The organism is Streptomyces sp., from assembly GCF_035644915.1.
Taxonomy (GTDB): Bacteria; Actinomycetota; Actinomycetes; order Streptomycetales; family Streptomycetaceae; genus Streptomyces.
In genome coordinates this window covers 1-55,009 of sequence record NZ_DASQNP010000052.1, presented here as the reverse complement: position 1 = coordinate 55,009, position 55,009 = coordinate 1, and the positions used below count along the sequence as shown (strand labels likewise).

The 55,009-nt window shown below is 73.6% G+C and carries 53 protein-coding genes and 1 pseudogene; 19 read left to right on the top strand and 35 right to left on the bottom strand.

Features of this window, described 5'->3' with window-relative positions; translation table 11 throughout:
* Positions 1–232, bottom strand: a 232-nt coding sequence (locus VE546_RS05535; protein WP_324919138.1) for a hypothetical protein, incomplete at its 3' end; no start/stop codon positions are given.
* 152 nt (positions 233–384) lie between these two features.
* On the opposite strand from VE546_RS05535, the gene VE546_RS05530 reads away from it, so the two are divergent.
* The 6 genes from VE546_RS05530 (at position 385) to VE546_RS05505 (ending at position 6,344) form a co-directional block, all read left to right on the top strand.
* A complete protein-coding gene (locus VE546_RS05530) occupies positions 385–768 on the top strand; it encodes a DUF485 domain-containing protein (RefSeq protein ID WP_324919136.1) in 384 nt (127 codons plus the stop codon).
* Complete coding sequence (locus VE546_RS05525) at positions 765–2,462, top strand: cation acetate symporter (RefSeq protein ID WP_324919134.1); 1,698 nt, start codon at positions 765–767, stop codon at positions 2,460–2,462. The genes VE546_RS05530 and VE546_RS05525 overlap by 4 nt, the downstream gene beginning before the upstream one ends.
* 150 nt (positions 2,463–2,612) lie before the next feature.
* On the top strand, positions 2,613–3,716 hold the full coding sequence (locus VE546_RS05520; RefSeq protein WP_324919132.1) for a sensor histidine kinase: 1,104 nt from the start codon (positions 2,613–2,615) through the stop codon (positions 3,714–3,716).
* Positions 3,713–4,495: a LytTR family DNA-binding domain-containing protein gene (locus VE546_RS05515; RefSeq protein ID WP_324919130.1), complete on the top strand. Its 783-nt coding sequence runs from the start codon at positions 3,713–3,715 to the stop codon at positions 4,493–4,495. The genes VE546_RS05520 and VE546_RS05515 overlap by 4 nt, the downstream gene beginning before the upstream one ends.
* Positions 4,492–4,866 (top strand): hypothetical protein, encoded by a 375-nt coding sequence (locus VE546_RS05510; RefSeq protein WP_324919128.1) that lies wholly within the window; start codon positions 4,492–4,494, stop codon positions 4,864–4,866. Before VE546_RS05515 ends, VE546_RS05510 begins: the two co-directional genes overlap by 4 nt.
* A complete protein-coding gene (locus VE546_RS05505; RefSeq protein WP_324919126.1) occupies positions 4,863–6,344 on the top strand; it encodes a cation acetate symporter in 1,482 nt (493 codons plus the stop codon). The genes VE546_RS05510 and VE546_RS05505 overlap by 4 nt, the downstream gene beginning before the upstream one ends.
* A 104-nt stretch (positions 6,345–6,448) precedes the next feature.
* Here VE546_RS05505 and trpA read toward each other — a convergent pair whose 3' ends face one another.
* From trpA to hisI, 8 genes and pseudogenes are all read right to left on the bottom strand, one after another.
* Positions 6,449–7,270, bottom strand: coding sequence for a tryptophan synthase subunit alpha (gene trpA, locus VE546_RS05500; protein WP_324919124.1), 822 nt, complete (start codon positions 7,268–7,270; stop codon positions 6,449–6,451).
* Positions 7,267–8,529 (bottom strand): tryptophan synthase subunit beta, encoded by a 1,263-nt coding sequence (gene trpB, locus VE546_RS05495; protein ID WP_324919122.1) that lies wholly within the window; start codon positions 8,527–8,529, stop codon positions 7,267–7,269. The genes trpA and trpB overlap by 4 nt, the downstream gene beginning before the upstream one ends.
* 218 nt (positions 8,530–8,747) lie before the next feature.
* Positions 8,748–8,894 (bottom strand): annotated as a pseudogene (trpM, locus tag VE546_RS27945) (tryptophan biosynthesis modulator TrpM); the annotation flags it as partial.
* A 19-nt stretch (positions 8,895–8,913) separates the two neighbouring features.
* Positions 8,914–9,720: an indole-3-glycerol phosphate synthase TrpC gene (gene trpC, locus VE546_RS05485; RefSeq protein WP_324919120.1), complete on the bottom strand. Its 807-nt coding sequence runs from the start codon at positions 9,718–9,720 to the stop codon at positions 8,914–8,916.
* Between the two features lie 268 nt (positions 9,721–9,988).
* Positions 9,989–10,243, bottom strand: coding sequence for an HGxxPAAW family protein (locus VE546_RS05480; protein ID WP_324919118.1), 255 nt, complete (start codon positions 10,241–10,243; stop codon positions 9,989–9,991).
* A 58-nt stretch (positions 10,244–10,301) separates the two neighbouring features.
* Positions 10,302–10,973, bottom strand: a complete 672-nt coding sequence (locus VE546_RS05475; RefSeq protein WP_324919116.1) for a TIGR02234 family membrane protein — start codon at positions 10,971–10,973, stop codon at positions 10,302–10,304.
* The gene (locus tag VE546_RS05470; protein WP_324919114.1) at positions 10,970–12,505 is read right to left on the bottom strand and encodes an anthranilate synthase component I; all 1,536 of its coding nucleotides are present in this window, start codon (positions 12,503–12,505) and stop codon (positions 10,970–10,972) included. The genes VE546_RS05475 and VE546_RS05470 overlap by 4 nt, the downstream gene beginning before the upstream one ends.
* Positions 12,502–12,891 (bottom strand): phosphoribosyl-AMP cyclohydrolase, encoded by a 390-nt coding sequence (hisI, locus tag VE546_RS05465; RefSeq protein ID WP_324919112.1) that lies wholly within the window; start codon positions 12,889–12,891, stop codon positions 12,502–12,504. Before hisI ends, VE546_RS05470 begins: the two co-directional genes overlap by 4 nt.
* 160 nt (positions 12,892–13,051) lie before the next feature.
* Between hisI and VE546_RS05460 the strand changes: the two genes are divergently transcribed.
* Both VE546_RS05460 and VE546_RS05455 read left to right on the top strand, forming a co-directional pair.
* Entirely contained in the window at positions 13,052–13,939 is an 888-nt protein-coding gene (locus VE546_RS05460; protein WP_324919110.1) for a hypothetical protein, read from the top strand.
* A 48-nt stretch (positions 13,940–13,987) separates the two neighbouring features.
* A complete protein-coding gene (locus tag VE546_RS05455; protein ID WP_324919108.1) occupies positions 13,988–14,623 on the top strand; it encodes a TIGR03085 family metal-binding protein in 636 nt (211 codons plus the stop codon).
* A 91-nt stretch (positions 14,624–14,714) separates the two neighbouring features.
* Here the strand turns inward: VE546_RS05455 and VE546_RS05450 are convergent, their stop codons facing one another.
* Together VE546_RS05450 and VE546_RS05445 are read right to left on the bottom strand one after the other, a co-directional pair.
* The gene (locus VE546_RS05450) at positions 14,715–15,377 is read right to left on the bottom strand and encodes a response regulator transcription factor (RefSeq protein WP_324919106.1); all 663 of its coding nucleotides are present in this window, start codon (positions 15,375–15,377) and stop codon (positions 14,715–14,717) included.
* Positions 15,374–16,063, bottom strand: a complete 690-nt coding sequence (locus tag VE546_RS05445; protein WP_324919104.1) for a sensor histidine kinase — start codon at positions 16,061–16,063, stop codon at positions 15,374–15,376. Before VE546_RS05445 ends, VE546_RS05450 begins: the two co-directional genes overlap by 4 nt.
* A gap of 805 nt (positions 16,064–16,868) precedes the next feature.
* Here VE546_RS05445 and VE546_RS05440 point away from each other — a divergent pair.
* Positions 16,869–17,978 carry an inositol-3-phosphate synthase gene (locus VE546_RS05440; RefSeq protein ID WP_324919102.1) on the top strand — a complete coding sequence of 370 codons (1,110 nt, stop codon included), beginning with the start codon at positions 16,869–16,871 and terminating at the stop codon, positions 17,976–17,978.
* 79 nt (positions 17,979–18,057) lie between these two features.
* Here VE546_RS05440 and hisF read toward each other — a convergent pair whose 3' ends face one another.
* From hisF to hisD, 8 genes are read right to left on the bottom strand one after another with little or no spacing between them, the layout of a single operon-like run.
* A complete protein-coding gene (gene hisF / locus VE546_RS05435) occupies positions 18,058–18,828 on the bottom strand; it encodes an imidazole glycerol phosphate synthase subunit HisF (RefSeq protein WP_324919100.1) in 771 nt (256 codons plus the stop codon).
* Entirely contained in the window at positions 18,829–19,254 is a 426-nt protein-coding gene (locus VE546_RS05430) for a RidA family protein (RefSeq protein ID WP_324919098.1), read from the bottom strand.
* The gene (priA, locus tag VE546_RS05425) at positions 19,251–19,982 is read right to left on the bottom strand and encodes a bifunctional 1-(5-phosphoribosyl)-5-((5-phosphoribosylamino)methylideneamino)imidazole-4-carboxamide isomerase/phosphoribosylanthranilate isomerase PriA (RefSeq protein WP_324919097.1); all 732 of its coding nucleotides are present in this window, start codon (positions 19,980–19,982) and stop codon (positions 19,251–19,253) included. The genes VE546_RS05430 and priA overlap by 4 nt, the downstream gene beginning before the upstream one ends.
* 20 nt (positions 19,983–20,002) lie before the next feature.
* Entirely contained in the window at positions 20,003–20,647 is a 645-nt protein-coding gene (gene hisH / locus VE546_RS05420) for an imidazole glycerol phosphate synthase subunit HisH (RefSeq protein WP_324919095.1), read from the bottom strand.
* Complete coding sequence (locus VE546_RS05415) at positions 20,644–20,808, bottom strand: hypothetical protein (protein ID WP_324919093.1); 165 nt, start codon at positions 20,806–20,808, stop codon at positions 20,644–20,646. The genes hisH and VE546_RS05415 overlap by 4 nt, the downstream gene beginning before the upstream one ends.
* Complete coding sequence (hisB, locus tag VE546_RS05410; protein WP_324919091.1) at positions 20,805–21,395, bottom strand: imidazoleglycerol-phosphate dehydratase HisB; 591 nt, start codon at positions 21,393–21,395, stop codon at positions 20,805–20,807. The genes VE546_RS05415 and hisB overlap by 4 nt, the downstream gene beginning before the upstream one ends.
* Positions 21,392–22,507 carry a histidinol-phosphate transaminase gene (locus tag VE546_RS05405; protein ID WP_324919089.1) on the bottom strand — a complete coding sequence of 372 codons (1,116 nt, stop codon included), beginning with the start codon at positions 22,505–22,507 and terminating at the stop codon, positions 21,392–21,394. Before VE546_RS05405 ends, hisB begins: the two co-directional genes overlap by 4 nt.
* On the bottom strand, positions 22,504–23,823 hold the full coding sequence (hisD, locus tag VE546_RS05400; RefSeq protein WP_324919087.1) for a histidinol dehydrogenase: 1,320 nt from the start codon (positions 23,821–23,823) through the stop codon (positions 22,504–22,506). Before hisD ends, VE546_RS05405 begins: the two co-directional genes overlap by 4 nt.
* Before the next feature lie 166 nt (positions 23,824–23,989).
* Here hisD and VE546_RS05395 point away from each other — a divergent pair, with 166 nt between their 5' ends.
* From VE546_RS05395 to ybaK, 3 genes are read left to right on the top strand one after another with little or no spacing between them, the layout of a single operon-like run.
* Positions 23,990–25,609 carry an oxidoreductase gene (locus VE546_RS05395; protein ID WP_324919086.1) on the top strand — a complete coding sequence of 540 codons (1,620 nt, stop codon included), beginning with the start codon at positions 23,990–23,992 and terminating at the stop codon, positions 25,607–25,609.
* A 50-nt stretch (positions 25,610–25,659) separates the two neighbouring features.
* Positions 25,660–26,403, top strand: coding sequence for an LON peptidase substrate-binding domain-containing protein (locus VE546_RS05390; protein WP_324919084.1), 744 nt, complete (start codon positions 25,660–25,662; stop codon positions 26,401–26,403).
* 37 nt (positions 26,404–26,440) lie between these two features.
* Positions 26,441–26,950 (top strand): Cys-tRNA(Pro) deacylase, encoded by a 510-nt coding sequence (ybaK, locus tag VE546_RS05385; RefSeq protein WP_414720410.1) that lies wholly within the window; start codon positions 26,441–26,443, stop codon positions 26,948–26,950.
* Between the two features lie 24 nt (positions 26,951–26,974).
* On the opposite strand, the gene VE546_RS05380 is transcribed toward ybaK, so the two are convergent.
* The 4 genes from VE546_RS05380 to VE546_RS05365 form a co-directional block, all read right to left on the bottom strand.
* Entirely contained in the window at positions 26,975–27,715 is a 741-nt protein-coding gene (locus VE546_RS05380) for a DUF2567 domain-containing protein (protein WP_324919083.1), read from the bottom strand.
* A gap of 109 nt (positions 27,716–27,824) precedes the next feature.
* Positions 27,825–28,715, bottom strand: a complete 891-nt coding sequence (locus tag VE546_RS05375; RefSeq protein ID WP_324919081.1) for an ABC transporter permease — start codon at positions 28,713–28,715, stop codon at positions 27,825–27,827.
* Positions 28,712–29,734, bottom strand: coding sequence for an ABC transporter ATP-binding protein (locus tag VE546_RS05370; RefSeq protein WP_324919079.1), 1,023 nt, complete (start codon positions 29,732–29,734; stop codon positions 28,712–28,714). The genes VE546_RS05375 and VE546_RS05370 overlap by 4 nt, the downstream gene beginning before the upstream one ends.
* A gap of 33 nt (positions 29,735–29,767) precedes the next feature.
* Positions 29,768–31,027 carry an NYN domain-containing protein gene (locus VE546_RS05365; RefSeq protein WP_324919077.1) on the bottom strand — a complete coding sequence of 420 codons (1,260 nt, stop codon included), beginning with the start codon at positions 31,025–31,027 and terminating at the stop codon, positions 29,768–29,770.
* 313 nt (positions 31,028–31,340) lie between these two features.
* On the opposite strand from VE546_RS05365, the gene VE546_RS05360 reads away from it, so the two are divergent.
* Positions 31,341–31,505 carry a hypothetical protein gene (locus tag VE546_RS05360; RefSeq protein ID WP_324919075.1) on the top strand — a complete coding sequence of 55 codons (165 nt, stop codon included), beginning with the start codon at positions 31,341–31,343 and terminating at the stop codon, positions 31,503–31,505.
* 109 nt (positions 31,506–31,614) lie between these two features.
* On the opposite strand, the gene dnaE is transcribed toward VE546_RS05360, so the two are convergent.
* Positions 31,615–35,157 (bottom strand): DNA polymerase III subunit alpha, encoded by a 3,543-nt coding sequence (gene dnaE, locus VE546_RS05355; RefSeq protein WP_324919073.1) that lies wholly within the window; start codon positions 35,155–35,157, stop codon positions 31,615–31,617.
* 365 nt (positions 35,158–35,522) lie between these two features.
* On the opposite strand from dnaE, the gene VE546_RS05350 reads away from it, so the two are divergent.
* The 4 genes from VE546_RS05350 to VE546_RS05335 all read left to right on the top strand — a co-directional run bounded on the left by VE546_RS05350 (position 35,523) and on the right by VE546_RS05335 (position 40,593).
* Entirely contained in the window at positions 35,523–36,206 is a 684-nt protein-coding gene (locus tag VE546_RS05350; protein WP_324919071.1) for a hypothetical protein, read from the top strand.
* A 49-nt stretch (positions 36,207–36,255) separates the two neighbouring features.
* Positions 36,256–37,050: a thioredoxin domain-containing protein gene (locus tag VE546_RS05345; protein ID WP_324919069.1), complete on the top strand. Its 795-nt coding sequence runs from the start codon at positions 36,256–36,258 to the stop codon at positions 37,048–37,050.
* Positions 37,051–37,247: 197 nt separating this feature from the next.
* On the top strand, positions 37,248–38,909 hold the full coding sequence (locus tag VE546_RS05340) for an alkaline phosphatase D family protein (protein WP_324919067.1): 1,662 nt from the start codon (positions 37,248–37,250) through the stop codon (positions 38,907–38,909).
* 4 nt (positions 38,910–38,913) lie between these two features.
* Entirely contained in the window at positions 38,914–40,593 is a 1,680-nt protein-coding gene (locus VE546_RS05335; RefSeq protein WP_324919065.1) for a serine/threonine-protein kinase, read from the top strand.
* Here the strand turns inward: VE546_RS05335 and VE546_RS05330 are convergent.
* Complete coding sequence (locus VE546_RS05330) at positions 40,590–41,198, bottom strand: dienelactone hydrolase family protein (protein WP_324919063.1); 609 nt, start codon at positions 41,196–41,198, stop codon at positions 40,590–40,592. The genes VE546_RS05335 and VE546_RS05330 overlap by 4 nt on opposite strands.
* 138 nt (positions 41,199–41,336) lie before the next feature.
* Between VE546_RS05330 and VE546_RS05325 the strand changes: the two genes are divergently transcribed.
* Entirely contained in the window at positions 41,337–42,473 is a 1,137-nt protein-coding gene (locus VE546_RS05325) for a mechanosensitive ion channel family protein (protein WP_324919061.1), read from the top strand.
* Positions 42,474–42,508: 35 nt separating this feature from the next.
* On the opposite strand, the gene VE546_RS05320 is transcribed toward VE546_RS05325, so the two are convergent.
* The 3 genes from VE546_RS05320 to VE546_RS05310 all read right to left on the bottom strand — a co-directional run bounded on the left by VE546_RS05320 (position 42,509) and on the right by VE546_RS05310 (position 44,854).
* Positions 42,509–43,450: an RluA family pseudouridine synthase gene (locus tag VE546_RS05320; protein WP_324919059.1), complete on the bottom strand. Its 942-nt coding sequence runs from the start codon at positions 43,448–43,450 to the stop codon at positions 42,509–42,511.
* A 79-nt stretch (positions 43,451–43,529) separates the two neighbouring features.
* A complete protein-coding gene (gene lspA, locus VE546_RS05315) occupies positions 43,530–44,180 on the bottom strand; it encodes a signal peptidase II (protein WP_324919057.1) in 651 nt (216 codons plus the stop codon).
* Positions 44,181–44,215: 35 nt separating this feature from the next.
* Positions 44,216–44,854: a TraR/DksA family transcriptional regulator gene (locus VE546_RS05310; RefSeq protein WP_324919055.1), complete on the bottom strand. Its 639-nt coding sequence runs from the start codon at positions 44,852–44,854 to the stop codon at positions 44,216–44,218.
* Between the two features lie 650 nt (positions 44,855–45,504).
* Here VE546_RS05310 and ileS point away from each other — a divergent pair.
* Positions 45,505–48,672, top strand: coding sequence for an isoleucine--tRNA ligase (gene ileS, locus VE546_RS05305; RefSeq protein ID WP_324919053.1), 3,168 nt, complete (start codon positions 45,505–45,507; stop codon positions 48,670–48,672).
* 214 nt (positions 48,673–48,886) lie between these two features.
* Here ileS and VE546_RS05300 read toward each other — a convergent pair whose 3' ends face one another.
* The 7 genes from VE546_RS05300 to VE546_RS05270 all read right to left on the bottom strand — a co-directional run.
* Positions 48,887–49,978, bottom strand: coding sequence for a DivIVA domain-containing protein (locus tag VE546_RS05300; RefSeq protein WP_324919050.1), 1,092 nt, complete (start codon positions 49,976–49,978; stop codon positions 48,887–48,889).
* A gap of 48 nt (positions 49,979–50,026) precedes the next feature.
* Positions 50,027–50,311, bottom strand: coding sequence for a YggT family protein (locus VE546_RS05295; RefSeq protein ID WP_324919048.1), 285 nt, complete (start codon positions 50,309–50,311; stop codon positions 50,027–50,029).
* A 66-nt stretch (positions 50,312–50,377) separates the two neighbouring features.
* Positions 50,378–51,022 carry a cell division protein SepF gene (locus VE546_RS05290; RefSeq protein ID WP_324919046.1) on the bottom strand — a complete coding sequence of 215 codons (645 nt, stop codon included), beginning with the start codon at positions 51,020–51,022 and terminating at the stop codon, positions 50,378–50,380.
* A 147-nt stretch (positions 51,023–51,169) separates the two neighbouring features.
* A complete protein-coding gene (locus VE546_RS05285; protein ID WP_324919044.1) occupies positions 51,170–51,889 on the bottom strand; it encodes a YggS family pyridoxal phosphate-dependent enzyme in 720 nt (239 codons plus the stop codon).
* Positions 51,886–52,713 carry a peptidoglycan editing factor PgeF gene (gene pgeF, locus VE546_RS05280; protein ID WP_414720409.1) on the bottom strand — a complete coding sequence of 276 codons (828 nt, stop codon included), beginning with the start codon at positions 52,711–52,713 and terminating at the stop codon, positions 51,886–51,888. Before pgeF ends, VE546_RS05285 begins: the two co-directional genes overlap by 4 nt.
* Positions 52,714–52,724: 11 nt before the next feature.
* Positions 52,725–53,981 carry a cell division protein FtsZ gene (gene ftsZ, locus VE546_RS05275; protein ID WP_324919042.1) on the bottom strand — a complete coding sequence of 419 codons (1,257 nt, stop codon included), beginning with the start codon at positions 53,979–53,981 and terminating at the stop codon, positions 52,725–52,727.
* 276 nt (positions 53,982–54,257) lie between these two features.
* Positions 54,258–55,009: cell division protein FtsQ/DivIB (locus VE546_RS05270; RefSeq protein WP_324919040.1), on the bottom strand; the 752-nt coding region annotated here is incomplete at its 5' end.

Genomic DNA, 55,009 nt, shown 5'->3' with positions numbered 1-55,009 from the left:
GCGGCCGGGTCGCCGCGGAGGTCCCGCCGTCCGGCAGGACGGTCGGTGTGGAGGCGAAGCCGGGGGCGAGGAAGGCCCGGCCGGTCCGCTCCTCGTGCGCGTCCCCGCGCACGCAGCGGGCGCGGTCCGGGCCGCTCGGTCCCCCGGCCTGCTCCGCCGTCCCGCGCACCAGGGCCGCCGTTTCCCCCCGCAGGGATGACCGTTCGGCGCAGATGTCGACCGGTCGGCGCACGGCGGCCCACCGCTCGGCGCACGCATCCGGCGTTCGTCGCACGTCCCGGCCCGCGTCTTCACCCCGGGTGTGACGCACCTTACGTTCCCCGCATTCCTTTTCCGCTCCCGTACGTCGTGTCGCACCGCGTCGTGTCGATGAAGGAGGCGGCAGTGTCCGCAGACCGTCCACAACCAACCCTGGACCCCGCCGGGGACGCGGAGGACCGCATGGTCGCCATGCACAGCGATCCGCGCTTCCTGGATCTCAAGCGCAGGCTGACGAGCTTCGTCTTCCCGATGAGCCTCGCCTTCCTCGTCTGGTACCTGCTGTACGTGGTGATGTCGGTCTACGCCCGCGGGGTGATGTCCACGGTCCTGTTCGGTGACGTCAACGTGGCCCTGGTCTTCGGGGTGCTGCAGTTCGTCACCACCTTCGGCATCGCGATCCTGTACTCCCGTTACGCCGGCCGGAGGCTCGACCCGCTCGCCGACGACCTGCGGGCCGAGCTGACCCGCGCGGGCTCCCGCACCACCACGAGGGGAGGCCGGGCATGACCGGCGCGACCACCGACACGTTCCTCGCCGCGGAGGTCAGCTCCAGCAGCCGCATCATCACCATGCTGCTGTTCCTGGTGATGATCGCCGCGACGCTCGGCATCACCGTCTGGGCCAGCCGCCAGACCAAGACCGCGGCCGACTTCCACTCCGGCGGCCGGTCCTTCTCCGGCATCCAGAACGGCTTCGCCATCGGCGGCGACTACATGTCCGCCGCGTCGTTCCTGGGCATCGCGGGCATGATCGCGCTGTTCGGCTACGACGGGTTCCTGTACTCCATCGGCTTCCTGGTCGCCTGGCTGGTGGCGCTGCTGCTGGTGGCGGAACTGCTGCGCAACTCCGGCCGGTTCACCATGGCCGACGTGCTCTCCTACCGGATGCAGCAGCGCCCGGTGCGGACCGCGGCGGCCGTCTCCACCATCGTGGTGTCGGTCTTCTACCTGCTGGCCCAGATGGTCGGCGCCGGCGCCCTGATCGCGCTGCTGCTGGGCATCCAGCCGGGCGAGACGTTCCTGGGCATGGACGCCGACACCGCGAAGATCATGGGCATCGTCGTCGTCGGCGTCCTGATGACCGTGTACGTCAGCTTCGGCGGCATGAAGGGCACCACCTGGGTCCAGATCGTCAAGGCCGTCATGCTGATGGGCGGTGCCGCGCTGCTCACCGTCATGGTGCTGGCCGAGTACGGGTTCAGCTTCGGCGCGCTGATGTCGGACGCCTCCCAGGCCAGCGGCGCCGGCCAGGCGTTCCTGGAGCCCGGGCTGCGGTACGGCGTCGAGGTGCCCGGCGACGCCCTGCAGACGCTGTGGAACAAGCTCGACCTGATCAGCCTCGGCCTGGCGCTGGTGCTGGGCACCGCGGGCCTGCCGCACATCCTGATCCGCTTCTACACCGTCCCGGACTCCAAGGCCGCCCGCAAGTCCGTCAACTGGGGCATCGGCCTGATCGGCTCCTTCTACCTGCTGACCCTGGTCCTCGGCTTCGGCGCGGCGGCCCTGGTGGGCAAGGAGGCCATCACCGCCCAGGACGCGGCGGGCAACACCGCGGCGCCGCAGCTCGCCCAGGAGCTGGGCAACCGCTTCGGCGGGGACACCATGGGCGCCGTCCTGCTGGCGGTGATCGCCGCGGTGGCCTTCGCGACCATCCTCTCCACCGTCGCCGGCCTGACCATCGCCTCCTCCTCGTCCCTGGCGCACGACTTCTACAACAGCGTGCTGCGCAAGGGGAGGGCGCCGGAGCACGAGGAGATCAGGGTCGCCCGCTTCTCGGCCTTCGGCATCGGCGCCGTGGCGATCGTCCTGGCGATCTTCGCGCAGGGCCTGAACGTGGCCTTCCTGGTGGCCCTGGCGTTCGCCATCGCCGCCTCGGCCAACCTGCCGACCCTGCTGCTCAGCCTGTTCTGGAAGCGCTTCAACACCCAGGGCGCGGTCGCGGGCATCTACGGCGGCCTGATCAGCGCGGTCGGTCTGGTGATCTTCTCGCCGGTGTTCTCGGGGACCGAGAAGGCGCTCATCCCGGGCATCGACATCGCCTGGTTCCCGCTGTCGAACCCGGGCATCGTCTCCATCCCGCTCGGTCTGCTGTGCGCGGTCGTCGGCACCCTGATGTCGGGCGAGAACAACCCGCGGCGCTTCGCCGAGCTCCAGGTGCGGGCCCTGACCGGCGCCGGCGCGGAGGGCGCCGCACGGCACTGACCGCACGGCCGCACCGGACACCCGGTGGCGGGTTCTTCTCACCGGCGCGACCCCCCACGCCTGGCGCCGGACCCGTCACCGGGCCCCAGGGAGCCCCCCGGCACACGCCGGGGGGCTCCTCGCGGCCTTCCGGTGCGTTACGGTCACCCCGTGGCCAGGAGATCGTGGATCGGCACCCGGCGCGGCCGGGCGGGGCGCGGGGGTGCGGCCGGAACCGGGCTGCGCGCCACCGTGGGCGTCCTGCGCGAGGTGCGGCTGATCGGCGCCGACCTCCAGGGCGGGCTGCACGACGGCCGGGCCCTCGCGGCCGCCCGCCGCATCCGGCGGCTGCTGGGCGTCGACGCCGTCGTCCTCGCCGACCTCGACGGGCCCGTCGCCCGGCACGGCGCGCTGCCGGCGGACACCGACCTGGACGCGGTGCTGGCCCAGGTCTACGAACACGGCACCACCTTCCGCAAGCCCCCGCTGTGCGCCGCCCCGCTGCTGGTGGCGGACGAGCTGGCGGGCTGCCTGGTGGTCCGCGGGCCCGACGGCGCGGTGCCGGCCGAGCGCGAGCTGGCCGAGGTCGCCGAGCTGGTGTCGCAGGCCCTGGACCACACCGAGCTGCGCAACGCCCGCGCCCGGATCGCGGCGGCGGACCTGCGGACCCTGCGGGCCCAGATATCCCCGCACTTCGTGCACAACGCGCTGGCCGCCATCGCCGCGCACATCCGCACCGATCCCGGCCGCGCCCGCCAGTTGCTCACCGACTTCGCGGACTACCTGCGCTACAGCTTCTCCACGGCGGGCGACTACGTCACCGTCGCCGCGGAGCTCCAGGCCACCCAGACCTACCTGGAGCTCCAGCGGGCCCGGTTCGACGACCGGATGGAGATCACCGTCCGGATGGCCCCGGAGATTCTTCCCGTCGCCATCCCCTTCCTGGTCGTCCAGCCCATAGTGGAAAATGCCGTGCGGCACGGTCTGGAGAAGAAGGCCGGAACCGGACACATCAGCGTCTCGGGGTTCGGCGAGGGCCCCCTGTGCGTCATCGAGATCGAGGACGACGGGGTGGGCATGGAGCCGGAACTCGCCCGGGCGATCCTCGCCGGAGTCGGCCCGCCCGCCAAGGGCGTCGGTCTGGCCAACGTCGACCGGCGGCTGCGCACCGTGTACGGGCCGGAGTACGGGCTCGTCATCGAGACCGCCCCCGGCAACGGCACCAAGGTGACGATCCGGGTGCCGCGATTCATGCGAGGAGTGGTGACGGAATGAGCGGTTCACCGCGGGCCCTTCAGGTCCTCGTCGTGGAGGACGAGACGTCCACCCGCGAGGAACTCGCCGACCTCCTCACCGACCTCCCCGAGATCGGCGAGGTGTACGCGGCCGAGAGCGGCACCAGGGCCGTCCAGTTGCTGGGGGCGACCGCCTTCGACGCCGTCTTCCTGGACATCTCCATGCCCGGTCTGGACGGGATGGACGTGGCCCGGGTGATCAGCCAGCTCTCCGCGCCGCCCGCCATCGTCTTCGTCACCGCCTCGGAGTCCCACGCCATCGAGGCGTTCGGCATCGGCGCGGTGGACTACCTCCTCAAGCCCATCCGGCCCGAGCGGCTGGCCGAGTCGGTGTCCCGGGTGGGCGCCGCGCGCCGGGCCGGGACGGGCGGGGGCGCCGCGTCCGAGCCCCGCGACGAGCTGGCGGTCGTGCAGATCGACCACGGCCGCCGGACGGTGTTCGTGCGCCGCGACGACGTGCAGTTCGTGGAGGCGCACGGCGACTACATACGGCTGCACACCGCCCAGGGCACGCACCTCATCCGGCTGTCGCTGTCCTACCTGGAGGAGATCTGGGCCCCGGCGGGCTTCGTGCGGGTGCACCGCGGCTACCTGGTGGCCGTCGGCTGGGTCCACGACCTGCGGGTCACCGGCTCGTCCGGGCTGGTGGCGTGCACCCCGGCCGGTGACGTGCCGGTCAGCCGCCGCCACGCCCGGAGCCTGAAGGAGCAGTTGCTGGAGGCGGCCCGCAGGGGCCAGTTGGGCAGGGCGGCCAGATGAGCGGCGCGCGCCGGGTGAAGGTCACCAGCCCGCAGACCCGCATCGCCCTGGCCCGCGGCCACCGCCGCCATCCGCAACTGCTGCCGCTGCCCGCCCCGGCCGACGCCGAGGCCGCCCGCGCCGTCTTCGCCGCGCAGCGCCGGATCGCGCTGCGGACGGTGGCCCTGCTGGGAGCGGTGCTGTTCGGGGCCAGCGGGGCGATCGCGGCGCTGCCCGTGCTGGACCGGGTCTCCGTGGCGGGCGTGCCGCTGTCCTGGCTGGTGCTGGCCGTCGCCACCTATCCGGTGCTGCTGGTGCTCGCCCTGTGCCACGTGCGCCGCGCCGAGCGCGTGGAGGAGCGCGGCGGCGGCGCCGCGGGGGGCGGCCCGTGACCGCCACGGCCGCCCTGACGGCGATCGGCCTGGTGCTGGCCGCCAGCCTGGCCATCGGCCTCTACGGCGTCCACGCGGCCCGCACCAGCCCCGACTTCCTCGTCGCCTCCCGGCGCATCTCCCCCGGCTGGAACGCCATGGCGATCGCCGGGGAGTACGTCTCGGCCGCCTCGGTGCTCGGGCTGGCCGGGCTGATGCTCAAGGACGGCATCGGGGCGATGTGGTACGCGGTCGGCTTCACCGCCGGGTACGTCGCCGTGGTCGCGCTGGTGGCCGGGCCCATGCGGCGCTCGGGGGCGTTCACCGTGCCGGACTTCGCCGAGTACCGGCTGGGCTCGCCCGTGATCCGCAGGCTGTGCGGGCTGATCGTCCTGGTGATCATGTGGCTGTACCTGGTGCCGCAGTTCAAGGGCGCCGGGGTGGTCCTCCACCTGGTCAGCGGCACTCCGTACTGGGTGGGCGTGGTGCTGGCCGGGCTGGTGGTGAGCGCGTCCATCGCGGTGGGCGGCATGCGGTCGGCCACCTACGTCCAGGCGTTCCACTACCTGGTCAAGCTGGTCTTCATCTCCGTGCCGGCCGTCTACCTGGTGGTGCACGTCGGCGCGGGGACCCGGGACGAGGCGCTGCGCCCGGTCCGCGCCGGGGACCTGGCGGCCGGGGACTGGAGCCGTCCGCTGATCGACCTCCAGGGTGCCGGGCTGCCGCTGCTGTCCACCTGGTCGGTGCTGCTGGCGACCACGCTGGGCGCGATCGGACTGCCCCATGTGATCATGCGGTTCCACACCAGTCCCACGGCCCGGGCCGCCCGCCGGGTGGCCGTCATGGTGATCGGGCTGCTGGGCGTGTTCTACCTGTTCCCGGCGGTCTACGGGCTGCTGGGGCGGGTCCTCACCCCGCACCTGGTGCACAGCAACGCCACCGACACCGTCTCGGTCGTCCTGCCGGGGGCCGCCGTCCCCGGCACGCTGGGCAGCGTGCTGACGGCCCTGGTGGCCACCGGCGCCTTCGCCGCGTTCCTGTCCACCTCCTCGGGGCTGCTGCTGGCCCTGGCCGGCGGGCTCTCCCACGACCTGTTCGGCGGCGGGCTGTCCAAGCTGCGGCTGGCGGTGGCGGCGGGGGCGTTCGTGGCGGTGCTGCTGTCGCTGCCGGCCGCGCACCTGGACATCAGCGTCGTGGTCGGCTGGGCCTTCGCGGTGGCGGCCTCCACGTTCTGCCCGCTGCTGGTGCTCGGCATCTGGTGGACCCGGCTGACGGTGGCGGGCGCGGCCTGCGGGCTGGCCGTCGGCGTGGTCACGGCGACGGGGGCGGCGGTGCTGTCCGCCACCACCCGGCCGTCGTCCCCGTGGCTGACCGTGCTGCTCGCGCAGCCGGCCGCCTGGACCGTTCCGCTGGCCTTCCTCACCATGATCGTCGTCTCGCTGCGCGGCACCCCGGCCGACTGGTCGGAGCGGGCCGTGCTGCGGCTGCACGCGCCCTGAGGCGCGGGTCCGGAGTCGGGGCCGGGGCGTGCGGGCGCCTCCGGGTGGAGGGGACCGCACGCCCCGGGCGCGTTCCCGGCCGGCCGGCCGTCACCCGCCGGCGCTCACCGGCCGCGGCTCCGTACGCCCTCGGCCAGTTCGCCCGCGAGCGCCCGGACCGCCGCCAGGCCGCCCTCCAGGTCGCCGGAGTGGTCCAGCAGGCGCTTGACGAAGGCCGAGCCGACGATCACGCCGTCCGCGAAGGAGGCGACCTCGGCCGCCTGGTCGGCGTTCGAGACGCCGAGCCCCACGCACACCGGCAGGTCGGTCGTGGCGCGCGTGCGGCGCACCAGGTCCTCCGCCTGACGGCCCACCGACTCGCGGGTGCCGGTGACGCCCATCAGGGAGGCGGCGTAGACGAAGCCGCTGCCCGCCGCCGTGATCTTCGCCAGCCGCTCGTCGCGGCTGCTGGGGGCCACCACGAAGACGGTCGCCAGGCCGTGCTGCTCGGCCGCCTTGCGCCAGGCCTCGGACTCCTCCACCGGCAGGTCGGGCAGGATGCAGCCCGCGCCGCCCGCCTCGGCCAGTCCGGCGGCGAAGCGCTCGGGCCCGTAGCGGTCCACCGGGTTCCAGTAGGTCATGCACAGCACGGGCGCGCCCGTGGCGGCGTGCGTCTCGCGCACGGTCCGCAGCACGTCGGCGATCCGGACGCCGCCGCGCAGGGCGATGTCGTCGGCGGTCTGGATGACCGGCCCGTCCAGCACCGGGTCGCTGTGCGGCAGCCCCACCTCGACGATGTCGCAGCCGCCCTCCAGCAGGGCCGTGCAGGCGGCGATGGAGCCGTCCACGGTGGGGAACCCGGCGGGCAGGTAGCCCACCAGCGCGGCCCGCCCCTCGTCCTTGGCCTCCGCCAGGACGCGTTCCAGCAGTTCCAGCCGTCCCGTCATCGCCGGTCCCCCTTCGCGGCCTCGGTGCCGCCGGGGCCGTCGTACAGCCCGAAGTAGCGGGCGGCGGTGTCCATGTCCTTGTCGCCGCGTCCGGAGAGGTTCACCAGCAGCAGCGCGTCCGGCCCCAGCTCCCGGCCCAGCTCCAGGGCGCCGGCGAGGGCGTGCGCGCTCTCGATGGCCGGGATGATGCCCTCGGTCTCCGACAGCAGGCGCAGCGCCTGCATCGCCTCGTCGTCGGTCACCGGGCGGTACTCGCCGCGCCCGGTGTCCTTGAGGTAGGCGTGCTCGGGGCCGATGCCGGGGTAGTCCAGGCCGGCCGAGATCGAGTACGGCTCGGTGATCTGCCCCTCGTCGTCCTGGAGGACGTAGGAGCGCGAGCCGTGCAGGATGCCCGGCTCGCCGGCCGTCAGGGTGGCCGCGTGCTCGCCGGAGTCCACCCCGTGCCCGGCCGCCTCCAGGCCCACCAGGCGCACGGAGGTGTCGGGGATGAAGGCGTGGAACAGGCCGATGGCGTTGGAGCCGCCGCCGACGCAGGCCAGCACCGCGTCCGGCAGCCGTCCGGTGCGCTCCAGGACCTGCCGCCTGGCCTCGACGCCGATGACGCGGTGGAAGTCGCGCACCAGCGCCGGGAAGGGGTGGGGACCGGCGACCGTGCCGAACAGGTAGTGGGTGTGGTCGACGTTGGCGACCCAGTCGCGGAACGCCTCGTTGATGGCGTCCTTCAGCGTCCGGCTGCCGGAGGTGACGGGGACCACCTCGGCGCCCAGCATCCGCATCCGGGCGACGTTGAGGGCCTGGCGCTGGGTGTCGATCTCACCCATGTAGATGGTGCACTCCAGGCCGAACAGGGCGCAGGCGGTGGCCGTGGCGACGCCGTGCTGGCCGGCGCCGGTCTCGGCGATGACGCGGGTCTTGCCCATGCGCCGGGTGAGGAGCGCCTGCCCCAGCACGTTGTTGATCTTGTGGGAGCCGGTGTGGTTCAGGTCCTCCCGCTTGAGGAGGATCCGGGCGCCGCCCGCGTGCTCGGCGAAGCGGCGCACCTCGGTCAGCGGGCTGGGGCGGCCGGTGTAGTGGACGAGCAGGTCCTCCAGCTCGGCGGCGAAGGCGGGGTCGGCCTTCGCCTTCTCGTACTCGGCCGCCACCTCGTCCACGGCGGCCCTGAGCGCCTCGGGGATGAACTTGCCGCCGTACGCGCCGAAGTACCCCTCGGCGGTCGGCACCCGGCCCTCGGGGTCGGGAATGAAGAAGTCGGTCGACATCCGACGTGCTCCTTGTCGGGGCGCGGGCGCCCCAGAAGGTCGTGAGAAGGTCGTGGTCAGGAAGGGAACGGCAGGCCGCCCGGCTCCCCGGCCGGGTCCGGCGCGAGGGCGCGGGACGGTGCGGCGCGGTGGGGACGGGGACGGCACTCGGCGGCCGCGCGCCGGGGCCGGCGTGCCCCGTGCGGCGGTCGGACGCCGGCGGGGCCGCGGCCGTCGCGCGCGGCGGCGGCGCGCCATCGCTTCCCGTTGATCTGGCCCGGCTCGGAGCCGATGTGGTAGCGCACGCGCCGCCCCAGCACCCGGCGCGCGGGCGCGCGGCAGCCGCGCGGGCGGCAGCCGCGGGCGAGGCGTGCGCTGAGGGCCATCGCCGTCCTTCCCGCCCGCTCAGTTCCCGTGCCGCAGGGCGGGGTGGGCGCCGGCCGCGACCAGGTCGGCAACGGCGGCCTTCGGGTCCCTGCCGGTGACCAGCGACTCGCCGACGAGGACCGCGTCGGCGCCCTCGTTGGCGTACGCGATCAGGTCGTGCGGGCCGCGCACGCCCGACTCGGCGACCTTGACGATGCCCTCGGGGATCTCGGGGGCGACCCGCGCGAAGGTGCCGCGGTCCACCTCCAGCGTCCTGAGGTCGCGCGCGTTCACGCCGATGACCTTCGCCCCGGCGGCCACGGCCCGCTCGACCTCCTCCTCGTCGTGCACCTCCACCAGCGGGGTCAGTCCGATCGACTCGGCCCGCTCCACCAGCGACACCAGCGCCTCCTGGTCGAGGGCGGCGACGATCAGCAGGGCGAGGTCCGCCCCGTACGCCCGGGCCTCCCACAACTGGTAGGAGGTGACGATGAAGTCCTTGCGCAGGACGGGGATGTCCACCCGGCCGCGTACGGCCTCCAGGTCGGCCAGCGAGCCGCCGAACCGCCGCTGCTCGGTGAGCACCGAGATGACCGCCGCGCCGCCCGCCTCGTAGTCGGCGGCGAGTCCGGCCGGGTCCGCGATGGCGGCCAGCGCGCCCTTGGAGGGGCTGGACCGCTTGACCTCGCAGATCACCTTGACGCTGTCGCCCCTGAGGGCGGCCGCTCCGTCGCGCGCCTGCGGTGCCCTGGCCGCGCGCTCCTTGAGCTCGTCGAGGCTGACGCGCGCCTGCCGCTCGGCGAGGTCGGCGCGGACCCCGTCGATGATCTCGTCGAGCACACTCACGCGAGCGGCCCCCTTCCTGGCTGGCTCGGGTCCCTGCGCCGGGCGCGGGGCTGGTCTGGTCACGTCGTCACGCACTGCGATGGTATCGGGCCGCGGGCGCGGGACCCGCATCGGTCGGCCGCGGTCCCACATGGCGGGCACCGCGGCGCCGGCGGCACGGGAAAACACGGGAAAGCGCGAAAGAGCACGGAAAACACGGGGAAAAACGGAAAAGCGCGGTGCCGTACCTCGGCACCGCGCTGGAGGTGAGCCGCCCCGGGCGGCCGGGCTACGACCCCACCCGCTCCTTCGGCATCCGCTCCTTCGACTCGGTCAGCCGGCCCATCGACTCCTCCGGCTGCCCCAGGCCCATCGAGCGCATCACCAGTCCGGCGAGGGCGCCGAGGGCGATGATCCCCACTCCGGCCCAGAACCCGACCGGCTCGGCCATCACCGTGAAGGCCGAGGCGACGCAGAAGCCGATGAACGAGATGGTGACGCCGGTCCAGGCGGCAGGAGTGTGTCCGTGGTTGTTGCCCGCCATTGAGTTGCTCCTCGTAGGTCCGATCTGGGGTCGCTCACCGGCCATTGTGTCAGGTGGGTCAGGAGCGGTTTCCGCCGCTCCCGGCGGTGGGGTCCTCGCCCCTGTCCAGGGCCTTCCACAGGTCCTCGGGACGGTCCGCGCCGGGCGCCGGGCGGCGGGCGGCGCCCGGGCGGGAGCCGCCCGCGCGTTCGTGGCGGCCCGACATCGCGGGCCAGGAGCGCCCGTACCGCAGGGCCAGCAGCCCGGCGGCCAGCAGCAGGACGCCGCCGAGGGCGGCCACGTGGGGCCAGGCGCCGAAGGAGACGGCCTCGACCGTGCCCCGGGTCAGGCCGGTGGCCCCGGCCGCCTCGGCCTCCAGCGCGGCTCTGCCCTGCCCGCCCCGGGTGGCCGACAGCGCGGCGGCCGCGGTGCCCGCGCCGCACAGGACCAGGAGGGCGGCGACGAACGCCCGGCCGGCGCGGCGGACGGCGAAGACGGCGACCAGGGCGGCCAGTCCGACCAGGGCCAGGGCGCTGGGCAGGCCGGTCACCTCGCCGCCCGTGACCCGCACCGGCAGCTCGCCCTGCGGGAGGGCGGCGGTGCCCTCGCCCCAGACCCGTCCGGCCGCCACGAGGACCGCGGCGGCGCCGAGGGCCCCGGCGGCCAGCGCCGCGGCGAGCGCCCGGCGGGACGCGGCGGAGGACGGGGACGGCGGGGGCGTGGAGGGGGTCGCGGGGGGCGGGGAAGTCACCCTCCCACGCTACCGCCGAGCCGTCCGGCGGTGTGCACCGCCCTGAGCACCGCCGCCGCCTTGTTGCGGCACTCGGTGTCCTCCGCCGCCGGGTCGGAGTCGGCGACGACTCCGGCGCCCGCCTGGACGTGGGCCACCCCGTCGCGCAGCAGGGCGGTGCGGATGGCGATGGCGGTGTCGGCGTCGCCCGCGAAGTCGAGGTAGCCGACGCAGCCGCCGTACAGGCCGCGCCGGGTCGGCTCCAGCTCCTCGATGATCTGCATCGCGCGCGGCTTGGGGGCACCGGAGAGCGTGCCGGCCGGGAAGCAGGCGGTGAGCGCGTCGAAGGCGGTGCGGCCCGGTGCCAGCCGCCCGGTCACCGTGGAGACGATGTGCATGACGTGGCTGTAGCGCTCGATGGACATGAAGTCGACGACCTCGACGCTGCCGGGCTCGCAGACCCGGCCCAGGTCGTTGCGGCCCAGGTCGACCAGCATCAGGTGCTCGGCGCGCTCCTTGGGGTCGGCCAGCAGCTCCTCGGCGAGCGCGGCGTCCTCCTGGGGGGTCGCGCCGCGCGGGCGCGTGCCGGCGATGGGGTGCATCATGGCGCGCCCGTCCTCGACCTTGACCAGGGCCTCGGGGCTGGAGCCGACGACGTCGAAGCCGTCGAAGCGCAGCAGGTACATGTACGGGCTGGGGTTGGTGGCGCGCAGCACGCGGTAGACGTCGAGCGCGCTCGCCGGGCAGGGCGCCTCGAACCGCTGCGAGGGCACCACCTGGAACGCCTCGCCCGCGCGGATGCGTTCCTTGATGTCCTCCACGGCCTCCTGGTAGGCCCTCCCGCCCCAGCGCGCGGTGTGCTCGGGCAGTTCCGACGGCGGCAGCGGGGCGGCGCCGGCGGGCGCGGGGCGGGCGAGGTCGGCGGTCATGGCGTCCAGCCGCCGCACCGCGTCGGCGTACGCCTCGTCCACGCCGGTGTCGAGGTCGTTGTGGTTGATGGCGTTGGCGATCAGCAGCACGGTGCCGTCGCGGTGGTCGAGGACCGCCAGGTCGGAGGTGAGCATCATGGTCAGCTCGGGCAGCCGCAGGTCGTCGCGGGTGCTGTCGCCGATGCGCTCCAGGCGGCGCACGATGTCGTAGCCGAGGTAGCCGACCATGCCTCCGGTGAAGGGCGGCAGGTCGGCGTTGCGGTGCAGGTCGCGGGGGGTGTGCAGGACCTCGATGGTGGAGCGCAGCGCCGCCAGGGGGTCGCCGCCGGTGGGGACGCCGACCGGCGGGGTGCCCAGCCAGTGGGCCTCGCCGTCGCGGACGGTGAGCGTGGCGGAGGTGCGCACGCCCACGAAGGAGTAGCGCGACCAGGTGCGGCCGTTCTCGGCGGACTCCAGCAGGAAGGTGCCGGGGCGTTCGGCGGCGAGCTTGCGGTAGAGGGCGATGGGGGTGTCGCCGTCGGCGAGCAGGCGCCGGGTGACCGGGATGACCCGGCGGTCCTTGGCCAGCGTGCGGAAGGCGTCGAGATCCGGGGCGGCGCCGGGGACGGCGCCCGGGACGGTCATGCCGGCCGCCCCTGCGGGCCGTCCGGGCCGTCCGGCCCGCCCAGCGGCAGCTCGCCGGCGTCGAAGCAGGTCCGGTCGCCGGTGTGGCAGGCGGCGCCCACCTGGTCGACCTTGACCAGGACGGTGTCGCCGTCGCAGTCCAGGGCCACGGACTTCACGTACTGGACGTGCCCGGAGGTGTCGCCCTTGACCCAGTACTCGCCGCGGCTGCGGCTCCAGTACGTGCAGCGGCCGGTGGTGAGGGTACGGTGCAGTGCCTCGTCGTCCATCCAGCCGAGCATCAGCACCTCTCCGGTGTCGTACTGCTGGGCGATGGCGGGCACCAGGCCGTCGGGGCTGCGCTTGAGGCGGGCGGCCACGGCCGGGTCGAGTGGGGATCGGGGCATGGGGTCATTGTGCCGCCCGGGCGGCGCGCACCGCGACAGCCTCCGCCCGGCCCCCCGGCCGGGCCGGCGCGGTGGACACTCCCGCCGGTTGCCCGGCTGTGGCAGTGTTGTGACGCCCCCGGAACTCCGTGTGTCGGTGGGGTACGGCATTCTTTCGCCCATGAGTTTTCCACCGCCGCCCAACGGCGCGCACAACTCCGGCCCAGGCGGCGGTTTCGGTCCGCCCCAGGGCTTCGGTCCGCCCGAGCCGCCGGGTCCGCCCTCCGGCGGCTACGGCTACCCCGGGCCGTCCGACGGTTACGGCTATCCGGGCCAGCCCGGCGGCCCCGCCCAGCCCGGTGGCTACGGCCAGCCCGGCGGCTACGGCCCGGGCGGTCCCGGGGCGCCCGGCGGTCCCTACCCTCCCCCGCCGGGCGGAGGCGGCGGGGGCAACGGCGGGAAGGTCGCCGCGATCATCGTCGCCGCGGTGCTCGTGGCCGGTCTGATCGTCGGCGGCGTGCTCTTCGCCGCCGACGGGGACGACGGGGAGAAGGAGGACACGGCGAAGCCGGACAGCACGCCGAGTGCGACGGTCGAGGTCGAGGACCCCTCTCCGACGGCCTCCGACGAGCCGACGGACCTGCCGAGCTTCGACATACCCTCGCCGAGCTTCTCGCCGGAGGTGACGACGGCGCCCAGCGACCTCGTCCCGTACGTGGTGCTCGAGCCCGGCACCTGTTTCGACCACCCGTCGCTGAGCAGCGACGTCACGGAGGTCGAGAAGCGGTCCTGCAACGGGCCGCACAACGGCGAGGTGATCGCCAACGAGACGCTCACCGGCGACTTCGCCACCGAGTCGGAGCTGCAGCAGAAGGTGCTGTCGCTGTGCAAGGCGGACGCCGAGAAGCGGCTGAAGCGGATGCCGGCGGACGGCACGGTCTACTACTACTACGCGATCTACCCGGCGCTGTCGACGTACGAGATCCGCGGTGAGGACCAGATCTCCTGCTCGCTGACGCTCAGCAACCAGTTGGACGGCAAGAAGCTGACCGCGCCGCTGCCCGGCTGACCGGCGCGACCCGTGGCGTGGGTCGGCGGGCGGCCGTAGGCTGGCCGCATGTCGACCCACGCCCGGCGCGAACGCCTTCTGCTGGCCGATCTGCTGGAGAGTGCCGGTCCCGAGGCGCCCACCCTGTGCGAGGGGTGGCGGACCAGGGACCTGGCCGCCCACGTCGTGGTGCGCGAGCGCCGCGCGGACGCGGCCGGGGGCCTTCTGGTCAAGGCCCTCCAGCCCCGGCTGGCGCGCGTGCAGGCGGAGTTCGCGGCCCGGCCGTACGAGGAGCTGATCCAGCTCATCCGCACCGGGCCGCCGCGGCTGTCGCCCTTCACGCTCAAGCAGGTCGACGAGGCGGCCAACATCGTCGAGTTCTTCCTGCACGGCGAGGACGTCCGGCGCGCGCAGCCGGACTGGACGCCGCGCGAGATCGACCCGGTCTTCGCCGGCGCCCTGTGGCGGCAGTTGGAGCTCACCGCCGCCCGGCTCTACGGCCGCCGCTCGCCGGTCGGCATGGTGCTGCGCCGTTCCAACGGCCAGGTGGTGGTGGCCCGCCGGGGCACCCCGGTCGTCACCGTCACGGGCGAGCCCTCCGAGCTGCTGGTCTTCGTCTCCGGCCGGCAGGACGCGGCACGCGTGGAGGTGGAGGGCGACGAGGAGGCCGTCGCCCGGGCCCGCGGGGCGAAGCTCGGCATGTGACGCCGCCGCACCCCGCCGCCCCGGCTCCTCCACGCTCCTTCCGGCCCGTCGGCGCCCCGCTCCTCCCGGCCTCGTCGGCGCCCCGGCCCGGTCAGTCCCCCAGGCCCGCCTCGCGGGCCCGGGCGGCGGCGGCCATCCGGTCGGTCACCTGGAGCTTGGCGAAGATGTGGGAGACGTGGTTGCGGACGGTCTTGTCCGACAGCACCAGCTCCCGGGCGATCCGCCGGTTGCCGTAGCCGCGGGCGAGCAGGTCGAGGACCTGCCGCTCGCGGTTGGTGAGCTGGGGGAAGGCCGCCCGGGAGGGCGTGCCGTGGACCGCGGAGAAGTAGTCGCCCAGCCGGTCCGCGACGAACGGGCTGAACACCGCCCCGCCGTCGGCGACCGTGCGCACGGCCCGCAGCAGTTCCTCGCGGGGAGCCCCCTTGACGACGTAGCCGCGGGCCCCGGCGCGGAGCGCCGATATCACCGCGTCGTCCTCCTCCAGGCCCGACAGCATCAGCACCCGGGGGGCGGGGGCCCGGTCCGGCGGCGGGGCGGTGATCGCCCGGGTGACCTCGGTGCCCGAGCGGTCGGGCAGGCCCAGGTCCATCAGGACGACGTCGGCGGTCACCTCTCCCCCGCGCAGCATCCGGACGGCCTCCTCGCCGGTGGCCGCCTCGCCCACGACGTCCATGTCGGGCACGCTCTCGACGGTGTGGCGGGCGCCGGCCCGGAACATCGGGTGGTCGTCGACGAGGAAGACCCGGATCGTCACGGGCACCCCCACGGCAGCACGGCCCTGACGAGGGTGCCCCGCGGGCCGTCCGGGCGGGGCAGTACGGCGCAGTTGCCGCCCAGCTCCTCGGCGCGCAGGGTGATGGAGGCCAGCCCGGTGCCCCGCCGGCCGTGCCCGGCCGCGGCGGCGCCGATGCCGTCGTCCACGGTTTCCAGGACCAGCGCGCGGGCGCGACCGTCGGCGGCCAGCCGTACGGTCACGGTGGACGCCGAGGCGTGCCGCAGGGCGTTGGCCAGGCTCTCGGACGCGATCCGGTAGGCCGCCAGTTCCAGTGCGGGCGGCAGGGGCGGCAGCCGGTCCGGCACGTCCGCGGTGACGGTCACGGCCGCGCCGTCCAGCCGGGCCGCGAGGCGCCGCAGCGCCCCGGACAGGCCGGAGTCCGCGAAGTCCGGCGGCCGCAGGTCGCCGACGACGCAGCGGATCTGGTCGATGAGCCGGCCCGCCTCGTGCGCCGCCTCGGTCACCAGGCGGCGCGCCTCGGGCTCGTCGCCCAGGATCGCCCCGGCGGTCTCCAGCCGCAGCCGTATCCCGGCCAGGGTCGCGCCGAGCGTGTCGTGCAGATCGCGTCCCAGGCGGCGCCGCTCGTCTTCCCGGGCGGAAATCAGGCGTTCGCGCCACAGTTGCCCGGCGCCGTGGATTCCGGGTCTTCCCGGCCAGGGGTCCACTGCGTCATTGAGGGTCGGTGGCGGTGTCATCGTTTTTGTTTCAAACAATTCCGGTCCTCTGTCCGAGACCGACGACCCGTCCCCCGGCTTCCCTTCCCGGCACCCGAGCCGTCCGGCCCCACGACTCCCCGGTGTCGCCATGAAAAGTTCCCCCAATTCGTCTGAGTCTCGAACACTAATACAGTTCGGACACTTTCCGGAGGGGCGTATTCAGCCACCGGCCGACGCGGCTGACCAGGGAAATTCTCCAGGTGTCACACCGGGTTTCCGTACGACAGCGGGAGGTGACGGCCGTCCGCCGCCGCCGGGAAGTTGGCGCGAAACGATGGGTGCCCGCAAGGTTGGCACCCGGCGCCGGAGCCCCCTCCCCACCCCTCCGGACCGCGCGCACGGCCGTCCGTCCGGGACTCCATGGGACCGCACTCCCACGAAACCGGGACATCCGACCTCTTACGTTGAGGAGGTCCGGCCTGCCCGGAGGCCGGAGGACCGACGGATTCCGGAAACCCTCCGGAGAAGCCGTTCTCCGGCCCCTCTCCGCCCCGAAGGGAAATTCCATGGTGTGCTGTGCCAAACAGCGACAGATTTCACGAACACCCGCGGGAACCACGGGGTCACCGGTGACCGTCCCGACCGCCGCCGCCCTCGTCCGCCGTCCCGGAATGCCCGGTGGTCACGGCGCAGGCAGGCATCGGAAGGCGTTCGGCAATCCGTCCCGTCACGGGCGTCCGCACGGCGCCGCGGGCTTTGCCGCCCGTGGCAACCGCAACGCCGGCGGCTTCCGGACCTGCCGAGGGAACGCACGGTGACGGCGTGGCGGGCGTACGGCGGGCGGGGCGCCGTCGGCGTCTGGCTGGTGGGCGCGCGGGGCCCGGTGGCGACCACCGCCATCGCGGGCGCGGCGGCGCTGGGCGCGGGCCTGGTCCGGCCCACCGGGTGTGTCACCGCGCGGCGCGAGTTCGCCTCCCTGGACCTGCCCCGCTTCGACGACCTGGTCTTCGGCGGGCACGACGACACCGGGACCGGCCTCCTGGAGGGGGCGGAGCGGCTCGCCGAGGAGGGCGTGATGCCCCCGGGCCTGCCCCGTCTGGTGCGCGAGGGACTGCTCGCCGCCGAGAAGGAGATACGGCCCGGGGCGCCCGGGACCGGCGGCGCGCGGTGCCAGGAGGAGACGGTCCGGGCCCTGACCGAGGACCTGCTCTCGTTCCGGCGGCGGCACGGCCTGGCACGCGTCGTCGTGGTCGACCTCTCCTCCCCCGGCCCGGCCGTGCCGCGCCACCCGGCGCACGCCTCGCTGTCCGAACTGCGGCGGGCCCTGACGGCCGGGGAGGACGTCCTGCCGGCCGGCTCGCTGTACGCCTGCGCCGCGCTGCGGGCGGACTGCTCCTACGTCGGCTTCACCCCGTCGGCCGGTCTGCGGCTCCCGGCCCTGCGGGAGCTGGCCGCGGAACGGGGGCTGCCGTACGCCGGCGGCGCCGGGAGGACCGGCCAGGCCCTGCTGAGGTCGGTGCTGGAGCCGGTGTTCGGCCTGCGGGCGCTGACCGTGCGCTCCTGGTCCGCCTCCTGCCCGGCCGACGGTGAGAACGGAAACGAGGGCGAGAGCGAGAACGGAAGCGAGGACGGGAGCGGGCGCGAGGGCGGCGACCGGGTGACGTTCGAGGGCTTCCTGGGCGCCCAGGTGAGTCTGGAGTTCGCCTGGCGGAGCCGCGAACCCGTGCTGGCCGCTCCCCTGGTGCTCGACCTCGCCCGTCTCATGGCGCTGGCCGACCGGGCGGGCGTCCGGGGCCCGGTGCCGGAGCTGGCGTTCTTCTTCGAGGACCCGGTCCTGGACGGCCCCGCCGCGGACCGGCGCTCCCCGGGCGAGCAGTACGCGGCGCTGGTCGCCTGGGCGCACGGCCTGCGGGTGCCCGTGTGAGGCCGCCGCCGCGCCGCTCCGCGCGGGTACGCCGGCGGCTCCGGCCCGCGGGCGGCCCGCGGGCCGGAGCCGGTCCGCGTCAGCGCACCGGGTGGCCCGCCGCGCGCAGGGTCTCCTTGACCTGGCCGATGCGCAGGTCGCCGAAGTGGAAGACGCTCGCGGCGAGCACCGCGTCCGCGCCCGCCTCCACCGCCGGGGGGAAGTCGGCCGGCTTCCCCGCGCCGCCGGAGGCGATCACGGGGATGGTGACGTGCTTGCGGACGGCGCCGATCATGGCGAGGTCGTAGCCGTCCTTGGTGCCGTCGGCGTCCATGGAGTTGAGCAGGATCTCCCCGGCGCCCAGTTCGGCGGCCCGGTGCGCCCACTCCACCGCGTCGATGCCCGTCCCGCGCCGGCCGCCGTGGGTGGTGACCTCGAAGCCCGACGGCGTCACCGTGCCCTCCGGGCAGCGGCGGGCGTCCACCGACAGCACCAGCACCTGGCTGCCGAAGCGCTCGGCGATCTCCCGGATCAGCTCCGGGCGGGCGACGGCGGCGGTGTTGACGCCCACCTTGTCGGCGCCGGCGCGCAGCAGCTTGTCCACGTCCTCGGCGCTGCGCACGCCGCCGCCCACGGTCAGCGGGATGAAGACCTGCTCGGCGGTGCGGCGCACCACGTCGTAGGTGGTCTCACGGTCGCCGGAGGAGGCGGTGATGTCGAGGAAGGTCAGCTCGTCGGCGCCCTCCGCGTCGTACACCTTGGCCATCTCGACCGGATCGCCGGCGTCGCGCAGGTTCTGGAAGTTGACCCCCTTGACCACCCGGCCGCCGTCCACGTCCAGGCAGGGGATGACTCGTACGGCCAGGGACACTCAGGGACGCTCCTTCGTGGTGCGGAAGGCTTCGATCTCCACCTCGACCAGCACGCGCGAGTCGACGAAGCCGGAGACGATCACGAGCGTCGCGGCGGGGCGGACGGAGCCGAAGACCTCCCGGTGGGCGCGGCCCACGTCCTCCACGTCGCGCGCGTGGGTCACGTACATGCGGGTGCGGATGACGGACTCGGCGCCCAGGCCGAACCGCTCCAGCGCCGCCAGGGCATTGGCGAACGCCGTCCTGGCCTGGACGTACGGGTCGCCCTCGCCCTGCACCGCGCCGTCGACCAGGGGCATCGTGCCCGAGACGAGGACCCGGTCGCCGGCCGCGACGGCGCGTGCGAAACCGATGGTCTCCTCCCAGGGACTGTCGGACTGGACCCGCTCGACCGACGCCTGCCCCACCGCCGCGGACTCCGTCATCGGGACACGGCCTCCAGCGCCTCTTCCAGGGTGAACGCCTTGGCGTAGAGGGCCTTGCCCACGATGGCGCCCTCGACTCCCTGCGGCACCAGGGCGGCGATGGCCCTCAGGTCGTCGAGGGAGGAGACGCCGCCGGAGGCGACGACCGGGCGGTCGGTGGCGGCGCAGACGTTCTTCAGCAGCTCCAGGTTGGGGCCCTGGAGGGTGCCGTCCTTGGCGATGTCGGTGACGACGTAGCGGGCGCAGCCCTCGGAGTCCAGCCGCGCCAGCGTCTCGTAGAGGTCGCCGCCGTCGCGGGTCCAGCCGCGCCCGCGCAGGGTGGTGCCGCGGACGTCCAGGCCGACCGCGATGCGCTCGCCGTGCTCGGCGATCACCTTGGCGACCCACTCGGGGCTCTCCAGGGCGGCGGTGCCCAGGTTCACCCGCGTGCAGCCGGTGGCCAGGGCCGCGGCCAGCGACTCGTCGTCGCGGATGCCGCCGGAGAGCTCGACCTTCATGTCCACCGAGCGGACGACCTCGGCGATCTGCTCGCGGTTGCTGCCGGTGCCGAACGCCGCGTCGAGGTCCACCAGGTGCAGCCACTCGGCGCCCGCCCGCTGCCAGGTCAGGGCGGCCTCCATCGGATCCCCGTAGGAGGTCTCGGTGCCGGACTCGCCGTGGACGAGGCGGACCGCCTGTCCGTCACGGACGTCGACGGCGGGAAGGAGTACGAGACGGTGGGTGCTCATCAGGGGGCGGTCCTCGGGTGCTAGAGGGTGTCGATCCAGTTGGTCAGCAACTGCGCGCCGGCGTCGCCGGACTTCTCGGGGTGGAACTGGGTGGCCCACAGCGGGCCGTTCTCCACGGCGGCGACGAAGGGCTCGCCGTGGGTCGCCCAGGTCACCTTGGGGGCGGCCATGGCGGGGTTGGCGGTCTCCATCTCCCACGTGTGCACGGCGTAGGAGTGCACGAAGTAGAAGCGGGTGTCGGCGGGCAGGCCCGCGAACAGCGCGGAGTCCCCGGGCGCCTGGACGGTGTTCCAGCCCATGTGCGGCACGACGTCCGCCTTGAGCGGGCCGACCGTACCGGGCCACTCGTCCAGGCCCTCGGCCTCGACGCCGTGCTCGATGCCCCGGCTGAACAGGATCTGCATGCCCACGCAGATGCCCATCACCGGGCGCCCGCCGGCGAGCCTGCGGCCGATGATCCAGTCGCCGCGGGCCTGCCGCAGGCCGGTCATGCAGGCGGCGAAGGCGCCGACGCCGGGCACGAGCAGGCCGTCCGCGTTCATCGCCGCGTCGTAGTCGCGGGTGATCGTCACCTCCGCGCCGACCCGGGCCAGGGCGCGCTCGGCCGACCGCACGTTGCCGAAGCCGTAGTCGAAGACGACGACGCGCTTGTTCCTCTCCGTCATGACCACACCTCCAGGCGCAGGACTCCGGCGGTCAGGGACAGGGCCGCTCCGATGCCGAGCAGGGTGATCACGCCCCTGGGCATCTTCTGCTTCCAGAAGGAGATGGCACCGCCGAGCAGGAAGAGCCCCAGGAAGATCAGCAGGGTGGAGACGCCGTTCACAGCGCGCCCTTGGTCGAGGGGATGCCGCTCTGCCGCGGGTCGATCTCGCTCGCGTAGCGCAGGGCCCGGGCGAGCGCCTTGAACTGGCACTCCACGATGTGGTGCGCGTTGCGCCCGTAGGGGACGTGGACGTGCAGGGCGATCTGGGCCTGGGCGACGAACGACTCCAGGATGTGCCGGGTCATCGTGGTGTCGTAGGTGCCGATCATCGGCGCCATGTTCTCCGGCTCGGTGTGCACCAGGTACGGGCGCCCCGACAGGTCCACGGTCACCTGGGCGAGGGCCTCGTCCAGCGGCACCGAGGCGTTGGCGAAGCGGACGATGCCGCGCTTGTCGCCGAGCGCCTGCCGGAAGGCGGCGCCCAGGGCCAGCGCGCTGTCCTCGATGGTGTGGTGGCTGTCGATGTGGAGGTCGCCCTCGGTCTTGACCGTCAGGTCGAACAGACCGTGGCGGCCGAGCTGGTCGAGCATGTGGTCGTAGAAGCCGACCCCGGTCGACACGTCGACCTTCCCGGTGCCGTCGAGGTCGATCTCGACGAGGACGGACGTCTCCTTGGTGGTGCGCTCGACGCGGCCCACACGGCTCATCGGTTGTTCTCCTTCAGTACTGCGCGCATCGCGTCGAGGAACGCGTCGTTCTCGGCCGGGGTGCCCGCGGTGACCCGCAGCCGGCCCGGCACTCCGTTGTCCCGGACCAGGACGCCCCGCTCCAGCAGGGCCTGCCACACGGCGTGGGCGCCGCCGGGGCCGTCGAAGCGCCCGAACTGCACGAAGTTGGCGTCGGACTCGGTGACCTCGCAGCCCATGGCGCGCAACTCGGTCACCAGGCGGTCCCGTTCGGCCTTGAGCTGTTCGACATAACCGAGCAGGGTGTCGGTGTGTTCCAGCGCGGCGAGCGCGGTGGCCTGGGTGACGGCGGACAGGTGGTACGGCAGCCGCACCAACTGGACGGCGTCGACGACGGCGGGGTGGGCGGCGAGGTAGCCCAGCCGCAGCCCGGCGGCGCCGAACGCCTTGGACATGGTGCGCGAGACCACCAGGTTCGGCCGGCCGTCGATCAGCGGCAGCAGGGAGGGCCGGTGGCTGAACTCGCCGTACGCCTCGTCGACGATCACCAGCGAGGGCCGGGCCGCCTGCGCCGCCTCGTACAGGGCCAGCACGGTGTCGGCGTCGACGGCCGTGCCGGTGGGGTTGTTGGGCGAGCAGACGAAGACCACGTGCGGCCTGTGCTCGGCGATGGCCGCCCGCGCCGCCGCCACGTCGAGGCGGAAGTCCTCGTGGCGCGGCCCGGAGATCCAGCCGGTGCCGGTGCCGCGGGCGATCAGGGCGTGCATCGAGTACGAGGGCTCGAAGCCGATCGCGGTGCGGCCCGGTCCGCCGAACGCCTGGAGGAGCTGCTGGATGACCTCGTTGGAGCCGTTGGCGGCCCAGACGTTGGCGGGCCCGACCTCGTACCCGGTGGAGCGGGTCAGGTAGCGGGCCAGCTCCGTGCGCAGCTCGACCGCGTCGCGGTCGGGGTAGCGGTTCAGCTCGCGGGCGGCCTCGGTGACGCGCTCGGCGATGCGGGCCACCAGCGGCTCGGGCAGCGGGTAGGGGTTCTCGTTGGTGTTCAGGCGCACGGGGACGTCGAGCTGCGGCGCCCCGTAGGGGGACTTGCCGCGCAGCTCGTCCCGGATGGGCAGGTCGTCGATGCCGGTCACTTTCCCTGCGGCACCTTCCAGTCGAACCTCGCCTTGAGGGCCGCCCCGTGGGCGGGCAGGTCCTCGGCCTCCGCCAGGGTGACCACGTGGTGCGCCACGTCGGCCAGCGCGTCGCGGGTGTAGTCCACGACGTGGATGCCGCGCAGGAACGACTGCACGGACAGGCCGGAGGAGTGGCAGGCGCAGCCGCCGGTGGGCAGCACGTGGTTGGAGCCGGCGCAGTAGTCGCCGAGCGAGACCGGCGCCCAGGGGCCGACGAAGACCGCGCCGGCGTTGCGGACCCGGGCGGCGACCTCGGCCGCGTTCTCGGTCTGGATCTCCAGGTGCTCGGCGGCGTACGCGTCCACCACCGCCAGGCCCTGCTCCAGGTCGTCCACCAGGATGGTGCCGGACTGCCGGCCGGCCAGGGCCTCGGCGATGCGCTCGGCGTGCTTGGTGGAGGCCACCTGCGAGGTCAGCTCGGCGTCGACGGCGTCGGCCAGGGCCTCGGAGGGGGTGACCAGGACGGCGGCGGCCAGCGTGTCGTGCTCGGCCTGGCTGATCAGGTCGGCGGCGACGTGGCGGGGGTCGGCGGTGTCGTCGGCGAGGATGGCGATCTCGGTGGGGCCGGCCTCGGAGTCGATGCCGATGCGGCCCTTGAGCAGGCGCTTGGCGGCGGCGACCCAGATGTTGCCGGGGCCGGTGACCAACTGGACGGGGCGGCACTCCTCGGTGCCGTAGGCGAACATGGCGACGGCCTGGGCGCCGCCCGCGGCGTACACCTCCTCGACGCCGAGCAGGGCGCAGGCGGCCAGGATCGTGGGGTGCGGCAGCCCGCCGAACTCCTTCTGCGGCGGCGAGGCGACGGCCAGCGAGCCGACCTCCGCCTCCTGCGCGGGCACCACGTTCATCACGACCGACGAGGGGTAGACGGCCCGGCCGCCCGGCACGTACAGGCCCACGCGCTCGACCGGCACCCACCGCTCGGTGACGGTGCCGCCGGGGACGACGCGGACGGTGGAGTCGGTGCGCCGCTGGTCGCGGTGGACGATGCGGGCGCGGCGGATCGACTCCTCCAGCGCCGCCCGGACCGCCGGGTCGAGTTCCGCCAGGGCCTTCCCCAGGGCCTCGGCCGGGACCCGTACGCGCTCCAGCCGCACGCCGTCGAAGCGCTCGTTGTACTCGATCACCGCCGCCGTGCCGCGATGGTGCACGGCGTCGCAGATCGGCCGCACCTTCTCCAGGGCGGCCTCGACGTCGAGTTCGGCTCGGGGCAGCAGGTCCCGGTCGACCCCGTCCGCGGCGAGATCGCGTCCGCGCAGGTCGACTCGGGTCATGGATACGGATCGAAGCACGTCTCCCAGTGTCTCAGACGTGATCCGGTGCCCGGCGCTCCGTATCAGTGTGTGGTACGGAAGCGCCGGGAGAGGGCATCTTGTCAGTGCTGACCGATAGCGTCGGAACCATCACGCAGTGCCATCTGCGACTTGGGGGAAAACTGTTGTGAGCGAGCCTCTGGACACCGGGGACCCGCCCGCCGGGCTGCGGCTGACCACCGCGGAATGGGGCATGTGGCAGGCCTTCCGCAACGGCAGCGAGCACGATCTGCGCTCGGGCGAGCCGGAGCTGGACGACCCCAACGGCGACCACGAGTGGGGTCCGCAGCGGACGGTGCGGGCCCGGGTCGTGGCCCTGCTGCTGCTGCACGGACCGCCGCCGCTGCTCGGGCGTGTCGCCTCCCTGCAACTGACCGGCGCGTACATCACCGGGAAGCTGGATCTGTCGGGCGGGACGGTCGAGCCGTACTTCGAGTTCAAGCAGTGCCGTTTCGAGCAGGAGATCCTGCTGCACGAGTGCCGGCTGGTCACGGCCAGGATGGTGGACTGCCACATACCCCGGCTGGAGGCCGCCCGGATGAGCACCGAGGGCGATCTCCACCTGCCGCGCTGCACCATCCCCGAGGGCATCCGGCTCACCGACGCCACCATCGGCACGGACCTGCTGCTGAACGAGATGACGGTCGGCAGCGGGCACCGTGTGCGGTCGTTCTCCGCCGACGGTCTCCAGGTCGCGCAGGACCTCCAGGCCAGCCTGATGCTGGCGTCCGGCGAGGTGAGCCTGCGCGGCGCGGAGATAGGCGGCTCGCTGTTCATGTACGGCAGCGTCCTGCGCAACCGCAACGGGCAGTACGCGCTGTACGCCCCGCAGATGACGGTGGAGCACTTCGCGCACTTCGCCGCCTCCGGCCCGCGGGAGCTGCCGGTCGTCCACGGCGCCACCCCGCCGACCGGGACGTCCTGGCCGCCGCCCGACGAGCACAGCCACATGGTGCGGCGCGTCAAGCGCTTCGAGTGCACGGGCGGGATGAAGCTGGACGACGGACGGTTCGGGGACTCGCTGGTGCTGGACGAGGCCCGCTTCCTCCTGGAGCGCGACCAGGAGCTGTCGCTGCGCCGCATCCAGACCCCGGAGCTGTGCTTCACCCCCGAACGGCCCGAGAACGGCCGGGTGGTGCTCTCGGGGGCGACGGTGGACAACCTGGTGGACAGGGTGGAGAGCTGGCCGGTGGACGACGGGCTGTGGATGGCCGGGTTCACCTACCAGAACCTGATACCGCGCGGATCGTTCACCCTCGCCCAGCGGCTGCGGTGGCTGGAGACGGCGACGCCGGAGTACGCGCCGGAGCCGTACGAGCAACTGGCGGCGGTGATGCGCAACAGCGGGGAGGACGCGGACGCGCGCGCCGTGCTGCTGGCCAAGCAGCGCCGCCGCCGCGAGACGCTTCCGCTGGCGGCGAAGCTCTGGGGCTACCTGCAGGACTGGACGGTCGCCTACGGCTACCGGCCGGGGCAGGCCGCGCTGTGGATGGCGGTCATGTGGGTCTCGGGGACGCTGTACTTCGCCCGGCACCCGCCGGCCCCCCTCAAGCCCGGGGAGGCGCCCCACTGGAACGCCCCGCTGTACGTCCTGGACCTGCTGCTGCCGGTGATCGACCTCGGCCAGGCCGGCCACTGGAACCCGCGGGGGACCGTCCAGTGGGCGACCGCGGCGATGGTCCTCCTCGGCTGGGTGCTGGCCACCACGGTCGCCGCCGGGGCCACCCGGACGCTGAGGCGGCAGTGACGGGCCGGGAGGGGAGGGGCGCGCCGCCGGGAAGGCTTTAGGCTGCCGCTGTGACCACCACCCGACTGCCGCTCTTCCCCCTCAACACCGTGCTGTTCCCTGGGCTGGTGCTGCCGCTGAACGTCTTCGAGCAGCGCTACCGCGCGCTGATGCGCGACCTGCTGGCCATCCCGGAGGACGCGCCGCGCCGTTTCGGGGTGGTCGCCATCCGGGACGGCCGCGAGGTGGCGCCCACCGCGGTCGGGATGCCGGACCCCACCGCGCCCTCCCAGGCCGGTCCGGCGGCGGGCTTCGGCCCCGACCCGATACGGGCCTTCCACACGGTGGGCTGCGTCGCCGACGCCACGACCATCCGCGAGCGGTCCGGCGAGGGCGGCTACGAGGTGCTCGCCACCGGCACCACCCGCTTCCGGCTGCTGTCCGTGGACGCCTCCGGCCCGTACCTGGTCGGCGAGGTCGAGGAGCTGCCGGAGGACGACGGCGAGGGGGCGGGCGCGCTCGCCTCCGGGGTGCTGCGGGCGTTCCGCGCCTACCAGAAGCAGCTCGCCGGCGCGCGGGAGCGGACCCTGGCCGGCGGGCAGGAGCTGCCGGACGAGCCCTCCGTGCTGTCGTACCTGGTGGCCGCCGCGACCGTCCTGGACACCCCGACCAAGCAGCGGCTCCTGCAGTCCCCGGACACCGCCACGCGGCTGGCGGACGAGCTGAGAATCCTCAGGCGCGAGACGGCGCTGATCGGTAGGCTCCCCTCGGTTCCGGCGGCGGAGCTCACCCGCCTGCCGACCAGTCCGAACTGACCCGTTCCCGGCCGGGAGCGGCCCGACGACGCGAGGCATGACGGGCGTGGCCAGGAAGAAGCAGAAGTCAGGTTCCGGCGGCACCCCGGCGACGGTGGCCGCCACCCGGGCGGGCGTGGCCTTCACGCTCCACTCCTACGAGCACGACCCGGCCGCCGCCTCCTACGGCGAGGAGGCCGCCGAGGCGCTCGGGGTGGCTCCGGAGCGGGTGTTCAAGACGCTCGTCGCGGACGTCGACGGGGCGCTGACCGTCGCGGTCGTCCCCGTCTCCGGCTCGCTGGACCTCAAGGCGCTGGCGGCGGCGGTCGGCGGCAAGCGGGCCGCGATGGCCGATCCGGCCGTGGCCGAGCGCACCACGGGCTACGTGCGCGGCGGGATCTCCCCGCTGGGGCAGCGCAAGGCGCTGCCGACCGTGGTGGACTCCTCCGCCGAGCGGTACGGGACGGTCTGCGTCTCGGCCGGGCGCCGGGGGCTGGAGATCGAACTGGCGCCGGCGGACCTGGTGGCGCTCACCGGCGCGGTGACGGCGCCGATCGCCCGCCCGTAGCGCGCCCGGGGGCGCGCTGCGCCCCTACGCCTTCTTGCGGTCCCCCTCGTGGTCCTCGTGGTCCTCCCCGGTCCCGGTCCCCCGGGCCTCCTCCGTGACCGGCTGCGGCCCCCACGCGGGGTGGAGGGGGTGCGGCTCGGGGTCGCGGGGGCCGAACAGGGCCATGAGCGCCAGGTGCGTCACCAGCGCGGCGAACGGCCAGGCCAGCAGGGCGCCCTTGGCCTTCAGCTCCAGCGGGGCGTCGAAGACCTTCCCCTCGCCCACCGCCCTGGCGTGGGCGACCACGTCCTGCTCCGGGCCGAGCCAGACGCCCAGCCGCCAGGCCAGCAGCGAGCCCAGCACCGCGCCGACCGCCAGTCCGACCGCCGCGCCGACGCCGCCGCGGCGCCGCGCGAGGAAGACGGCGGCCCCGGTCAGCGCGCCCATGCCCAGGGCCAGCAGGACGAAGGTGCCGTCGACGCCGACCGGCTCCTCCCCCTCGGCGTTCTGGAGGTAGACGGCCGTACCGTCGGAGATCAGCGGCACCCGGGGGGCGAGCCACAGCCACAGCAGTCCGAGCACCGCACCGGCCGCCGCCGTGGCGACGGTCACCAGCACGGCGTCGCGCACCTCCTGCCGGACCGAGGCCCCCTCGTCGGACTCCGCCGGCCCGTCGCCCCCGCCGGGCGGGGAGCCCCACGGGTCGTAGGAGGACGGGGAGGACGGGGAGGACGGGGAGGACGCGGACGGGCCGTGCTGCGGGGAGGGAGGTGTCGGTGCGGTCACCCTGCCATCGTGCCAGGTCCGGCCGCCGCCCCGGCGGGCAGGACCGCACACGGTGCGTACGCGTCCCGCCGTACGGCACCGTGCGGTGCCGTGCGGGGCCGTAGAGGGGTCAGCGGACGGCGGCGCGGTGGTACGCCCAGGTCGCCACGGCCAGCGCGGCGGCCCCGACCGCGGCGCACACCCCGAGGTCGGCCACGACCGAGGCCCAGTCCGGGCGGGGCTCGAAGGTGGCCGCCAGCGCCTCCACGCCGTACGTCGAGGGCAGCAGGTCCCTCGCCCAGCGCACCGGCTCCGGCAGCCGTCCGCCCGGGAGCACGCCCAGCAGCAGCGCGGCGGACATGCCGAGCTGGCCGCAGAGGGTGGCGAGCTCCTGGCGGGGCGCGAGCAGGCCGAGGGCCGCGCCGAGCCCGGCGAGTGCCGCGCCGGCCAGCGGCACCACCGCCGCCAGTACCCACAGCCCGCCCAGCGGGAGCTGGTAGAGCAGGGCCCCGGCCACGGCGGTGACCGCCACGCCGGGCACCGTGAAGGAGGCGTACGCGCCCGCCGCGCCCAGCACCACCGCGGCGGGCGGCACCGGCAGGGTGGCGTAGTGGTCGAGCCCGCCGGAGGCCCGGAGCTGGCCGAAGTACTGGGCGAGGAGGTTCAGCGCGACGAAGGCGACCACCAGCACGCTCGATCCGGCCACCACCGCCCGCGCCTCGTCGCCGGGGCCGCCGTCCACGACGCCCCGCATCAGGACCATGATCCCCAGGGACTGGAAGGTCGCCACGAACAGCAGGGGGATGCGGGCCACGCGCGCCCGGGAGAGCTGCGCGCGGTAGACGGCCGCCAGGGCGGGCCACAGTCCCGCGCCCGGGGCGAGCGGGGCGGCGGCCGGACGGCCGTGCTGCGGCGCGGGCGTCTCCGCGTCCCCGGCGCTCCGCCGCCGTCCGTGCTCCGGTGCCTGTTCCGGTCCCCGTCCCGGGTCCCGCTCCGAGGTTGCCGCCGCGGCCGTGCTCACGTCCTCACCAGACCTTCCGTGTGTCCCCCCAGCGCCAGGTACACGTCCTCCAGGGTCGGTGTGGCCAGGGTGAAGTCGTCCAGCGCGGCGAACGCCGCCCCGCCGGTGACGGCGGCGACCGCCGCACGCGCCTGGGCGGGGGGCAGCCGCAGCGTCCAGCGGCGGCCGACGGCCGTGGCGGCCCGCTGCAGGGCGGCGACCTCGGGGACCTCCAGCGGCGGCCGGTCGCGCCACACCAGCTCCAGCCGTACGTCCTCGCCCACCATGGCCTTCAGTCCGGCGGGGGTGTCGCAGGCGATCGTCCGGCCGCGGTCCATGACGGCGACCCGGTCCAGGACGAGTTCGGCCTCGATCACGTTGTGGGTGACCAGGATCACCGTGACGCCGCGCTCGGCGCGCCGCCGGTCGATCGCGGACCACACCGCGCGCCGCGCGACGGGGTCCATGCCGGTGGTCGGCTCGTCCAGCACCAGCAGGGGCCGCTCCCCCACCAGCGCCGCCGCCACGCAGGCCAGGCGCCGCTGGCCGCCGGAGAGCCGCTTCAGCGGGCGGTCGGCGATACCGCCGAGCCCGAGTTCGTCCAGGACCGCGTCGCGCTCGCGCCGTGCCGCCGCGGCGTCCAGGCCGCGCAGCCGCCCGGTGGTCTCGGCGGCCAGCGCCACGGTCAGCTCGTCCAGCGCGGTGGACTCCTGCCCCAGGTAGGCGAGCAGCCGCGCCGCCCGCCGCGGGTGGCGGACCAGGTCGTGGCCGAGGACGTCGATGCGGCCGGCGTCGGGGCGCAGCAGCCCGGTGAGCTGCCGTACGAGGGTGGACTTCCCCGCGCCGTTCGGGCCCAGCAGGCCGAAGACCTCGCCGTGCCGGACCGTGAGGCTGACGCCGTCGCTGGCCCGTACCGCGGGAGTGCCGGGGGCGCCGCGCCGCCCGCGCCGGGCGGGATAGGTCTTGACCAGGCCGTCGACGCGCACGGCGGTCCCCGTCGGTGCCTCCGACGCGTCCGCCGCCTGCCGCGTGCCCGTCATCACGAGCTACGAGGGTACGCGCCCGTGACCGGCTCACTCGCCGGTGGGTGCGTGTTCGCCCGCCGTACGGGCGGTGCGGGCGTCGATCTCGCGCCAGAAGCCCGCGCGGATCGCGTAGCGGTCGCGCTCGTCGATTTGGTCGTCCTTGTGCGCGAGCAGGCCGAACCGCGCGGCGTAGCGCAGCAGTTCGCCGTCGATGCGGTGGGGGATGCGGGGGTACTCCGCGGAGAGGGTCCGCACGTGGGCGGGGGTGGTGAGCCGCTCGATCCAGCGGCGGGCGAAGACCTGGCCGACCTCGAAGGGGTCGCCGCTGACCGTGGTGATGTCCTCCTCGCGGTCGGCCCAGCGCTGCTCGGCGGTGGTGAGCTGGGCGAGGGTCGGCAGGGCGGCGGCCTCGGGGGACTCGGCGGGGGCGCGCTCGACCCAGCCCTTGTCGGAGGACCAGCGCAGGGTGGCGCCCGTGGGGACGGAGGGAGCGGGGTGCGGGTGCGCGGCGGGACGGCCGAGCCCGGCCAGGTCCTTGGGGGTGGGCACGCCCTTGCCGTGGGCGCTGTCGCCGGCGCGCTCGTCGGGGGCGGGCGGGGCGCCGTTCCTGCCCGGGGCGGGCGCCGGCGCGGTGTCGCCGGCGTCCACCGGGGGGACGCCCGTGCCGGCGGCGGCCGGGGAGGGGTCGGGCAGGGGGGCGGAGAGGATGGCGGCGATCTCGGGCCGGGTGTCGGGCTCGGGCGGGCAGACGCCGACGAGGTCCCTGGCCCGGACGGCGCGGGTGATCCAGGCGCGGTCCAGGACGCGCCGCTCGTCGGCCTCGGCGACCAGGTCCTCGGACTGGTTGTAGTCGCCGTCGGCGGCCTGGACGGCCCACAGGTGGACGGCGACGCCGTGCTCCTTGGCGGACATCAGTCCGGGCAGCAGATCGCCGTCCCCGGTGACCAGCACGATGTCGGAGCAGGCGCGGTTGCGCGCCAGTTCGGTCAGTTCGGCGTGCATGGCGGCGTCCACGCCCTTCTGCGCCCACCGGCCCTCGCTGCGGGTGAGGGCGCCGAGCCGTACGGTCACGCGCGGCATCACGCGCAGCCGCCGGTGCTCGGGCTGGGGCACCCGGTCCGGGGCGCCGTCGAACCAGTAGATGCGCAGCAGGCGGCAGCCGGTGTCCTCCTCGGCGCGCTCGCGCAGTCCCTGGATGAGCACGGCGTGGTCGACGGTGATCCGGGAGCGCGCGGGCTCCCCCGCCAGCAGGCTCGCGGCGGCGCCCAGAAGGTATCCGGCGTCCACCAGGACGACGCAGCGGTCCACGCTCCACCCACTCTCGGTATGACCGGCACGACCACCGTGACCGACGGTGTCCACGCGGTCGTGGTGCGTTTGTCTCGGGTCTGCTCTTTCGGGCCCGTTTCGAGTCTGCCCGACCGCATGGGGCTTGTCGGCCCCGGACTCGATCTTCGGCGTGGCGGGGGTTCGGTGTCCACGGTACGGGAGGGGGCGCCCGTCCAAGAAGGCCGGCCGGGGAGCCGGTGACTCAGGGCAACTGCCCGGAATGCGAACTTTATAGGTGCGTGCGAAGCTGATCGCGGCCCATCGTTCCGCAGTCCGCACAGGAGGAGAGATCATGGGCAAGCGCAAGAAGGACGGCCGCGGTCAGCGCGGGAACGGCATCACCGAGCAGGCGCAGCAGCCGGAGGCCGCCGAGCGGATGGCGCGGCCGCAGCCGGCATCACAGGCCGGCACCACGGACGTCGCGCGCAAGCGCCGGAGGCGCTTCGGCCACAACTGACGGGAGACCGGGCCGGGAACCGGCCGGGGCCCGGTCGTACGGTCGCACACGGGCGGGGCGCCCCGGATCCCCGGGGCGCCCCGTCGCGTCACACGGCCCGCCCGGCCGCTCAACCCGCCAGGCAGGAGGGGCCGAGCAGCGCCTTGAGGTCGCCGAAGAGCGCCGGATCGGCGGTGACCCGGTGCCGGTCGAGACGGAGCACGGTCGTCTTGCGGGCGCCCTGGAGCTTGACCCGCACCTCGGTCGAGCCGCGGTGCTGGGTGAGCACCTCGCCCAGCTTCTCCACCAGCGGCGGAGTGACCTTGACCGTGGGGATGGTGATGGTGACGGGCGCGTCGGACGACGCCTCCGACAGGTCGGGGACCATCAGCTCCATGGCGACCAGCCGGGGGATGTCCTCGCGCTTGTCCAGGCGGCCCTTGACGAACACCACCGCGTCCTCCACGAGCTGGGTGGAGACGAGCTGGTAGGTGGCGGGGAAGAACATGCAGTCGATCGAGCCCGCCAGGTCCTCCACGGTGGCGATCGCCCAGGCGTTGCCCTGCTTGGTCATCTTCCGCTGCAGGCCGGAGATGATGCCGCCGATGGTGACGATCGACCCGTCGGTGAAGTCGCCGGCGTTGAGCTGGGAGATCGCCGCGTCGGTCTTGTCGGCCAACACGTGCTCCAGACCGAACAGCGGGTGGTCGGAGACGTAGAGCCCCAGCATCTCCCGCTCCTGGGCGAGCAGGTAGCTCTTGTCCCACTCGTCGGTGGGGAACTCCACGTCCAGGCCGAAGCCGGGGCCGCCGTCCGAGGACTCCTCCCCCATGCCGCCGAAGAGGTCGAACTGCCCCTCCGCCTCCTTGCGCTTGATCTGCACCACGTTGTCGATCATCGACTCGAAGTGCGCCGTCAGCCCCTTGCGGGTGTGGCCCAGCCCGTCGAAGGCGCCGGCCTTGATCAGCGACTCGACGGTGCGCTTGTTGCACACCACCGCGTCGACCTTGTCGAGGAAGTCGGGGAAGGAGGTGTACTTCCCCTTGGCCTTGCGGCAGGCGACGATCGAGTCCACCACGTTCTGGCCGACGTTGCGCACGGCCGTCAGGCCGAAGACGATCGTGTCGTCCCCGCGCGGGGTGAAGTTCGCCTCGGACTCGTTGACGTCCGGCGGCAGCACCCTGATGCCCATGCGGCGGCACTCGTTGAGGTAGACCGCCGACTTGTCCTTGTCGTCGCGGACGGAGGTCAGCAGCGCGGCCATGTACTCGGCCGGGTAGTTGGCCTTGAGGTAGGCCGTCCAGTACGACACCAGTCCGTACGCCGAGGAGTGCGCCTTGTTGAAGGCGTAGCCGGCGAAGGGCACCAGCACGTCCCACACGGCCTGGATGGCCTCGTCGGAGTACCCCTTCTCCCGGGCGCCCTTCTGGAAGTTGACGAACTCCTTCTCCAGCACCTCGGGCTTCTTCTTGCCCATCGCCCGGCGCAGCAGGTCGGCCTGGCCGAGGCTGTAGCCGGCGAGCACCTGGGCGGCCTTCTGCACCTGCTCCTGGTAGACGATCAGGCCGTAGGTGACGTCGAGGATGTCCTTGAGGGGCTCCTCCAGCTCCGGGTGGATGGGGGTGATCTCCTGCTGCCCGTTCTTGCGCAGCGCGTAGTTGATGTGGGAGTTCATGCCCATCGGGCCGGGCCGGTACAGGGCCGAGACCGCGGAGATGTCCTCGAAGTTGTCGGGCTTCATCATGCGCAGCAGGGAGCGCATGGGCCCGCCGTCGAACTGGAAGACGCCCAGGGTCTCGCCGCGCTGGAGCAGCTCGAAGGTCTTGGCGTCGTCCAGCGGCAGGTCGAGCAGCTTGATGTCGACGCCCTTGTTGGCCTTCACCAGCTTGACGGCGTCGTCCATGATCGTGAGGTTGCGCAGGCCCAGGAAGTCCATCTTCAGCAGGCCGAGCGCCTCACAGGTGGGGTAGTCCCACTGGGTGACCACGGAGCCGTCGTTCTTGGGGCTGAACACCGGCACGTGGTCGACCAGCGGCTCGCTCGACATGATCACGCCCGCGGCGTGCACGCCCATCTGCCGCACCAGGCCCTCGATGCCCTTGGCGGTGTCGATGACCTTCTTCACGTCCGGCTCGTTCTCGTACATCGACCGGACCTCGGCCGCCTCGTTGTAGCGGGGGTGGCTGGGGTCGGTGATGCCGGAGAGCGGGATGCCCTTGCCCAGGACGTCGGCGGGCATCGCCTTGGTGATGCGGTCGCCCATGGCGTACGGGTAGCCCAGCACGCGGGCGGAGTCCTTGATCGCCGCCTTGGCCTTGATGGTGCCGTACGTGCCGATCTGGGCGACCTTGTCGGCGCCGTACTTCTCGGTCACGTAGCGGATGACCTCACCGCGCCTGCGCTCGTCGAAGTCGATGTCGACGTCGGGCATGGACACGCGCTCGGGGTTGAGGAACCGCTCGAAGATCAGGCCGTGGTCGATCGGGTCGAGGTCGGTGATGCCCATGGCGTACGCCACGATCGAGCCCGCCGCGGAGCCGCGGCCCGGGCCGACGGCGATGCCGTTGTTCTTCGCCCACATGATGAAGTCGGCGACGACGAGGAAGTACCCCGGGAACCCCATCTGGACGATGACGTCCATCTCGTACTCGGCCTGCTTCTGCCGGTCCTCGGGGACGCCGTTCGGGTACCGGCGCTGCATGCCCCGCCGGACCTCCTCGCGGAACCAGGACTCCTCGGTGTGCCCCTCGGGGACGGGGAAGCGGGGCATCAGGTCCCGCTTCTCGAACCAGCCGGTGGTGTCGACCTGCTCGGCGACCAGGAGGGTGTTGCGGCAGCCCTCCTGCCAGGCGTCGGAGGAGTCGATGGCGTACATCTCCTCCGTGGACTTCAGGTAGTAGCCCGCGCCGTCGAACCGGAAGCGGTCCGGGTCGGAGAGGTTCTTCCCCGTCTGGACGCACAGCAGCGCGTCGTGGGCCTCGGCCTCGCTGGCGTAGGTGTAGTGGCTGTCGTTGGTGACCAGCGGCGGGATGCCCAGCTTCTTGCCGATCTCCAGCAGCCCGTCGCGGACCCGGCGCTCGATCTCGATGCCGTGGTCCATCAGCTCCAGGAAGTACCGGTCCTTGCCGAAGATGTCCTGGTAGTCGGCCGCGGCCTTGAGCGCCTCGTCGAACTGGCCGAGCCGCAGCCGGGTCTGCACCTCGCCCGAGGGGCAGCCGGTGGAGGCCATCAGCCCCTCGGAGAGCTCGGCGATCATCTCCTTGTCGGTGCGCGGCCACTTGACGAAGAAGCCCTCCATGTACGCGTCGGAGGAGAGCCGGAAGAGGTTGTGCAGGCCGGTCTTGTTCGCCGCCCAGATCGTCTTGTGGGTGTAACCGCCGGAACCGGAGACGTCGTCCTTCTTCTGGTGGGGCTGGCCCCACTGGACGCGCCGCTTGTACCGCCGCGACTGCGGGGCGACGTACGCCTCGATCCCGATGATCGGCGTGATGCCCGCCTTGGTGGCGTGCTGGAAGAAGTCGTACGCCCCGTGGAGGTTGCCGTGGTCGGTCATGGCGATGTGCGTCATGCCCATCTTCTGACAGGCCTCGAACATGTCGCCCAGCCGCGCCGCACCGTCCAGCAGGGAGTACTGCGTGTGCACGTGCAGGTGTGTGAACGGCGGTTTGGCCACGACGGGGGACCTCCAGCGAGCGGGTCTTGCGGCAGTTCCTGAACGGCTCCGAAGTCTACGACCCGGCACCGACAGGACCCCGGCGCGCGCCGCGGGAATCCACGGAGACCCGCGTGTTCCCCGCACGCGTCCCCGCCGGACGCCGCCCGCCGCCACGCCCCCGGGGAGGCACCACGGGGGCGGGCCGCTGCGGCCCGCGCGGCCGGCGCGGCTCCCGAAGGCATCCCCCGTCCTCCGCGTCCCCCCGCGTCCGTGCCCGCCGTACCGCGGTCGCACCGCGTCGCGGCCACGTTCATGTTGCGATCTTCACCCGGCCGGGGCTCTTTAAGCCCCTCTTAACGGAACGCATGGCACACTCGGCTGCGATGGGCATCCCTGACACAGGCATCCGGACGGTGCGCGCCGCGGTCTTCACCGCGCTGTGCGTCACCCTGTCCGCGGGTGCCCACGTCCTGCTCACCGGAAACCCCCTGCCGTATCCGCCGCTGCTCCTGGTCAGCACGGCGGTGTTCGCCGCCGCCTTCGCGCTCGCCGGGCGGGAGCGGGGTTACTGGTCGGTCGCCGGGCTGCTGGTGCCGCTGGAACTGGCCGCCGACACCGTCTTCACCACCGGGCAGGACGCCTGTTACGGGCAGGCGGGCGGCCCCGTGGCCGGACCGCTGCGCTCGCTGGGCGTGGACCTGCTGTGCGCGGGCGGCGACCTGGGAACGCCGCTGGCGCGGATGACCGCCTCCGCCGCGCCCCCGCTCTCCGCCGCCACCCATCCCGCGGCCCCCTGGCTCCTGCTGGCCGCGCACGTGGCCGTGGGCCTGACCGCCGCCGCGTGGCTGCGCCGGGGCGACGCGGCGCTCACCCGGCTGCTGCGCGCCGCCGCCGCGGCCCTCTTCCGGCCGCTGCTGCTGGTGGCCGCCGTCTGCCGCCCGGCCGCCGGACCGGCCGGGCGCGGGATCCGCCCCGCCCTGCGCGCCACGCCCCGGCACACGCTCCCCCTGCTGACCCACTCCGTCGTACGACGCGGACCTCCGTGCCCCGCGGCCCCCGCCGTCTGAGCACCACCGTCCCCACCCGTACGTGACCGACACGGAGAACACACCCACCATGAGCAAGCGCAACAGCCAGGAAGCCAAGCGCGCCGCCCGGGAGCGGCTGCGGATCGAGCGCGAGAAGCAGGCCAGGAAGGAGAAGCTGCGCCGCCAGGCGATCGTCGGCGGTTCGGCGGTCGCGCTCCTCGCGGTCGCGGGCGGCATCGGCGTCGCGGTCGCCAACATGGGAGGCGACGGCGGCAGCGAGAAGTCGTGGTCCGCGGCGGCCGACAAGAAGCTGGTGAAGCCGGCCAACGCCACGGGCGAGAACGGCACGACCGTCGTCCTCGGCGGCGAGAACGCCAAGACGACCATCGACGTCTACGAGGACATGCGCTGCCCGGCCTGCGCCAGCTTCGAGCAGGCGCTCGGCGAGACCGTCAAGAAGGGCGCCAAGGAGGGCAAGTACAAGCTCCAGGTCCACCTCGGCGCCATCATCGACGGCAACTTCGGCGGCAACGGCTCCAAGAACGCCGCCAGCGCGCTGGGCGCCGCCCTGAACGTGAGCACCGAGGCGTTCAGCGAGTACCACTCCCTGCTGTACTCCGCCAAGCACCACCCGCCGGAGGCCGAGGACAAGTTCGCCGACAACGACTACCTGCTGAAGGTGGCCGAGGACGTCGACGCGCTGAAGAACAACGAGAAGTTCCGGCAGGCCGTCGAGAAGGGCACCTACGACAAGTGGGCCCTTGAGATGATCGAGAGCTTCGACAAGGCCGAGATCAAGGGCACGCCCACCGTCCGGATCGACGGCAAGGACGTGGAGGTCAACAAGCTGCCCGCCGAACTGGAGAAGCTCGGCGTGAAGTGACCCGGCGAACCGGGCGGCCGTCCCGCCCGGCGCCCCGCGCCACCGGGCCGCGGCGCTTTGCGCACCGCTGCCGGCACGGCACCGGCGGCGCCCGGAATCCGGCCCGACTCCGGTGCGCGGAAACGCCGTTCGACGGATCGGCGAACTCTTGCCGGCACCCTGTCCGCCGCCCCTACCGGCGCGTAGCATCGGCGGCCGTGACTGACACCCACACCGCTGCCCCCGCCACCGCCCACCCCACCGCCCCCAGACGCCGCACGGTCGTCGCGGCCGGCGCCGCGACCGCCGCGCTGCTGCCGCTGGCCGCCGCACGGCGCGCCCGCGCGGCCGACGGCCCGGTCTTCGCCCACGGCGTCGCCTCCGGCGACCCGCTGCCCGACGGCGTCCTGCTGTGGACCCGGGTCACCCCCACCCCCGACGCGACGCCCGGCTCCGGCCTGGGCGCGCCCGTGGAGGTCTCCTGGGAGGTCGCCGAGGACCCGGGCTTCACCGCCGTCGTCGCCTCCGGCCGTACGACCGCGACGGCCGCGGCCGACCACACGGTCAAGGTCGACGTGCGCGGGCTGCGCCCGGCCACCGCGTACCACTACCGCTTCGGCGCCGCCGGCACCCACTCCCCCGTCGGCCGCACCCGCACCGCGCCCGCCGACGGCGCCGCGGCGGACCGCGTCCGCTTCGGGGTGGTCTCCTGCGCCCACTACGAGAGCGGGTTCTTCACCGCCTACCGCCACCTGGCCGCCCGCGCCGACCTCGACGCCGTCCTCCACCTCGGCGACTACATCTACGAGTACGGCAAGGGCGAGTACCCGCTGAAGGACGGGGTCGTCCGGGAGATGCGGCCCGTCCACGAGACCGTCACCCTGGCCGACTACCGGCAGCGCCACGCCCACTACAAGACCGACCCCGACCTGCGGGCCCTGCACGCCGCGCACCCGGTCATCGCGATCTGGGACGACCACGAGACCGCCAACGACGCCTGGTCCGGCGGCGCCGAGAACCACACGCCCGCCACGGAGGGCGACTGGGCGGCGCGCGCGAGGGCCGCCCGGCAGGCGTACTTCGAGTGGATGCCGGTCCGCCCCTCCACCGAGGGCACCGTCTACCGGCGGCTGCGCTTCGGCGGCCTGGCCGACCTCCACCTGCTCGACCTGCGCTCCTTCCGCGACCGGCAGGCGGGGATCGGCAGCGGCGACGTGGACGACCCCGACCGCACGATCACCGGCCGCGCGCAACTGGACTGGCTGAAGGCCGGGCTCGCCGCCTCCGACACCCGGTGGCACCTGGTCGGCACCTCGGTGATGATCTCGCCGGTGGCCTTCGGGTCCGTGCCGGCACACCTGCTCGGGCCGCTGGCCGAGCTGCTCGGCATACCCCGCGAGGGCCTGGCCGTCAACGTCGACCAGTGGGACGGCTACACCGACGACCGCCGCGAGCTGCTGACCCACCTGCGCGACCGCGGCATCGGCAACACCGTCTTCCTCACCGGCGACATCCACATGGCCTGGGCCAACGACGTGCCCGTCCGGGCGGCCACCTATCCGCTGGAGCCGCCGGTGGCCACGGAGTTCGTGGTCACCTCCGTCACCTCGGACAATCTGGACGACATCCTGAAGGTCCCGGCGCACACCGTCTCCACCGTCGCCGAGACCGCCGTGCGCGCCGCCAACCGCCACACCAAGTGGGTCGACATGGACTCGCACGGCTACGGCGTCCTGGACGTGACCGGCGAGCGGGCGCAGATGGACTACTACGCGCTCTCCGACAAGACCGACCCCCGGGCGGCCGTCCGGCACGTGCGTTCCTACCGCACCCGTTCGGGCACACAGCGCGTCGAACACGTGGCGGACCCCGTACGCTGACCCCATGTCAGGGGGCCAACACCACGGGCACGACGGGGCCGGCCGGGTCGTCGACGGGCGTTTCGAGCTGCTGGAGCGGCTCGGCAGCGGAGGCATGGGCACGGTGTGGCGGGCGCGTGACACCGTGCTGGACCGCGAGGTGGCGCTGAAGGAGGTACGGCCGCCCCATCCGGTCTCCCCCGACCCGGCCGACGAGGACACCGCCTCGCGCAGGCTGCGGGAACGCGTGCTGCGCGAGGCGCGGGCCCTGGCCCGGCTCAACCACCCCCACGTGGTCACGGTCCACCACGTCGTGGACTCCCGGCCCCATCCGTGGATCGTGATGGAGCTGCTGCCGGGCCGCTCCCTCCAGGACCGGCTGGCCGACGGCCCGCTGGAGCCGGGCGAGGCGGCCAGGATCGGCCGGGAGATCCTGGCCGCGCTGCGCGCCGCGCACGCCGCCGGCATCCACCACCGCGACGTGAAACCGGCCAACGTGCTGCTGCGGGAGAACGGGAGCGCGGTGCTGACCGACTTCGGCATCGCCGCGGTCCAGGGCTCCACGTCGCTGACCGCCACCGGCGAACTCGTCGGCTCGCCCGAGTACATCGCCCCCGAGCGCATCCGGGGCACCGGCGACGACCCGGCCTCCGACCTGTGGTCGCTGGCCATGACACTGTACGTCTGCACGGAGGGCGCCAGCCCGCTGCGCCGCCCGACGGCCCTGGCCACGCTGGCCGCCGTGCTGGACGAGCCGATCCCGCCGCCGGTGCGGTCCGGGGCGCTGGCCCCGGCGCTGACCGCGATGCTGGTACGCGACCCGGCGGCCCGGCCCGACGCCGAGCGGTTCGACGCGCTGCTCGCCGACGCCGAGGCGGGCCGGGGCGGGGCGCCCTTCCCGGCCGCCCGGCCGACGACGCCGCTGCCCGCACCGCCGTACGCGTCGTCGTACGCACCGACCCTGCCCGCCGGGCCCCGCCCCGTACCCGCCCCCGGCGACGGAAGCGGCTCCGGGACCGTCCCTGCGGCCCCGGAGCGGCCCGCGCGGCGCCGGGGCCGGGCCGCGCTGGTCGCGGGGGCCGCCGTCGCCGCGGTGCTGGTCGCCGCCTCGGCGTACGCGCTCACCGCGTTCTCCGGCGGCGGGGACGGCGGCGGGGAGAACCGGGGCGGGAAGCGGTCCTCCACCCCGGCGGCCTCCCCGACCTCCGCGCGCTCCTCGTCCGTACCCTCCCCCTCCCCTTCCCCGTCCTCCTCCTCGCCCGCCTCGCCCGGCCCGAGCGCCTCCCCCACGCCGACGGCGTCCGCCCCCTCCGGCCCCTCCGCCTCGCCGGCCCCGTCGGCCACCGCGGCGGTGCCCGGGGAGGAGAGCGTCGGCACCTGGATCGCGCAGATCTTCTCCGAGCCGGTCTCCTCCGGCACGGCCGCCCGCGACAAGCGGCTGGCGGCCGTGCGCGCCGAGGTGCCGGAGGCGCGGATGCTGCGCAGCGACGACTTCGCCTCGCTGCGCCCGGGCTACTGGGTGATCTACGCACCGGGCCCGTTCGCCGACGGGCACGCCGCCGTGCGCTTCTGCGCGGACCGCGGCCGGACCGACTCCAACACCTGCATGGGCCGCTACCTCAGCCACCGCGCCTCCGACCGGGTGTACCTGTGCGCCCCCGCCTCGGGCGGCCCGACCGGCTCGGGCCGCTGCACGCGCCCCTAGCGGTCCTCCTGCTTCTCCCGGTCCTCCGGGCCCTCCAGGCCGGCCAGGAAGTCCAGCGCGATCCGCCAGGTCCGCTCGGCCGCCTCCGCGTCGTAGTCGGGCAGGTCGGGGTCGGTGTAGAGGTGGCCGGCCCCGGCGTAGCGGTGGACCTCGACCTCCGCGCCCGCCCGCCGCATCCGCAGGTACCAGGCGTTCAGCCAGTCGTGCGGCTCGAAGGGATCGGGGTCGGCGACGTGGAGCTGCACCGGCAGCCCGTCGACGGCCGCGTCCTCCGCGAGGTCGGAGGTGCCGTGGAGCAGCAGCAGCCCGCGCGCGTGGTCGTCGGCGAGCGCGAGGTTCTGGGCGATCGCGCCGCCCAGCGAGAACCCGGCGTAGACCACTCCCCGCTCGGAGAGCGGGGCGGTGGCGGCGACGGCCCGCTTGAGCAGCTCGTCGCGGCCGATCTCGTCCTTGATCTTCATGCCGTCCTCGACGGTGTCGGCGGTCCGCCCGTCGTACAGGTCGGGGGTGTGGACCTCGTGCCCGGCTTCCCGCAGCCGCTCGGCGGCGGCATGGACGGCGGGACGCAGCCCGTAGGTGGAGTGGAACATCACAACGGTGGGCACGATGTCACTTCCTTCGCAGGTCAGGCTCATGGCCCGCGTTCGGGCGACACGCCCGGGGCGGGGTTCTCCCCATGGTGCCAGGTACGGTCGATGGAGCCCTTTTCGTCATCAGCAGTCCACCGAGGAGTTCACACGACCATGGAGAACGTGCTGCGACCGCTGATCGTCTTCGGTGGCGCGATCGCACTGGCACTCGTCGTCGGCTGGGCCGTGGACCGCGCGCTGCAACGCATGGACGCCCGGCACCCGGAGACCCCGATGTGGGGGCTGCTGCGCAGCGGCCGGTGGCCGTTGCAGGCGGTCGTCTTCGTCGGCCTGCTCAACGCCTTCTCCGAGCAGACGCACCTGGCCAGGAACCACCAGAAGGCGGTCGACCTGTGGCTCAGCCTGATACTGATCGGGGCCGCCGCGTGGCTGGTGCTGCGGATGATCACCGCCATCGTGGAGACCGCCTTCGCCCGGTACGCCGGGGTCGCCCACGACGTGGGGCGGGTACGGCGGGTCCGCACCCAGCTGACCCTGGTCCGGCGGCTGGCCACGGCGGTGGTCACGGTGCTCGCCGGGGCGTCGATGCTGCTGCAGTTCCCCGCGATGGAGAAGTTCGGCGCCTCCATGCTGGCCTCGGCCGGTGTGCTGGGCATCGTCGTCGGCATCGCCGCCCAGTCCACGCTGAGCAACCTCTTCGCCGGCCTGCAGATCGCCTTCGGCGACATGGTGCGCATCGGCGACACGGTGGTGGTGGACGGCGAGTGGGGGACGGTGGAGGAGATCACCGTCTCGTACCTGGTGGTCCGCACCTGGGACGAGCGCCGGATCACCATGCCGGTGTCGTACTTCACCAGCAAGCCCTTCGAGAACTGGTCGCGCGGGGGCTCGCAGATGACCGGCACGGTCTACCTCCACCTCGACCACTCGGCCCCGATCGACGCGCTCCGCGCCAAGACCGAGGAGATCGTGCGCGCCAGCGACGCGTGGGACGGCCGCGCCTGGGACCTGTCGGTGACCGACACCACCCCCTCCACGATCGAGGTCCGCGCGCTGGTGACGGCGCGCTCGGCGGACGACATCTGGACGCTGCGCTGCGAGGTCCGCGAGAAGCTCGTCACCTGGCTCCACCGGGAGCACCCCTATGCGCTCCCCCGCGTCACCACGGCGCAGGCGGCGCCGGAGCCGGGGCGGGTACGCCCGGTGGACGGCACGGGGGGCGGTACGGCGGCGGGCACGGAGAACGGGCTGGCCAGGAGGGACATCCCCAGCGCCCGGAAGGCGCGCTGACAGCCCCTCCCGGCCGCCCGTCCCGCCGCCCCGGCTTACGCGCTCTCGGCGCGGACCCGGTCCAGCGCGGTCTGGAGGTCGTCCGGGTAGTCGCTGGTGAACTCCACCCGGCGGCCGTCCGCCGGGTGGTCGAAGCCGAGCCTCACCGCGTGCAGCCACTGCCGGGCCAGCCCCAGCCGCCTGGCCAGCGTCGGGTCGGCGCCGTAGGTGGTGTCGCCGACGCACGGGTGCCGGTGGGCGGCCATGTGGACGCGGATCTGGTGGGTGCGGCCGGTCTCCAGCTTGATGTCGAGCAGGCTGGCGGCCCGGAACGCCTCGATGAGGTCGTAGTGGGTGACCGACGGCTTGCCGTCGGCCGTGACGGCCCACTTGTAGTCGTGGACGGGATGCCGTCCGATGGGGGCGTCGATCGTGCCGCTGAGCGGGTCGGGGTGGCCCTGGACGAGCGCGTGGTAGCGCTTGTCGACCGTGCGCTCGCGGAACTGCTGCTTGAGCAGGGTGTAGGCGTGCTCGGACTTGGCCACCACCATCAGTCCGGAGGTGCCCACGTCCAGCCGGTGCACGACGCCCTGCCGCTCCGCGGCGCCGGAGGTGGAGATGCGGAAGCCCGCGGCGGCGAGCCCGCCGATCACGGTGGGACCGTTCCAGCCGGGGCTGGGGTGGGCGGCCACGCCGATCGGCTTGTCCACCACCACGATGTCGGCGTCGTCGTGCACGATCCGCATGCCCTCCACGGGCTCGGCCACGACCTGCACCGGCGCGGGCGGCGCGGGCATCTCGACCTCTATCCAGGCCCCGCCGCGCACGCGCTCGGACTTCCCGACCTCGCCCCCGTCGAGCCGGACCTTCCCCGCCGCGGCCAGCTCGGCCGCCTTGGTGCGGGAGAAGCCGAACATCCTGGCCAGGGCGGCGTCGACGCGTTCGCCCTCCAGGCCGTCGGGTACGGGCAGGGTACGGATCTCGGGAAGCTGACTCACCCGATCGAGTATGCCGGAAGCGGGCCGTGCCCCTGCCCGGCGGGCAGGGGCACGGCGCCCCCCGGTGCTCTCCGGCCGGTCAGTCGCGGTGGACCGTGCCGTCGGGGTCCAGGCCGCGGAAGGACAGGGCCACGATCAGCACGCCACCGCAGACGATCGCCGTGTCGGCGAGGTTGAAGACGGCGAAGTGCGCGGGCGCGATGAAGTCCACGACGTGGCCCCGGAACACCCCGGGCGAGCGGAAGACCCGGTCGGTGAGGTTGCCCAGGGCCCCGCCCAGCAGCATCCCCAGGGCGATGGCCCACGGCGTGCTGTAGAGCCTCCGGGCGATCCGTATGATCACCACGATCACGATGACCGCGATGGCGGTGAAGACGATGGTGAGGGCCTCGCCGATGCCGAAGGCGGCGCCGGGGTTGCGCACCGCCCGGAACTGCAGCCAGGTCCCGATCACCTCGATCGGGTCGCGGCCCTCCAGCTTCTCGACCACGAGGACCTTGGTGATCAGGTCCAGGACGTACGCGAAGGCCGCCACGGCGACGAGCACCGCGATCCGCCGGCGGCGCCCGGACGCCGACGGCCCGCCGACCCCGGCCGCGGTGCCGGTGGCGGTGCTGGCCGCGGTGCCGTCCGCGGTGTCTGCCGCGGCCTTCTCCCCGGCTCCGTCGGCGGCTCCTTCAGCGATTCCGGCTTCGTCCGGCTTCTCGTTGGCCCGTTCCACCTCTGTCACGTGATGCAGGGTACGTCACGTCCGGACGGCCGCCGTCAGCGGCGTTCCTGCCGCTGTTTGCACTCCACGCAGAGCGTCGCCCGGGGGAAGGCCTGCATCCGTGCCTTGCCGATCGGCCGGCCGCAGTTCTCGCAGACGCCGTACGTCCCGGCCTCCAGGCGCTCCATGGCGCGCTCGGTCTGGTGGAGCATCTCGCGGGCGTTCTCGGCGAGGGCCATCTCGTGCTCGCGCGTGATGTTCTTGGTCCCCGTGTCGGCCTGGTCGTCCCCGGTGGCGTCGGCCGAGTCGCGCATCAGCCCGCTGAGCGCCTCCTCGGCGGCGTGGATCTCGGTGCGCAGCCGTTCGGCCTCCCGGGACAGTTCGGCGCGCGCCTCGTCCACCTCCTCCTGGCTCCAGGGCTCCTCACCGGGCCGTACGACGAGTTCGTCGGGAGCGGCGGGTGCCGCGGCCGTGCGTGCCGGAGGCACCGAGGCGGCCTTCCCGGCGGCCGGCGTTCCCGTCGTGGTCTTCTTGGCAACCACCGTCTTGGCTCCTGTCTTCTTCCCGGCCGCCTCTGCGGCGGCCGTCTCCGTGGCGGCGGCCCGGCCGGCCGCCCGCGCGGCGGCCCCTCTCCCCGCCCCCGTCGCGGAGGGCTGCCCGTCCGTCGTCTCCGCCGTCCTCACCGCGGTCCTCATCGCCGTGGTCCTCGTGGTGGTCCTCTCCTGCGCGGCCTTCCCGCCGGCGGTCTCCGGCGCCGCGTCCGCCGCCTTCCCCCGCACCCCGCCGGCGGCCTCCGCGGCGGGCCCCGCACGGCTTCCGCCCTTCCTCCTGCGGTCTCTCCCGCCGCCATGGCCGCGATCCCTCTACCTGTTCCGGTCTTTCCCGCGGATCGTGACGGGAACGGTGAATCCGCCCCGATCGTGCGGCAACGGGGCACGCCGGTCCGCTCGCACTCCTCCGAGGCGGCCCCGTGCCCCTGCGAAGCGTTGTGCCCCGCGTCGCGCTGCGAAAACCGGTCGGCCGCCACGGGACGGCACCCGTACACTGGGCAGAGCGAGAGGCGTGGAAGGGGACGAGTAGCGCCCGTATGCAGCCACGAGCGACCCGGGGACGGTGTGAGCCCGGGGGCGAGCGCGGCGTGAAGATCACCCCGGAGCCGCCGGAAGAAAGCCCTCCGCGCGAGTGGTGAGTAGAACCGGCATCGCAGCACCAAACGAGAGGGCGGTGGGACGCGCACCCGGTGCGCCTCCGCCGTCAAGGAGGGTGGTACCGCGGGTCCCCGCCGACAGGCGGCGGTCTCGTCCCTCCGGCGGAAGTCACGACGTCCGTTGGAGGAAGCTCGCCCATGAGCCCGCAGTCCCCGCCCCAGTACCGTCCGGTGCCCGCCCAGGTGGACCTTCCCGCGCTCGAACGCGCCGTGCTGGACTTCTGGCGCGAGAACAAGGTCTTCGACCGTTCCCTGGAGCAGTCCGAGGGCCGCCCCGAGTGGGTGTTCTACGAGGGGCCCCCGACCGCGAACGGCAGGCCCGGCGCCCACCACATCGAGGCCCGCGTCTTCAAGGACGTCTTCCCCCGCTTCCGCACCATGCGCGGCTACCACGTCGCGCGCAAGGCCGGCTGGGACTGCCACGGCCTGCCGGTCGAGCTGGCGGTGGAGAAGGAGCTGGGCTTCAGCGGCAAGCAGGACATCGAGGCCTACGGGATCGCGGAGTTCAACGCCAAGTGCCGCGAGTCGGTGACCCGGCACACCGACGCCTTCGCCGAGCTGACCACCCGGATGGGCTACTGGGTCGACATGGACGGCGCCTACCGGACGATGGACCCGCAGTACATCGAGTCCGTCTGGTGGTCGCTGAAGCAGATCTTCGACAAGGGCCTGCTCGTCCAGGACTACCGGGTGGCCCCGTGGTGCCCGCGCTGCGGCACCGGGCTGTCCGACCACGAGCTGGCGCAGGGCTACGAGACCGTGGTCGACCCCTCGGTCTTCGTCCGCTTCCCGCTGACCTCCGGTCCGCTGGCGGGCGAGGCCGCACTGCTGGTGTGGACGACCACGCCTTGGACGCTGGTGTCCAACACCGCGGTCGCCGCCCACCCCGACGTCACCTACGTGGTGGCCACGGACGGCACCGAGAAGCTGGTCGTCGCCGAACCGCTGCTGGACAAGACGCTCGGCGACGGCTGGACCGCGACCGGGCAGACCTTCACCGGCCGGGAGATGGAGCGCTGGGCCTACCGCCGCCCGTTCGACCTGGTGGAGATCGAGGGCGCCCACTTCGTCGTCAACGCCGACTACGTCACCACCGACGACGGCACCGGCCTGGTCCACCAGGCTCCCGCCTTCGGCGAGGACGACCTGAAGACCTGCCGCGCCTACGGGCTGCCGGTGGTCAACCCCGTCCGGCCCGACGGCACCTTCGAGGAGGGCCTGGGGCTGGTCGGCGGCCAGTTCTTCAAGAAGGCCGACGAGACGCTCGTCGCCGACCTCGACGCGCGCGGCCTGCTGTTCCGCCACGTGCCGTACGAGCACAGCTACCCGCACTGCTGGCGCTGCCACACCGCGCTGCTGTACTACGCGCAGCCGTCCTGGTACATCCGCACCACCGCGGTCAAGGACGCCCTGCTGCGGGAGAACGAGCGGACGAACTGGTTCCCGGAGTCGGTCAAGCACGGCCGCTACGGCGACTGGCTCGACAACAACATCGACTGGGCCCTGTCCCGCAACCGCTACTGGGGCACCCCGCTGCCCATCTGGCGCTGCGCGGACGGCCACCTCACCTGCGTCGGCTCGCTGGCCGAGCTGACCGAGCTGACCGGCACCGACCAGTCCGGCCTGGACCCGCACCGGCCCTACATCGACGCGGTCACCTTCACCTGCACCGCCGAGGGCTGCTCCCTGGAGGCCACCCGCGTCCCGGAGGTCATCGACGCCTGGTACGACTCGGGCTCGATGCCCTTCGCGCAGTGGGGCTACCCGTACCGCAACAAGGAGCTGTTCGAGAAGCGCTACCCGGCGCAGTTCATCTGCGAGGCCATCGACCAGACCCGCGGCTGGTTCTACACGCTGATGGCGGTCGGCACGCTCGTCTTCGACCGCTCCTCCTACGAGAACGTGGTCTGCCTGGGCCACATCCTCGCCGAGGACGGCCGGAAGATGTCCAAGCACCTGGGCAACATCCTGGAGCCGATCCCGCTCATGGACCAGCACGGCGCGGACGCGGTGCGCTGGTTCATGGCGGCGGGCGGCTCCCCGTGGAGCGCGCGGCGCGTCGGGCACGGCACGATCCAGGAGGTCGTCCGCAAGGTCCTGCTGACCTACTGGAACACGGTCGCCTTCCAGGCCCTGTACGCCCGCACCGCCGGCTGGGCGCCCTCCGACGGCGACCCGGCGCCGGCCGAGCGCCCGCTGCTGGACCGCTGGCTGCTCAGCGAGCTCCACGCCCTGGTCGACCAGTGCACCCAGGCCATGGAGGCGTACGACACCCAGCGCACCGGCAAGCTGCTGTCCACCTTCGTGGACGACCTGTCCAACTGGTACGTGCGCCGCTCGCGCCGCCGCTTCTGGCAGGGCGACCCGGCCGCGCTGCGCACGCTGCACGACGTGCTGGAGACCGTCACCCGGCTGATGGCCCCGCTGGTGCCGTTCATCACCGAGCGGGTGTGGCAGGACCTGATCGTCCCCGTCACCCCGGACGCGCCGGACTCGGTGCACCTGGCCTCGTGGCCGGTCGCCGACCTGGAAGCCGTCGACCCCGACCTGTCCCGCGACATGCTGCTGGTGCGGCGGCTGGTGGAGCTGGGCCGGGCCACGCGCGCCGAGTCGGGGGTCAAGACCCGGCAGCCGCTGTCGAGGGCGCTGCTGGCGGCGCAGGGCTTCGAGCTGCTCAGCGACGAGCTGCGGGAGCAGATCGCCGAGGAGCTGAACGTCACCTCGCTCGCCTCCCTGTCGGAGGTGGGCGGCTCCCTGGTGGACACCACGGCCAAGGCGAACTTCCGCGCGCTGGGCCGCCGGTTCGGCAAGCGCACCCAGGCGGTCGCCAGGGCCATCGCCGAGGCGGACGCGGCGGAGCTCTCCGCGGCGCTGCGCAACGGCACTGCGGCGGTGGAGGTGGACGGCGAGACGATCGCGCTGTCGCCGGAGGAGGTCATCATCACCGAGACCCCGCGGGAGGGCTGGTCGGTGGCCTCCGACGCCGGTGCCACGGTCGCCCTCGACCTGGAGATCACCCCGGAGCTGCGGCGGGCGGGGCTGGCCCGTGACGCGATCCGGCTGATCCAGGAGGCGCGCAAGAAGAGCGGCCTGGACGTCGCCGACCGGATCGCCCTGCGGTGGCGGTCACAGGACCAGGAGGTCGTCCGGGCGCTGACCGAGCACCAGGCCCTGATCTCGGACGAGGTCCTGGCCACGGACTACGCGGAGGGCGAGGGCGACGACTCCTTCGGCGAACCGTTCACGGACGAGGCGCTGTCCCTGACCTTCCGGCTCCGCCGCGTGGCCGCCCCGGCCGCCCGGTAACGCCGTCCGGCGCCGTCCGGCGCACCGGTTGGTCCTCCGGGCCGCGGAGTCCGGCCCGGAGGACCACCACGTGGCGCACCGGCCCCCGGCGGGGGCCCGTCCCGGCCGAACCGTCCGGGACACGTCAACGGGCCGGGCCCGGGATCCTCGTGATCCCGGGCCCGGCCCGTCGTGATATGCCGACCTGTCGCCGGGCGGTGCCGTCAGCCGCCGGTCAGTTGTCGTCCTCGTCGATGAGGAAGCCGCGCATCGGCGACGGCGCCTGCTGCATGGGCTGCGGGCCCTGCGGCCGTACGGGGGCCATCGGCTGGGTCATGGCCGGGGACATCTGCTGCTGCCCGCCGTACGTCTGACCGCCGCCCTGGGTGTGGCCGCCGTGGCCGCCGTGACCGCCGTGGTTGCCCGGACCGCCCATGGACTGGTTGCCGCCCATCGACTGGTTGCCGCCCATGCCCTGGTGTCCGCCCATGGAGCCGCCGTTGGGGGCACCGGCCGAGGCCATCGACGGGGACGGCGGGAGCGAGGCCGTCGCCGGGGTGCGCGGCGGGGCCAGGGAGTCGTCGGCCTGGCTCTCCAACTGGCGGAGCTGGCTCTCCAGGTACGACTTCAGGCGGGTGCGGTACTCGCGCTCGAAGCCGCGCAGGTCCTCGACCTTGCGCTCCAGCGTGGCGCGGGCGGACTCCAGCGAGCCCATCGCGACGCGGTGCTTCTCCTGCGCGTCCCGCTCCAGGGCGTCGGCCTTGGCGCGGGCGTCCCGCTCCAGGCCCTCGGCGCGGCTGCGCGCCTCACCGACGATCTTGTTGGCCTCGGAACGGGCCTCCGCGATCGCCTGGTCGGCGGTCTGCTGCGCCAGCGACAGCACGCGGGCCGCGCTGTCGCCGCCCGGGCCTCCGGGCATGCCCGGAGCGCCCATCGGCCCGGGACCCATCGGTCCGGGACCGTGCGGGCCGCCCTGCGGCCCGTGCCCGCCGGGACCGGCCGGCAGCTGCGGCGCACCGCCGGGGAGCTGGGGCGGGCCGCCCATCTGCCCCGGCGGGACCGGCTGCGGTCCTGATATGGCGGCTGGTACGGGGGCCCCCGGCCTGTCCTGTTCGGGTTTGCGCATGCCCTGCTGCTGCTGGTTCTGCGCGGCGGCCCGCGTCGCCGCGGCCAGCTTGGCGCGCAGGTCCTCGTTCTCGCGGAGCAGTCGGGTCAGCTCGGCCTCGACCTCGTCGAGGAAGGCATCGACCTCGTCCTCGTCGTAGCCCTCACGCAGGCGGACGGTCGTGAACTGCTTGTTCCGCACGTCCTCGGGGGTCAGCGGCATCTCTTCACCTCAACGTAAGTCATCGGCATATCGGCAAGACCGTATCGCTCACAGCCTGGCCACGACACTGATCAGGATGTAGACGATGATCATCAGTACGAAGAAGGACAGGTCGAGCGCCACGCCCCCGAAGCGCAGCGGCGGTATGAACCGCCGCAGAAGCTTGAGTGGCGGATCAGTGACAGTGTAGGTGGCCTCCAGGATGACCACCATCGCCTTGCCGGGCTGCCATGAGCGGGCGAACATGAAGACGTAGTCCATCACCAGGCGGAAGATCAGCACGACGAGGAAGCATTGCAGCGCAATGAGGATCACCTGCTGTGCGACGCCCATCCTGCGCTTCCCTCTCCCCTTGGGTCGTGCCCGGCCCCTCGGCCGGACGTGTCCGGTGTCCTGATCTCAGCTCTGGTTGAAGAACCCGCCCTCTGCGATGCGGGCCTTGTCCTCCGCCGTGACATCGACGTTAGCAGGAGACAGCAGGAACACCTTCTGCGTCACCCGCTCGATACTCCCATGGAGACCGAACACCAGACCGGCCGCGAAGTCGACGAGCCGCTTCGCGTCCGTGTCGTCCATCTCGGTCAGGTTCATGATCACCGGGGTGCCCTCGCGGAAGTGTTCCCCGATGGTACGGGCTTCGTTGTACGTCCGGGGGTGGAGCGTGGTGATCCGGTAGGGCTCCCGCTCGGACACGACCTTGGGCATGATCACCGGTGCGTTCTTCTCCAGGTTCTGGCGTTCGGATGTGATGGATGCCACGGGGGCAATTCTCCCGTGTCGCCCGCTTTCGGAGACGATTGCAGGAGTCTGCTCGCGCTCCCGGTGAGCCGGAGGATGGACGACCCGCACCGGCTCCTCGGGCTCCGGCTCCCCGGCCTTCGCCGTGGGCGCCCCCAGGGGCTGGTGCGCCTGGTGCCTCAGCCGGTCCCTCTCGGGCTCCGGCTCGGGCTCGAACTCGTCGTCGGGGTCGAACCCCGGGCCGTCGTACCCATCGTCCTCCACGAGGCCGAGGTAGACCGCCATCTTGCGCATCGCGCCGGCCATTCTCTGCGTCCTCCGCTCTGTGGTGGGTCCCCTGCCTCCGGCGGGGAGGCCCCAGGCTCCGTCACCGGTGGCCCTGGATCCACGCGGCCATCCGCTCGGTGCGGAAATGACCATATTTTCTGCTGTGGTCCGACTTGTTTGGCGACGTTACCGGAGCCTGGGTCGGACTCCGAGTACCGCACTGCCGATACGCACATGTGTCGCACCGGCAGCCACCGCCTCTTCGAGATCCGCGCTCATTCCTGCCGAGACCATGTTCGCAGCAGGATCGTTCGCCCGCAGGCCGGTTGAGATTTCCCGCAGGCGCTCGAAGGCGTCCCCCGGCCTCCCGGCGTACGGGCCGGACAGCGGTGCGACCGTCATCACACCGGCCAGCCACAGCCCCGGCGCGGCGGCCACCTCGCGGGCCAACTCCCCCACGCCGTCGGGCGCCACGCCGCCGCGCTGCCCGGCCGCGCCGGCCTCCCGGTCGAGCGCGACCTGCAGGAAGCAGCCGATCCGCCGCCCCTCGCGCTCGGCGGCCGCGGACAGCGCGGCGACCAGCCGGGGCCGGTCGACCGAGTGCACGAAGTCGGCGTACCGGACCACCGAACGCGCCTTGTTCGTCTGCAACTGCCCGACGAAGTGCCAGGTGAGGGGCAGGTCCGCGCAGGCCGCCGCCTTGGGCGCCGCCTCCTGGTCGCGGTTCTCCGCCACGTGCCGCACCCCGAGTTCGGCCAACAGCCGCACGTCGTCGGCGGGATAGGTCTTGGTGACGACGACCAGGGTCACGTCCTTCGGATCGCGCCCCGCAGTGACACAAGCGCGGGTGATGCGCTCCTCCACTCGGGCGAGGTTGGCGGCCAGTTCGGCCTTCCGGTCGGTCATGTCCCGCACCTCCCTTCCGCCGCTCCGGCGCCGTCCGCGGGCGCCGTCCGGCCGTCCGGCCCGTCCGGCCCGTGCCGTTCGTCCGGGACGTCCGGCTCGTCCAGCCAGACGTAACTCGCCAGCCGGCCGGTGGTCTTCTCCCGGCGGTACGAGTAGTGGTCCTCCGACTCCAGCGTGCACACCGGGGACGGCGGCGGCGCCGGGACGCCGAGCCGGGCGAGCTGGGCCCGGACCCCCGCCCCGACGTCGACCGCCGGCGTGCCCCGGCCCGTGGTGGCGTACGCCTCCGGAGCCACGGCCGCGACCTCCTCGCGCATCCGCTCCGGCACCTCGTAGCAGCGCCCGCACACCGAGGGCCCGAGGCGGGCGACGATGCGCGCCGGGTCGGCGCCGAGTCCGGTCATCGCCTCCACCACCGCCGGGACCACCCCGGCGACCAGCCCCGGCCGTCCGGCGTGCGCGGCGCCCGCGATCCCGGCGACGGGGTCGGCGAGGAGGACCGGGACGCAGTCGGCGGTGAGCACGGCGAGCGCCAGGCCGCGGCGGCCGGTCACGACCGCGTCCACGCACGGCACGTCGCCGTCTCCCCACGGCCCGTCGACCACGGCCACCTCGCGGCCGTGCACCTGGTTCATCCAGACCACCGCGGCCGGGTCGAGGCCGAGCGCCTTCGCCGCCAGCTCGCGGTTGGCCCGTACGGCGCCGGGGTCGTCCCCGACCGCGCCGCCGAGGTTGAGTTCGTCATACGGAGCGGCGCTCACCCCGCCCCACCGGTCGGTGAAGGCGAAGTGCGCGCCGCCCACGGAGTCGTGCTGCCCTATCACGCTCGCGGTGCCTACTTGAGGAAGTCGGGCACGTCGAGCTCCTCGGCCTGCCCGTCCTGGTACGGGCGGGCCGGCGGCACCTGCGGGGTCACGGACGGGCCGGTCTCGCCGGGTGCCGCGGAGGAGGTCCCCGCGCCGTAGACGGACGGGGCCTCGGTCAGCGGGGAGACCGGGGACGGCTCCTCCTCCCGCGGGGTGACCGAGCCGAGTCCGCCGAAGGACGGTCGGTCGGTGTCGGAGGGCACCGGGCGCGGGCCCGTGGCGCTCTCGTCCTTGCTGCCGTAGGAACCGAGCACCTTGTCGCGGTTCTTCGAGGGCGGCTGCCCGCCGTCGAAGCCCGCCGCGATGACGGTGACCCGGACCTCGTCGCCGAGGGCGTCGTCGATGACCGCGCCGAAGATGATGTTCGCCTCGGGGTGCGCCGCCTCGCTCACGAGCTGGGCGGCCTCGTTGATCTCGAACAGGCCGAGGTCCGAGCCGCCGGAGATGGACAGCAGGACGCCCCGGGCGCCGTCGATGGACGCCTCCAGCAGCGGCGAGGAGATCGCCATCTCGGCGGCGGCCACCGCGCGGTCGTCGCCGCGTGCCGAGCCGATGCCCATGAGCGCCGAGCCCGCCTCGGACATCACGGACTTGACGTCCGCGAAGTCGAGGTTGATCAGGCCCGGGGTGGTGATGAGGTCGGTGATGCCCTGCACGCCGGAGAGCAGCACCTGGTCCGCGGACTTGAACGCGTCGAGCACGCTCACCTGGCGGTCCGAGATGGACAGCAGCCGGTCGTTGGGGATGACGATGAGGGTGTCGACCTCGTCGCGCAGGGCCGCGATGCCGTCCTCGGCCTGGTTGGCCCGGCGGCGGCCCTCGAAGGTGAACGGACGGGTGACGACGCCGATGGTGAGGGCGCCGAGGGAGCGTGCGATGTTCGCGACGACGGGCGCACCGCCGGTGCCGGTGCCGCCGCCCTCGCCCGCCGTGACGAAGACCATGTCGGCCCCCTTGAGGACCTCCTCGATCTCCTCGCGGTGGTCCTCGGCCGCCTTGCGGCCGACATCGGGGTTGGCGCCGGCGCCGAGGCCACGGGTGAGCTCGCGGCCGACGTCGAGCTTGACGTCGGCGTCGCTCATCAGCAGGGCCTGTGCGTCAGTGTTGATCGCGATGAACTCGACGCCCTTGAGACCGACCTCGATCATCCGGTTGATGGCATTGACGCCACCGCCGCCGATACCGACGACCTTGATGACTGCGAGGTAGTTCTGCGGTGCTGCCACGTCGAAGGCCTCTCGCCTCGAGTTACGTGTCGCCGCTCCACGGTGGTTGCGGTGCGCCGACCTATGCCGAGTGGGACGGTCCGGACGCCGACCCGAACCCTAACGGTGAAGTTTAGGGTTACCAGTGTCTGTCGTTCCTCGGATTCTTTGGAACGGACACTAGGTCGACAAGCGGTGCGCGTTCAATGAACACGCCGAACCTCCCGTTTTTCTTCTCACCCTATGTGATCAGCCAATGCGGTAGCCAACCAGGGTGCTGGCCTGCGGGTACGCACGTCAACTCCCCGACGCCGCCGGAGCGCTGGGGACGCTCACGTCGTACCGTTCCGCCCCGTCCGCGGCCTTCATCACCAGGGCCAGCGACCTGGCCTTCGCCGGGCTGTCCTCGCTGCTGCCCCACACCACCGTGCGCCCGCCGGTCAGCTCCAGGGTGATGGAGTCGTAGGAGCGGACCCGGATGGTGCGGGTGTCCCGGCGTACGCCCTCGGGGAGCGCCGCGGCGACCTTCACCGCCTCCCGGCGCATCCGCCCGGCGCCGAAGCGGTGCCGGCTGGGGGAGTCGGCCAGGTCCACGGTGAGCAGGGGGACGTCCCCGGGGCGCTCGGCGACCGTGCCGAACCGCACCCCCTCGTCGTCCACCTCGGCGTACCCCCGGCCCCGCGCGCCCTCCGCCACGACGACCACGGGCCGGCGCTCGACGACCTTCAGCTCGATGCCGTGCGGCCAGGACCGCACGGCGTCGACGGAGTCGATCCGGGGCAGCCGGGCCAGCAGCCGCCGCTCCACCTCCTCGGGGTCGACCGAGACGAGCGGGTCGCCCACGGGGACGTCGGCGGCGGCCAGGACCCGGCGTTCCGTCAGGACCCGCTCGCCGCCGACCGTGACGCTCTCGACCCGCAGCCAGGGGGAGCCGTAGAGCACCCACAGGGCACAGCCGCCGAGCACGAGCGCCGGGGCGAGGGCGAGCACGAGCAGCAGACGGCGGCGGCCCCGGTCGCCCGCAGGCCGCGGCCGGCGGGTCCACCGCG

Bases quoted from the DNA above. Each gene is read 5' to 3' on its own strand.
- VE546_RS05290 (WP_324919046.1), bottom strand. From the start codon at position 51,022: ATGGCCGGCGCGATGCGCAAGATGGCGGTCTACCTCGGCCTCGTGGAG.
- VE546_RS05370 (WP_324919079.1), bottom strand. From the start codon at position 29,734: ATGACGGGCACGCGGCAGGCGGCGGACGCGTCGGAGGCACCGACGGGG.
- VE546_RS05455 (WP_324919108.1), top strand. From the start codon at position 13,988: ATGTCGACCCACGCCCGGCGCGAACGCCTTCTGCTGGCCGATCTGCTG.
- ileS (WP_324919053.1), top strand. From the start codon at position 45,505: ATGAGCCCGCAGTCCCCGCCCCAGTACCGTCCGGTGCCCGCCCAGGTG.
- VE546_RS05285 (WP_324919044.1), bottom strand. From the start codon at position 51,889: ATGACCGACCGGAAGGCCGAACTGGCCGCCAACCTCGCCCGAGTGGAG.
- ybaK (WP_414720410.1), top strand. From the start codon at position 26,441: ATGACGGGCGTGGCCAGGAAGAAGCAGAAGTCAGGTTCCGGCGGCACC.
- VE546_RS05345 (WP_324919069.1), top strand. From the start codon at position 36,256: ATGAGCAAGCGCAACAGCCAGGAAGCCAAGCGCGCCGCCCGGGAGCGG.
- trpA (WP_324919124.1), bottom strand. From the start codon at position 7,270: ATGACGGGACGGCTGGAACTGCTGGAACGCGTCCTGGCGGAGGCCAAG.
- VE546_RS05350 (WP_324919071.1), top strand. From the start codon at position 35,523: ATGGGCATCCCTGACACAGGCATCCGGACGGTGCGCGCCGCGGTCTTC.
- VE546_RS05360 (WP_324919075.1), top strand. From the start codon at position 31,341: ATGGGCAAGCGCAAGAAGGACGGCCGCGGTCAGCGCGGGAACGGCATC.
- VE546_RS05510 (WP_324919128.1), top strand. From the start codon at position 4,492: ATGAGCGGCGCGCGCCGGGTGAAGGTCACCAGCCCGCAGACCCGCATC.
- hisB (WP_324919091.1), bottom strand. From the start codon at position 21,395: ATGAGCCGTGTGGGCCGCGTCGAGCGCACCACCAAGGAGACGTCCGTC.
- VE546_RS05430 (WP_324919098.1), bottom strand. From the start codon at position 19,254: ATGACGGAGTCCGCGGCGGTGGGGCAGGCGTCGGTCGAGCGGGTCCAG.
- VE546_RS05310 (WP_324919055.1), bottom strand. From the start codon at position 44,854: ATGAGGACCGCGGTGAGGACGGCGGAGACGACGGACGGGCAGCCCTCC.
- VE546_RS05525 (WP_324919134.1), top strand. From the start codon at position 765: ATGACCGGCGCGACCACCGACACGTTCCTCGCCGCGGAGGTCAGCTCC.
- VE546_RS05300 (WP_324919050.1), bottom strand. From the start codon at position 49,978: ATGCCGCTGACCCCCGAGGACGTGCGGAACAAGCAGTTCACGACCGTC.
- VE546_RS05335 (WP_324919065.1), top strand. From the start codon at position 38,914: ATGTCAGGGGGCCAACACCACGGGCACGACGGGGCCGGCCGGGTCGTC.
- VE546_RS05515 (WP_324919130.1), top strand. From the start codon at position 3,713: ATGAGCGGTTCACCGCGGGCCCTTCAGGTCCTCGTCGTGGAGGACGAG.
- hisD (WP_324919087.1), bottom strand. From the start codon at position 23,823: ATGACCCGAGTCGACCTGCGCGGACGCGATCTCGCCGCGGACGGGGTC.
- VE546_RS05480 (WP_324919118.1), bottom strand. From the start codon at position 10,243: ATGGCGGGCAACAACCACGGACACACTCCTGCCGCCTGGACCGGCGTC.
- VE546_RS05295 (WP_324919048.1), bottom strand. From the start codon at position 50,311: ATGGGCGTCGCACAGCAGGTGATCCTCATTGCGCTGCAATGCTTCCTC.
- VE546_RS05325 (WP_324919061.1), top strand. From the start codon at position 41,337: ATGGAGAACGTGCTGCGACCGCTGATCGTCTTCGGTGGCGCGATCGCA.
- trpB (WP_324919122.1), bottom strand. From the start codon at position 8,529: ATGTCGACCGACTTCTTCATTCCCGACCCCGAGGGCCGGGTGCCGACC.
- VE546_RS05470 (WP_324919114.1), bottom strand. From the start codon at position 12,505: ATGACCGTCCCGGGCGCCGTCCCCGGCGCCGCCCCGGATCTCGACGCC.
- priA (WP_324919097.1), bottom strand. From the start codon at position 19,982: ATGAGCACCCACCGTCTCGTACTCCTTCCCGCCGTCGACGTCCGTGAC.
- hisI (WP_324919112.1), bottom strand. From the start codon at position 12,891: ATGCCCCGATCCCCACTCGACCCGGCCGTGGCCGCCCGCCTCAAGCGC.
- VE546_RS05460 (WP_324919110.1), top strand. From the start codon at position 13,052: ATGAGTTTTCCACCGCCGCCCAACGGCGCGCACAACTCCGGCCCAGGC.
- hisH (WP_324919095.1), bottom strand. From the start codon at position 20,647: ATGACGGAGAGGAACAAGCGCGTCGTCGTCTTCGACTACGGCTTCGGC.